Below are 57,671 nucleotides of genomic sequence, written 5' to 3' on the forward strand. Positions count from 1 at the left end.
GTAAAAAAGCTGATAACTTCTTTACATACAGATAGTTAACTGTGCGCATTTTTACTGGTCTAACGTGATAAACGCGCATGCGCACGAATAAAATGTTATAAGCCATAGGAAATCACATTTGGCCATTCTGTTTTTTACCGTTTTTATTGTTACTTTTTGCTGGGTAGAGCTTCTTTATTTAGCTTTAAATCGCTTTGGCAAGGTAGCCACCGTAGGAATCTCGGCACTGGGTGTAATCGCAGGCTTTTTCTATTCATATTATGGTGTAACAGATTACACTAGAGACAATAAAGCCGTCTCACTGGTGGCCTTTAGCATTCTTGCCTATCTAATACCGGTAATTGTGTTGTATTTTATCGCTTTGTTTACAAAACATTTCAGTACAAATAGTAAGCATGTTTGGGCAGCAGGAACTGGCTTTATTAACTGTTTCGTTTGGCCGTTCTTCACCCTTGCACTTGGTTGCTATACACAACTGGATTGTATTTAATGGCTTATAACAAATTGCTTAATTTCGTTCCGGTCACAAACAGCGTGGCCTCCACTGGACTGCCTACGCTGCGCTGAGGCAGCCAATTAGCAAAGCGTTAGCTGTCGGGAGAATTATGCTCAGCTTAACCTTCGCGGTAATGCTATCGATAGCAAATATGATTTATGCCGCCGTAATATATATGTCATTACATGGTTGGCTTGTCGCACATGAACCAAGTGGCATGCAGTTGCTTATTCATTTAGTAATTACGGCGCCAGTTGTTGTAATAACTACGGCGTGGTTTTTTTATTTAAAAAGAGCAAGAAACTACAGTCCCAACTTGTGGAAGTTTAATCTCATGGGGCTTTTTATTCCGATGCTGAGTATTCAAACCGGAGTTACTCACTATCATTATGACAAGATTGGTCTGGCAATCTCAGTACTGGTAGCTATGGGTTTATCTTCGTTGTTTTTTATAGAGGTTTGGCGAAGTGCTCGCAGCTAACAAGGCAATTAAAAATCGCCCACAAAAGGCGTGGGCTGGACTCGCTAGCGCTCGCCCTTTATTGCGGCGTTAAATCCTTAAAAAATTTTAATCCGAAACTGAAGAGTTAGAGCAACGGCTCTATCACGCTTTTGTCCCATATCTTCAGATGACGAAACGGTTGTATGGTGAGTAAATTGCCATTGAAGCACCTGTGACAGTTGGCGATATGGCAGAGCATTCACATCCATGTGATCGCTGCATTAGTACATCCTGTACAGCAGATGTCGCCGTCGAGCCTCTGGGCTTTTTGTCAAAGAATGGGATGGCGTGTTACTGGGGAGACAATGGCAATTTCCTTTGTCCTAGTGATAAACAGTTGACACACTTTTTCACAAACGTTTTATTTCGAGAAGTATTGTTTAAGCAAGTCATAACGCCGTTTACTCAATTCCAAACCATTCTACTTTTTCGAAAAATCTAAGCGTGATTTCGCGTTATTCATTTTCAAATTTCCTTGTTATTCTGCCACCATCAGCATTGCCACTGTTTCACGCTGTCATTTGGGGAGCCAAGAGATAGCGAGTGCACAGGCTAATGCTTTACGAGTTAGGAGCATAAAATGAAAGTCTTAGGCCAGTTTTCTGCTAAACCTGCGATGGATGGCGACGGGGTGAATATTCGCCGAGTGGCTGACTTTATCAGCACTCAGTTTGACCCATTCTTGATGATGGATGAGATCAAATCCGATGATAAACAGGATTTTATTGGTGGCTTTCCGCCGCATCCGCACCGTGGGATGGAGACCTTTACCTATATCCGTAAGGGCGGGTTTGAGCATAGAGATCAAATGGGTAACGTCAAAGCGATTCGTGCAGGCGATGTGCAGTGGATGAGCACGGGTTATGGCGTGGTGCATTCCGAAATGCCGCTGGCCGATGCACTCAATGGTCTGCATGGCTTCCAAATTTGGGTCAATATGCCCGCGAAAGATAAACTGCGCCCCGCGACGTATCAGGATACGGCTTCAATCCCAAGCGTTGAAACCACGAATGACACAGGCGCAACCCTTAAAGCCTTGGCGGGTGATTGGGCTTTTGCGGGTAAGAGCGCCATCAGTGCCACCATCCAAGGATTAGCGGGCGAAGCGGCGATTGCCGACTTGATGATTAACGCCAATGGTGAAGCGCTGCTCGATTTATCCAAGCATGAGTTTGCCGCCCTCTATATTTACCAAGGTGGCTTGAGTAAGGGCGAAGGCTCACTGTGGTCATTCAATGAAGGCGAGTTTTTAGTGCTCGATAGCCAAACGCCATTGCAGCTTAAGGCCGATGATCGCGGTGCGGGCATGTTACTGTTTGTGGGTAAACCGATTCGCGAAAAAATCGTGCAGATGGGTCCCTTTGTGATGAACACCCAAGCGGAAATTCAGCAGGCGATTCGCGATTATCAAGAAGGCCGTTTTGGCCAAATCGCTTAATCTGTTAAGTCTGCCGCGCTGAGCAAAACCAAAGCCTTGTATCCCAGCAGGGCTTTTTTATTGCTGTTTACGCCGACGATTTCGATTGTTTAAGGACTTGAGTTTAAGGATTTGAGGTAAAAGTTGCCCGTTGTTGCTACAATAGCGGTACTTTTGGGTTGAGCGAGCGCAGAATTGAATTCTTGCCTTACGTAAACCTGAATCTTGATAAACCCGTTTAATCGATAAGTAACGCAATTTTAGTAACCTAGCAGCCGCTTCGTTACCCACCACAGGATATTCGCCTTGAGCAATTCAGATACTAAGCCTACTTCATCACTGGCTTTCTTGACCCTTAAGCTAAAAACCGAACTGCTTGAGAACCTTTCTTCTATGGGCTACAACGAGATGACGCCCATTCAGGCGCAAAGCTTGCCAGCCATTTTAGCGGGCGAGGATGTGATAGGTCAGGGTAAAACGGGGTCAGGTAAAACGGCGGCCTTTGGTCTAGGTTTACTAAATAAATTAGACGTTAAGCGTTTTCGCATTCAAACCTTAGTGCTGTGTCCAACCCGCGAGTTGGCCGACCAAGTGGCGCAGGAGATCCGTACTCTCGCCCGTGGTATACACAACGTGAAAGTATTAACCCTGTGTGGTGGTGTGCCAATGGGGCCGCAAATTGGCTCTTTAGAGCATGGTGCCCATATTATTGTGGGAACCCCGGGGCGGATTGTCGATCACTTAGACCGCAATCGTTTAGATTTAAGCAATCTAAGTATGTTAGTGCTTGATGAAGCTGACCGTATGCTCGAAATGGGGTTCCAACCTCAGCTCGATGCGATTATTGAACAGTCACCACGCGAGCGCCAAACGCTGCTGTTTAGTGCAACATTCCCTGAGCAAATTCAATCGATTGCTAAACAAATCATGTATAACCCTGTGATGGTTAAGGCCGCGGTTACCCATGAAAAAAATACCATCGAACAGCATTTTTATCAGTTAGATGACGATAAGTCGCGCATGCAAGCGCTGCAATTATTACTGTTAGAACATAAGCCAGAAAGTGCCGTGGTGTTTTGTAATACCAAGCGTGAAACGCAAAAAGTGGCCGACGAACTCGAGGGTTTAGGCTTTAGTGTCTTGGCCTTGCACGGCGATTTAGAACAGCGCGATAGGGACGAAACCCTGTTGCAATTTGCCAACAAGAGCGCCTGTGTGTTGGTCGCAACCGACGTGGCCGCCCGTGGTTTAGATATTGATGCGCTAGATGCCGTATTTAACTACCATGTGGCCTACGATACCGAAGTGCACATTCACCGTATCGGCCGTACTGGCCGTGCGGGCAGTAAAGGCGCTGCTTATACCTTTTACAACGATCAAGACGGTTACAAGATCGCCTTACTAGAAGAGTACTTAGATCGAGAAATTACCAGTGAATCACTGCCATCATTAAGCTTGCTTGGCAGTGCGCCCAATGCGCCAACCATGATCACTCTGCAAATCGATGGTGGTAAAAAAGAGAAACTTCGCCCTGGTGATATTCTTGGCGCCCTGACCGGTGATAATGGCATTGAAGGTACGCAGGTGGGCAAGATCCTCGTGACCGACTATCGTGCTTATGTGGCGGTAAACCGTAAAGTGGCTAAAAAGGCACTGAGCAAGATCACCAGCGGCCGCATTAAGGGTAAGTCTTACCGCGCGTGGTTGATGAAATAAACTGCTATTAAGTGAACAAAGAGCGAAGCCAAATGGCTTCGCTTTTTTGTTTTTAGCGCATCTAACTTGATAGTGCCTTGTCATAATCCGAGTGCTTGGTCGTAACTAGCGACACTTGCCATTACGGCATCGGTGTCGATGCAGAGTATGATTGCTAAATGAGGAAAAGGGTGATTTACTTTTTTATTCAATCACATAGTTACTGACATCTTTTTGCCATGGGGTGATGAGGGCTGAGCTGCAATAAATCCCAACGGTTGCCATAGAGATCTTCAAATACGGCAACAGTGCCGTAATCTTGCACTTGTGGCTCGCGAATAAAGTGAATGCCTATTGACCGCATATGCTCATAATCGCGCCAAAAATCATCGGTATTTAAGAATAAAAACACTCGTCCTCCGGCCTGATTACCGATAAATGATTCCTGCTCGGGTTTGGAGGCTTTGGCTAATAGTTGGGCCGTACCATGGGAATTAGGCGGCGCAACCACAACCCAGCGTTTATCTTGCTCGGGTTGATAACTGTCTTCAATCAATTCAAATTTGAGTTTATTAACATAAAAATCAATCGCCTCATCGTAGTCTCTTACTACGAGTGCGATATGGACAATAGTCTGTTTCATCTCGGTATCTCGGTTTTTGATCGCGACTACAACCGCTATTGCAATCGCTATCGCAATGGTTAGCGCATTGCCGCGACAGCACAATCAACTCATGGCGAAAGTGAGTGGCTTGAAGTCACTCACTTATTAGCTGCTCATTGTAAAAGCTAAGGGCAAGGTAATCTAAATTGATCTGAGAGTTCATTTAGACGGCTGAGTAACTCAGGGGAGAGGCTGACTTTTAAGCTGTCGATATTCTCTTTTAGCTGGTATAAATCTGTGGCGCCAATAATGTTTGAGCCAACAAATTTACGTGAATTAACAAAGGCTAGCGCCATTTGCGCGGGGGATAGATTAAACTCGCGGGCTAAGTCTACGTAGGCCGCTGTGGCATCGAGTGCCATTTGCGAACCAGTATAACGGGCGAAGCGTTTAAACAGGGTTAAGCGCGCGCCTTCGGGCCATTGGTTGTTGCAATATTTGCCGCTCAGGGCGCCAAAGGCTAAGGGCGAGTAGGCTAGCAGCGGTAACTCTTCGCGGTGGCTGATTTCACTCATGCCCACCTCAAAGCTGCGGTTGAGCAGGTTATAGGGGTTTTGCACTGTGACAATGCGCGGCAGGCCGTGTTTTTCCGCCAGTTGCAGGTACTTCATCAGTCCCCAAGGGGTTTCGTTCGATACACCGATATAGCGCACTTTACCTTGGCGAATGACTTCGGCGAGGGCTTCGAGGGTTTCGAGGATCGGCGTTTGCTGCTCAATCTCTTGCTCGTCGTAAAATAATTCCCCGAAGAAGTTGGTATTGCGATCCGGCCAATGTACTTGATAGAGATCGATAGTATCGATTTGCAGGCGTTCGAGCGAGGCATCAACTGCTTGGTGAATGTTGTTCCAGTCTAGCGCCATGTTTTTGCGAATATAGTCACTCTTGCCACCTGGCGCGGCAATCTTAGTGGCGATAACTAAGTCATCACGGTTGCCACGGGCCTTGATATATTGGCCCAAAATGCGCTCGGTTTCGCCTTGGGTTTCCGGCTTTGGCGGCACAGGGTACATTTCCGCAGTATCAATAAAGTTGATGCCACTGCCTATGGCGTAGTCTAGCTGTGCAAAGGCCTCGGCTTGGGTATTTTGTTCGCCCCAAGTCATGGTGCCTAAACAGATTTTGCTCACCTCGAGATTAGAATGCGGTATGCGTCTGTATTCCATCTATTTCTCCTACGGAAACTATCTTAGTTCGAGGCTATCAAGCTTTTGCTGTAAAGCAAAGGTTAATGCGGCGCTAAGAATGTTAGTGGGTTAAAAATAACCAATGCCTTGTGGGGATTTTGCTAGGTTTATTGCGACATATTGTGCACTAACTCGCCACTGACTCTGGGTTTTGTGCCTTTGCCCCGATTCGGGGTCTAAGAGGGGGATTTTTGTCTGTTTTTATATAGTTAAGTTATTTCTAAAACAGTTATGATGTAATTATGAATTATTTGTTATAAAACTACATTTGAAGTTTTTGTTCAGAATCTGACTCGATCTTCATCACAAAATAATGCAATTTTACGTATATTACTTACGAAATTGCGGCGGAATGTGACGCCACTATCGGATTATCTGTTAACAAACATCTACCCTAAATTTATCTAAAAATTTTCATGGTTGATATTTGTGATGGCAGATTTTTCAAACCAAGTTATAACGATCAAAAAAGGCCTCGACTTGCCGATTTCGGGTGAGCCTAGGCCGATCATCGAACCCGGTAATAGGCCATCCCAAGTGGCCCTGTTGGGTGAGGAGTATGTTGGCTTAAAACCGACGATGTTGGTGGAAGTCGGCGATAAGGTCAAAAAAGGCCAACCTTTGTTTGAAGATAAAAAAACAAAGGGCGTACTGTTTACCGCTCCCGCCAGTGGCGAGATTGTGGCGATTAACCGTGGCGAGCGTCGAGTCTTACAATCCGTGGTGATCCGCTGCAATGGCTTAGACGCCGATGAGCAGATCCGTTTCGATATCCACACCGATTTACAGGCACTTTCTGCCGAGGTGGTTCAGGCGCAATTGGTTAACAGTGGTCTGTGGACTGCGCTGCGTACCCGTCCTTTCTCCCGTGTTCCCGCGTTAGATAGCAAACCCGCAGGTATTTTCGTGACGGCTATGGATACCAATCCACTCGCCGCCGATCCTAGGTTGATTATTGCCGAGCAGCGCGATGCCTTTAAGGCAGGCTTAGCGGTACTGAGTCATTTAACTGAGGGCAAGGTTTACCTTTGCCAAGATAAGGGCGAAGCCTTAGTCGGTACTGATTTACCAAAGGTTGAAGTGCGCCGTTTTGCTGGCGTGCATCCAGCCGGATTAGCCGGAACTCATATTCACTTTACCTTGCCCGTGAGCATTGAGCGTCAGGTATGGCACATCGGCTATCAAGATGTGATCGCCTACGGCAAGCTGTTCCAAACGGGTGAACTCTATACCGACCGCGTAGTGGCTTTAGGTGGTCCAAGTGTGCTTAATCCACGTTTACTGCGCACTCAGTTAGGGGCAGAGCTGAGCGCCTTAGTGGCCGATGAGATTAAACCCGGCAATAACCGTGTGGTATCAGGCTCAGTGTTATCGGGCCATACCGCCCAAGGCGTACATGACTTTTTAGGCCGCTTCCACAACCAGGTATCGGTTCTCGCCGAAGATGCGCAGCACCAAGTATTGCCTTGGGTGCGTGGCGGCTCAGACAAGTTTTCTATCACTCGCGCAGTGACTTCCCGTTTATTTGGCCTGACTAAATCCTTCGAATTTACCACCCATCAGGGCGGCTCTCAGCGCGCCATGATGGCCTTTGGTCAGCTCGATCGCGTAATGCCATTAGATATTTTACCCACTCTGCTAGTGCGTGACTTAGTGGTGCGAGATACCGATGAGGCGCAGGCGTTAGGCGCATTGGAGTTAGATGAAGAAGATTTGGCCCTGTGTACTTTTGTGTGCCCTGGCAAGTATGACTTCGGTAAAGAGCTACGTGCTTGTCTAGATGTTATCGAGAGGGAAGGTTAATGACGACACAACCTAAAAAACCTGATTTACAGGACGACTACTACGCCACGGGTAAATCGATGAAGGGCTTTGTGCGCTCATTGGTGATCGCCAGTGGTCGCAGCACTAAGGGACAAGTGCACGTACGTGACGCCATTGACGTAAAACGTACCATGACCTTAGTGGGCCTTTGTTTATTACCCGCCATTTTATTTGGCTTATATAACGTAGGCTTACAGGCTCAGCTCGCACTAGCAAGCGGCTTAACGACGCCAGAAACCTGGAAACTCGCGCTGTTTAACGCTTTAAGCGGTGGCTTAAGTGCCGAGACGGGCGTGATTGGTTTATTCCTCTACGGCTTAAGTTTTTATCTGCCGATTTACTTAACGGCATTGCTGACAGGCCTGTTTTGGGAAGTGGTGTTTGCCAAGGTGCGTCGCCAAGAATTGCACGAAGGTTTCTTCGTCACTGCCTTGTTATTTACGCTGATTTTACCCGTTTCGATTCCGCTTTGGCTGGTGGTAATGGGGATTAGCTTTGGGGTAGTGATTGCCAAAGAGCTGTTTGGTGGTATGGGATATAACTTCCTTAACCCCGCATTAGCTGGCTTGGCCTTTATCTATTTTGCCTATCCCTCAGAAGTCACGACCGTTAAGCAACTGGTTGCCGTGGATGGTTTTTCTGGCGCGACAGCCCTAGCGCAAGCCGCTGCCGGTAAGCTGCAATTTGCCGATTACGCTTGGTACAGTGCCTTTAGCGATCCTAACTGGTGGAATAATTTCTTCGGTTTTACCGTGGGCGCGATTGGTGAAACCAGCACGCTCGCTGTGTTGCTCGGTGGTTTATTGCTGCTTATCACCCGTTTAGCTGATTGGCGCATTGTGGTGGGCGTGATGCTAGGCATGATTGCCACTGCAACCTTGTTCAATGTGATCGGTTCGAGCACTAACCAGATGATGGCAATGCCTTGGACATGGCACTTAGTCACGGGCGGCTTTGCTATCGCGATGATGTTTATGGCGACTGATCCTGTCACGACCTCTTATACCCGCCAAGGCAAGTTCGCCTACGGCGCCTTGATTGGTTTTATGACAATCCTTATCCGTGTGGCTAACCCCAAAATGCCAGAAGGCGTGATGTTAGCCATCCTGTTCGCCAACCTGTGGGCACCGCTGTTCGATTATCTGGTGGCCCGTGCCAACATCAAACGGAGAGTAAAACGTCATGGTATTTAAGAAAGATACTGTGGTGGGGACCATGATCTTCACCATCACGCTCTGCCTTTTGTGCTCCTTTATGATCACCGGTACCGCAGGCGTGTTGAAAGAGCGTAAGCTCGCAAAAAAACGCGATGAGTTACAACGTTATGTGTTGATGGCGGCCGATGTGAATATTGGCCAAGGTAATGAGTTTAGAGAGATTTTTGCTAAATCCGTTAAGCCATTATTGATTAATCTTGACACAGGCAAAGTGGACTCTGATGCCAATGTACTCGACTTTGACGAGCGCATGGCGGCGATTAACCCTGAAACCTCAAGCGCCCCTAAAAAGGATATCGCCAAAATCAAGACCCGCGCCAACGATGCCCGCGTGTTTAAGGTGTTCGATGATAGCGGCAAATTAACCAGCGTCGTAGTGCCTTTCTACGGTAAAGGGCTATGGTCGATGATCTACGGTTACGTGGCCGTCGAGCCTGACTTTAATACTATTAAAGGCATGGTGGTTTACGAGCACGGTGAAACCCCAGGTATCGGTGACTTTGTGACTGACCCACATTGGTTATCCCTGTGGAAGGGTAAACAACTCTTTGACGATAAAGGCAAGTTTTCAATACGTCTCGTGAAAGGTGGCGCCAAAGAGGGCGATGTGCACGGTGTTGATGCTGTGAGTGGCGCGACCATGACCGGCCGTGGCGTGCAGCGCGCAATGGAGTTTTGGTTTGGCGTCGAGGGTTTCCAAACCTTCTTCAACCAATTAAAGGCATCGGCTGATCAAGGTGAGTTGGGAGGTGCAAAATGAGCAACAGTTTATCCATGCGGGACATGCTAGCAGGCCCTGTATTTGCCAATAACCCAGTGGCGATGCAAGTGCTGGGCGTATGTTCGGCGCTGGCGGTGAGTAACTCCATGCAGACGGCCGTGGTGATGACACTGGCGGTGACCTTCGTACTGGTGTTCTCTAACCTTATCATCTCCGCCATTCGCAACTTTATCCCTAACAGTGTGCGGATTATTGCCCAGATGACGGTGATTGCCTCCTTGGTGATTATCGTCGATATGGTGTTGCAGGATGTCGCTTACGAGCTATCTAAGCAACTATCTGTATTTGTTGGGTTAATTATTACTAACTGTATCATCATGGGCCGCGCAGAAGCCTTTGCGATGAAGTATCCACCTCACTTAGCCGTGGTCGATGCCGTGGGTAACGCGGCGGGTTATGGCTTGGTGCTGATCAGTGTGGCCTTTGTGCGTGAGCTGTTAGGCACGGGCAATCTATTTGGTCATAGCGTGTTGACTACGGTTGAAAACGGCGGCTGGTACTTACCTAACGAGATGTTTAAGTTGCCACCAAGCGCCTTCTTCCTGATTGGCCTGCTGATCTGGACCATTAACGTGATCCAGCGTAAACGCGGTTAAGGAGCGGATATGGAACACTATATTAATCTGTTTTTACAGGCCACATTCTTAGACAACATGGCGCTGTCGTTCTTCCTCGGTATGTGTACCTTCTTAGCCGTGTCTAAAAAGGTGTCGACCGCCTTCGGCTTAGGTGTTGCCGTTATCGTAGTGATGACCTTAGCCGTGCCCTTAAACCAACTGATCTACGCGAAGGTGTTAGCACCGGGCGCATTGGCTTGGGCGGGCATGCCAGGCATCAATTTAAGTTACCTGCAACTGATCACCTTTATCGGTGTGATTGCGGCCTTAGTGCAAATCCTTGAAATGTTTTTAGATAAATACATTCCAAGCCTGTATGACTCCCTCGGGATCTTCCTGCCACTGCTCACCGTAAACTGCGCGATTTTTGCCGGGGTGATCTTTATGGCTAACCGTGATTACAACTTTGCCGAATCGGCGGTGTTTGCCATGGGTTCGGGCACGGGTTGGGCGTTGGCGATTGTGATGCTGGCGGGACTGCGTGAGCGGATGAAGTTTCATGCGATTCCCGAAGGCTTACAGGGGATTGGTATCACCTTTATTACCACAGGGTTGATGGCACTTGGCTTTATGTCTTTCTCGGGGATCTCGCTGTAACGCGTGGCTGAGAAAGTAAAACCGCATTCTGTTTAGAAAAAGGGTTATCGAATGGAAATGGCAATAGGCATAGGCATGTTCACCTTAGTGGTGTGCCTACTGGTGATAGTAATCCTTATCGCCAAAAAGAAATTAGTGACTACCGGTGAGATCACTATCGGGATTAACGACGATGCCGAGAAAAGCATAAAAGTTGCCGCGGGCGACAAACTGCTTGGCGCTTTAGCGAGCAAGAATATTTTTATTCCCTCGGCCTGTGGCGGCGGCGGTACTTGTGGCCAGTGCCGCGTAAAAGTCAAATCGGGCGGTGGTGATATTCTGCCAACCGAACAAGGGCATATCACCAAGAAAGAAGCCAAAGAAGGTTGTCGTCTCGCCTGCCAAGTGGCGGTGAAAACCGATATGGAACTTGAGCTAGAAGAAGAAATCTTTGGCGTGAAGAAGTGGCAATGTGAGGTGATCTCAAACGATAACAAGGCCACCTTTATCAAAGAGTTACTGCTAAAACTGCCCGAAGGTGAAGACGTGCGCTTTAAGGCGGGGGGCTATATTCAAATTGAAGCGCCTGCCCATGTGGTGAAATACGCCGACTTTGATATTCCGGCTAAGTACCGCGACGATTGGGAAAAATACGGCCTGTTCGACTTAGTCTCCACTGTCAATGAAGACGTGCTGCGCGCCTATTCAATGGCGAACTATCCCGATGAAAAGGGCCGCATTATGCTTAACGTGCGGATTGCCACGCCACCATCGGCCAATGTGCCACCGGGTAAGATGTCTTCTTATATCTTTAACCTCAAGGCGGGGGATAAGGTGACTATTTCTGGCCCATTCGGTGAGTTCTTTGTGAAGGATACCGATGCCGAAATGGTATTTATCGGCGGTGGTGCGGGCATGGCACCGATGCGCTCACATATTTTCGATCAGCTAAAGAGTAAAAAGACCAAGCGTAAGATGAGTTTTTGGTACGGCGCCCGTTCGACCCGTGAGGTGTTTTACCAACATGATTTCGATGCATTAGCGGCTGAGAATGACAACTTTGTTTGGCATGTGGCGCTGTCGGAGCCGTTACCAGAGGATAACTGGACCGGTTACACTGGCTTTATCCATAATGTGATTTACGAAAATTACCTTAAACATCATAAGGCACCAGAGGATTGCGAGTACTACATGTGTGGTCCTCCAATCATGAACTCCTCGGTGATCCGTATGCTTGAAAGCCTAGGGGTCGAGCCTGAAAATATCCTGCTAGATGACTTTGGTGATTAAGCGGTAAGTGGAATAGAAAATCGCGTTAGGCACAGCTAGAACAGCGGAGTCTAACGCGATTTTTGTTTATAGGGCTTTTAGTTGGCTTTGATATCTAGCTACTAGCTAAAGGATTTACCGCCATGGCGGCTTAAATAGCTCACCATAAGCTGACTCTCAGCGGTATAGCATCCCATGCGAAACTCTCCTTGCCAGTAAGCAATATCGAGCGGACGATACCCCAGCGCATTTGGATGATTCACATCGGCACCCGCATCAACCAATAGTTTGAGCAGTTCAAAAGACTGTAGCTCACAGGCATGCAACAGTGCCGTCATCCCATTCTCGTCAACCCCTTGAAGATCAGCGCCATTGGCAATAATGCGCTTAACCGCAAGTGTATCCTTGGCTTTAACTGCATGGATAAGTTCAGTGTTCATAGGGATATTTAACCTGATCCTGTGAAGCAAATTTAAAGGAGATCAATCAGAAACGCCCAAGTGAATAAATACAACTCCTTTCCTGCCCTCGATAGCAAAATCAACCCATTCCATCTCGTACCATTCATCCGTTATCAATGAAACAGCTAAAACCCTTTTGACCTCTACCAGTGCATCAAGTTGATCACTTATCTGTTTGATAAATTCGTCTCTAAAGCTTTTTATGGACATTGAAAAGGCGTTATCGACATCCTTAAGAGAAGTAAAAGCTGAGCCGCAACCGCCCGGTGTTGTAGGTAGGAGATAGGAAAAAAGCCAATCATGAAGTGCTGCATTGATCTCACTACGCCAGTCTATGACTTCACTAAAGCTAACCCTGGCATCCTTATAAAAACCCTTAAGATAATTTTCCGTTGCAATCTCTAATGGTTTTGATGCATCAATTTTAGTGATTTCAAACGTATAGCCGTGATTCGCTTTATTGTTTACATAGGATAGCCCTGTGAGTATCCCGTTTAACGTACCCAATTTATAGTCAAAGTTGTCCATTTCAGTTACTACACGCCTTTAGCCATTGAAAACGGCAACCAATAATTCTATCTGCCATTTTAAATCAACAACATAATCTGCTTTCGCCTTCCCCTCAAGCGAATAGTGATTGAGATTGCTTTAAAGACGTGGCAAAAGTGGCTGTTAACATTAGTCAATGTGAATAGGCTCGCCATGGCATTGACTCACCGACACGCAGCAAGTCCGTCCTTGGATGCTCGACCGCCCCGTCCATGGTGCGGACGGTCGTCTCGCCCATCACCATGGCTCTCCTGTTGAGCATCGATGCAATCTTTAGGTTCAATAGACAATATAATTGCCGCGAACAATCACTTTTATAGCAATACCTTGTTACTCTAAGTCACGTATAAAACTGAATTTTTACTATATACAATTGAAAATCTAGAAAATTTAACAGTGGGTGTCACAATAAATTACCTCCGCGATCACATGGATATGAAAGAGTAGCCATGTTACCAATGGTCACTTCCATTTCAGTGCTTAATCCCGCTAACTACTGCGTATCCTGTTAGCTTGAACACGGCTCAATTTTGTCTTTTCGTTGCAAAATTTAACAATGGGTGTCTCAATAAATCCTTCGTACATTCTGTACCCCGAAAGCTAACTCGGCATCTATGCCTCGCTCACACGATTTTCTTCAACGCCCTTCAGCAACTTCGCAGGGGAGGTGAACTTCTGTTGACTCAGTGTCGGTTGTTAATTTTAAAAGAGTTATTCTTGTCCCATATTTTAACGACGTATATCCTATCTTTAGCTTTTGTTGTGTCCTGAAGTTTCATATAAATCGTGTTCAAGTAACTTTTACTGTATATCTTGTAGGCGAACTCAAAGTATATAGTGTTGTTGATTTAAAAGTGATGGCCAATTTTGTAAGTTATTTTGGAGATAAGTGATGCTTACAGTTCTTTACCCAGAAATTATACCAATGATTCAACAAATACCTTTTGGGATTTTTCCAGAAAGTTTGACATCAACAGGTGAAGATTACCAAGCATTTATTGTTAAGGTGCCAAAGGAAGTCATTCTAACAGCAAAGGTTAACGGAGGATTTAAGCTGTATTTAATACCAGTTAAGGTTGATGATTATATGGCTTTTGGTTTAATTTCTGCATTTTTTGACGATGAGGATGAACCTTTAGTTATTAAGACTCCATTGCTACTAGAAGAAATTTCTCATAATTTTTTTAAATTTATAAAAACAGGGTTTCTTAATGTTCACTTTTTTGATGAGTTAACAAGAGAACTATTAGTATATCGAGCTGATGTCATAATTCCTTATGAAACTCTCAATAAAATTAATGAGGTAGTTTTTCTAGAACCATCGTTGTCAAATGCAAATAAAATAATACGAGCTATGGAGATTTCGTTCAGTTCTAGAACAGAAAAAGATGATGAGCAAGCAATTGATATTATACTTAATGACCCAATATATGGAGGTAATATTTTTTTTCAAGATATTCATACAAAGCGACATTCGTATCATGGTTCTCGAGGACATAGTCATACAATGTTGGAAAGACAGGAGCCTGGGCGCTACCAAGAAGAGGATATAGTTCAATGCCTTCTTTTCACATTCCAACCTGAGCAAATATTTCTCAACCCTAAGCGGACTTATGATAACGAAGAAATGTGCGATATACTGATTATAACTGATACTACATTACTGATTATTCAAACTAAAGATAGCCCTAATATAGAGAGGATTAATCGGCAGAAACTACCCAGAAAAAGAAAAAATGTGTTGAGCGCATTAAAAAAAGCTACTGACCAAGTAAATGGAGCTATTAATTATTATCATCGTACGCCAGGAAAGTTAGAGTTTCTCATTGATGAGAAACTGTATCATTTTGATACAAAATTCATAAATATCAAGGCATTGATAGTGGTTAAGGAGTTATTTATGGATCAAACTATTGAATTTAGTCCACAGATTATTGATGTTTATAAAAAAAAGAATGTTCCATGTATCGTATTTGGTTATCCAGATTTTTACCAGTTTTGCTTTAATCTTAAAAATGAAGATGCTTTTTTTAATGCGCATCATAATGTTATGGAATATGCAAAGGAGAAAGGTTTTTTTCCTCAAATTAGCTTTTGGTAGAAGATGAATTAAGGATTTATTGAGACACCCATTGTTAAATTTTCTAAAAGTGATGTTAGGCATCATTCTGTGTAGTGCATTGCGAGCAGACCGCGCGAAAGCTAGCAGCAGTTCACCTCCTTCGGAAGCGATAGCAATTTATCCAAAATTTAACATTCCCACTGTGATAAGCTTGCGGCTTTCAACTCTGGCCATTGGCCAATTACGTTAAGGATAACCCATGCGTTTGAGTGTTATCGGCTCCATGTTATCGGGGTTATTATTCCTAAGCGCCAATAGTGTTGGCGAGTCGTTTGAAACTGAGATTGTGTCGGAAAGCGCGCAAGGCGGTCAGTCAGTTAAGCTTGAAAGCCCATTGCCATCCTCGGAATCTAAGCTTGGGGAGATTAAGAGCTTAATCCAAGCGGCGATAATGGATTCGCCGCAGCCATTTAGTGGCAGTGTTATCCTGCTTGAGCGAGGCAAGCCACTGCTTGAATTGCAAAAGGGCGACGGTATTAGTAAAGATTCGCGCTTTGTAATGGCATCGCTCTCTAAACAAATCACTGCAACCTTGATATTACAGGCGGTTGATGCGGGGAAACTCGATTTAACTCAAACGCTTAATCATTACCTTTTTGGTGTTGCGAAGGAAGATAACAAGGCACTCCAAGGCGCTGTGGCGGGGACAAATTCAAGTGCAAACGCTTTAAATCCTAGTCGATATGATGAGCGAATTACGCTGCATCAATTACTGACGCATACATCGGGTGTCGATAAACTGGGTAAGGCGAATCGATTTGAACCGGGTAGCCAATTTGAATACTCCAACTTTGGTTATTCCCTGCTTGGGCAAGTGCTTGAAAAGGTTAATCACCAATCCTTTGCCGAGCAAGTGGCGCAGTTTGCAACGCGATACCAGCTTCATGGTTTGAGTGCAGAGCTTGGCAGTATTGCGGCTATTCACGCCAAAGTACCTTCACTCGCCGTTGGTTTACAGGAAAGTGAGGTGATTGCCCCCTCTGATTTAGTGCTTGATGAAGCTTTGTTGCCCGCAGGGGGATTGATTGCCTCGCCAGCCACTTATGCCAACTTTCAGCAGCAATTACATGCTGGCAAGTTGTTAAGCCCTGAGAGTTATCAACGGATGACTACGGCGCATACCGAGATCCAATTTTTATGGCCGAATATGCACTACGGTTATGGGGTGAGAATCAATCAGGACGATGACCTCGTCGAATACAGTCATACGGGCTATTTAACCGGCTATATGTCGATGACACTGCATTATCCCGAATTTAATTTGGATTTGGTGATGCTGGAAAATCTCTCCTTAAACCTTAACGACCGTTACCGGGTATTTGAACTGCATAATCAGATCCGCCAAATTATCCGTAGCCAGTTGCTGCTAGCTAAAGCCTCTAATGTTTAAGCCTCTGATGTTTAAACTTAGCTTTCGCCATTATGTGGGCTAATAGGCGGCTAAACCTGCTGGTCTGAAGCTTAACCTTGAAAGCATAAAGCCTCAAATGTAGGGGCTTTATGCTTGTTCTCCTTGGTTGCCAAGGTGCTAACTGCTACCAAAAGCGCTTTCTTAGGGCGGTTTCGATTTCAATCTCTACTCTAAAGTATTGTAAAATTGTCCAAACAGAATCGACTAAGGCTTCGGTAAGTGCGGGATAATCATCCCCGATAACCTTGTTGATTTCATCAACCATTTCATCGAGATAGTCCTGAACTCCTTCTTCAAATTCGGCCTTTGTCGCTTGATTGCGGAAAAAGCTAAAGTTGTCGAGCTTTTCAATCAATAGTTCCACCTGCTCTTTAACCGAGTTTAACTGTTGAGCTGTGATGCTTGGATCGCTGGCTATCGGCTTAAAGAAATGCTGCACTCTGTTTTTGAGATCAAACAGCGTCGGGATTTGGCTTCTATCCACCGCCGCATCACTGACCTCTAGTCTAGTTTTTTGGGGTTGAGCGGTTTTTGGCGCCTCCACATGGGTTGTGCCACATTCAAGAGTAAGCGATGCGACTTCTGGCTTCGCTACCTTATGTTCAATAATTGTGGGGGCTGCTGGTATTTCACGCCCTAGCTTTTGTAATAGCCGACGTTGGAAATAACTTTGTGGTTGGGCTTTTCCAAGAGCTTGCTCAAGTTGAGTTTCACTGTAGGGGACAATTTGCAGTAGTACTTCGAAAATCTCTTTATATTCCTGCTCCATCGTCACGTTTAGCGGGTTATTACCGACACTATTAGTTACGGTTAAGTCAGCGCCATATTGCTGCAATAGTCTTAAGATCCGCACCGCCGTTGATTCAAAGCGAGGAAACTCATTCGAGCTGCCGCCCATCACGGCGCAAAGGGCGGGGGTGGTGTCTTCGGCATTGATGGCATTGGGGTTGGCGCCATGTTCGAGTAACACCTCAACGCAGGACTGCGCGCCGTAATAGCAGGCGCACATCAGTGGTGTAAATTGTTCATCTACTGATAATTCTTCAATTTTGGCTCCGTGGCGCAGTAATAGTTCCACAGTATTACGTCGCATCGGGCCAGTGATTTGGTCCCACCAGTAGGTCGAAATCGCCTTGTGCAGAATAGGCGAATTATCATGGCCGCAATGGGTAAAAATATCCCCGCCTTGGTTAATCAGCCATTCAAGTACTTGGGTTCGACAGGCGATGGCCGCAGCGGACACATAGTTAGTGTTGTAGATATTGGTAAGGCTTAAATCGAGTCCCTTGGTGAGCAGATATTCCATCACTTGGATAAGTGTGGCTTGATCTTCTTTACCCGAACCACGTTGGCAGATAGTCAGCAAGCTTGGTTCATCCACTGCACCAAATTTTTTATTGATATCCATACCATATTTTATGAAGAGGTCGAGAAACTCCGGTAGAAAGGTTTTCTTCTCGACCATCGGATAAACCAATAGTCGCAAGTTCGACCAGGCCAACATTTCGTAGGGTTTACCCGCATTCATAAATACAGAATTGGGATCCGCGCCATATTTGAGCAACAGCTCTAGTGCTTGATAGATATATTCCCGTTGATTCACATCGGTAAATTGGGCGTTATTAATAAATTGGTTGAGCACGGGTGAATGATCGGCGTCAGGCGGTGTCATCCTATAGATGCGATTGATATCGACGGTCGCCTTAATCAATTTTTCGATAATTCTGAGGTCAAATTCTGAGGTCAATGCCGCATAGAGCAAACTTTTAGCGTGGGAGTCGGCTTTGAGCTGCGGATAATGATCTAGCAGATATTCAGTGTATTGTTGTGATTTAGCATAGACACAGAGTTCGAGTAAATTGGCGTCATCCCAAAAGCTGCTATCGTTGGCCATAATATAACGGGACTTTTTAAACTCAGGATAGCGTTTTACTAATGGCGCGAAGGCTTCAACTCCCCAAAAGTCGCTGGAAAAAATAATCTCTTCAATCAGGCTTAATTGGCCAATGTCCAAATAAAGATCTTTATTAATGAGATGTAAAAAGACATCTTTACTGCGCTCAGCATAAAGGATTTCTAAGGGATGATTTAACTCGCCATTGGTCCAAAAACTCACTGAATGATTGATATCCAATCCCAGTTCAAGCAAGAGGTCGATCATGGCAATACGCTGACTGTCTTGGTAGATATACTGAGGATTTGGATGAAATAAGTAGTTTAACCAGCAGTTATTAAATTGATTTTGATAGTAAACGTTAGCACCAGCCTTGAGGTAGAGCTTTACCAACTCAGGATTATTAAACTCAATTGCTGCGTGCAGGGCACTAAAGCCATTGCATTCAATTTGAGCGCCATTATCCAGCAGATATTGTATCAATTCGAGGTCAGATTCAGGGCTACGAGAAAGCGGGACTAACACATTACACGGGGAAATATCGGGATCAATAAAATTAATATCACCGCCATTGGCGAGGTACTTATTATTTTTTTGAATTTTCTTGGCTGTAGACAGCTCGTTATTAACACATATTTCCCGCAGGGTGAGATTATTATCACCAAAAATCCAATTTAGCATGGGCTTCCCTTTTAATGCTTTAACAATAATGCAGCAAAATCATTTCAAACACACATCATTTAACTGAATGATTTTATGTGTATTTTAATATGGTTAGCCACTAAAACTCTATGCTAATAAGGAGAATTAAAGACTGATTTTAGTTGAATAAGTGATTAACTGTGTTGGTTGGCATTGATTGCCGCTTATTATCAGGCAGGATGTTTAGCGAAGAATATAGCGGGGATTTACTCGGTTGGCAGACCATCCGTGGCCTGCTAAATGGAATTATTTAGGTTGCAATGGTAATAACATCGGGATCTCACAGGCATCGTGGCCGGTATTTCCTAGTGGTGCGCTCAGAGGGTAAAAACCTAAGTGTTCATAGAGCTTGAGTGCTTCTTTTAATATCGCAGTCGTTTCTAAGTAGCAGCTTTGGTAACCCGTTTGACGGGCAAAGTCGAGAGCGAGTAGTGCTAAACGCTTAGCTAAGCCTTTACCGCGGATTTCGGGCATAAAGTACATTTTTTGTAGTTCACAAATGCCTGCATTATTGGCAAGTGGGGCAATGCCTGCACCACCAACGACTCTACCTTCATATTCAACAACCCAATATTGAGCACCCGCTTGCGAATAAATCTGGCTTAGACAATCTAAGGTCGGGTCAGCCACGCTATAGCCTTTATCTGCGGTTAAACCATATTCGGCAGATACATCGCGGATAACTTGGGCTATGGCGGCATCATCGGCGGCTGAGGCTGCACGAATTATGCAGCCTGACTGTTGTTTGGCTTTATCTATTGCTTGGTTGTACTGCATGAGGGCTTGCTCAATATGGTGAATTTGATCAGAGGTGAGTTGCGCTAAGATTTCTTGAAAAAGCTGATTTTGTTGGCTATTGAGTTTTGCGAGTAACTTTTTACCTATAGGCGTCAGTTGTACGACAAGGCAACGACTATCCTTAGGGTGCATTTGGCTCTGGGCGAGATGCTTATCGATTAAGTGCTTTATTGCTCGGCTAGCATTGGATTTATCAATGCTTAGTTTACTGGCGAGATCTTTAATGGTTTGCGGTTGATTACCGATCTCAAGCAAAGCATGGGCTTGCACGGGGGAGAGAGGTAAATCACCGACTGCTGCGTTAAGCATGCCTAGATGCCTCACCATATAGCGAGAGAGCTGCCGGAGTTGGCTAGATGAGTCTAAATCATTTGCCATAGTTTAATTAAACGCCTTTACGTTATGCAACGTTGAGCCTGACGAGTATTGCAAGCCGGTGGGCTAGCTAGGCTTATATCGCATAATTTAGTTGCAAGTTACAACTAAATTAGCGGGCTTTACGTTGTTTTGCAATATTTTATTAACAAATTTATGGGTAAATCTCGGGATTTAAAAACGGCGCCATCGCGAGAATGATCGCTTGGGTATAATTGCTTTCACGAGTAGCGTGGCCGTGGGTGAGCAGGCCTATTGCGCCACCTTTTTGTTTGATATTGACAGTATTAAACAGTCTATCCATCACATGACCCAACTCTTCACCCGCTTCAAGTGCTTGATAGACCTGCATCGGCAGCGGTAACAGAGCGCCACGGCCAATGCTTAAGCGTTGCTGGTGAGCAATCGCAATATAGGCAAAGGTTGCTGGGCCAAACTCGAAATGGTCGACGCCGCCTTCCATCGCAAAATAATAATCAGCTTCGGTATGCCGTTGGCAATAGTTAACGCGATTCACTGCACCTTGGCGGGTATCGCTATCTGTCATGGGCTGGGCGGGGACGCCAGAAGGTGCGTCCATGCTGAGGGTTTCAATCTGGTATTCAGGAAACAGCAGCTTCATCGCATTGGTCGCAGCATTCACTTTGACGGGGTTTTTCGACCCAACGATTACCTTGATAATATTTTGTTGCATATAAGTTATTTATTTTGATTTTTAAAGTGGACGCTCATATGGATCATTGCTTAAATGGTCGGAGGTGTCTCGCCTATGGGTTTTCTATTCTGCCATATTCATTGCTATGACTCAGTAAAAAGAGCTCAGTAAAAGCAAATGTTTGGGGAGCAAATAGCCATAGCCGAGCATCAGGAAGCGACATGCCATTATTGCTCCTTCAGTAAGTTAGCTGATTTAAGCAGTAAAGCGATGTCATTGAAGGAACCAAAATTAAGAGATAATAATAATGAAATTCAACAAACTCATGATCGCGATGGGGATGGCCTGCGGGGTGATGCTCACAGGCTGTAACGATAGCGAAGATAGTACTCCACCTACCGAACCTGAAACCCAACTGCAAACCTTTGCCCCTAATGGCTTACTCAAAGCCAATATCCGACGAACCACCTACGGCGTACCCCATATCCAAGCCGACAATTTAGAAAGCCTAGGTTTTGGTAGCGGTTACGCACAAGCGCAGGACAACCTCTGTGTACTCGCCGATGGTTTTATTAAGGCGAATTCCCAGCGCTCTATGTACTTCGGCCCCCATGCGTCGATAGATTTCACCACGGGGCTACCTACTGCCGAAGATAATGGCAACTTAATCTCCGACTTTGCCTACAAAGCCTTAAAAATCCGTGAGCAAGCCGAAGCTAAGTGGCCGCAGTTTAGTGAACGCTCTCGTGCATTAATCCAAGGTTTTACCGCGGGTTATAACCAGTATCTTGCGGATGTGGAGGCGGGCAAACAAACAGCAGAACCTTTCTGTGGCGGCCAACCTTGGGTAAAACCTATCGTGCCTGAAGATGTGGTCACTTATTTGTTTTCCATTGCATTGTTACCCGGAGCGGCTAACTTCCTCGATTTGATTTTCTACGCTAATCCTGGGGATGCGCAGGAATATATGCCACGTATCGTGGGGCCTGCGCCGAGCCAAGAGCAGACCGCGTTTGTTAGCGATATGCAGTCTAAATTGATAGCCCGTGCTGCCCGTATTACCACGCCAGAAACCAATCCTCGGGATTTAGGATCTAACGGGTGGGGACTGGGTAAAGATAAGACCGAAAATGGTCGCGGTATGGTGCTGGGCAACCCGCATTTCCCTCATACGGGTAACCTGCGTTTTTGGCAATCCCATATTACCATCCCTGGGCATTTAGATATGATGGGGGGCTCGCTGGTGGGGATGCCTGGCCCGATCAATATAGGTTTTAACAAAGACTTAGCTTGGACTCATACCTTCTCAACCGCTGAGCATTTTGTGATGTACAACCTTGAGTTGGTCTCGGGCGATAGATTGCAATATCTGTTTGATGGTAAGCCCATGCCGATCAATAAAGAGACGGTTTCTATCATAGTGAACGCCGGTCCTGCGGGCATGTTAGTGGCTGAAAAGGATATTTACACTACGGCCAAAGGCCCTATGGTTGAGGCGCCACCTACGCTTGCGCCTTTTGGTTGGGATGATGGCAGCGCCTTTATGATCCAAGATGCCAATATGGCGACAATGGATCCTGTCGATCACTGGCTCGCCATGAACTTAGCGACCAATAAAGATGAATTTCAACAAGCCTTTAAAGATTACGACGGGGTTATTTTCAACAACACTATGTATGCCGATAAAGAGGGTAATGCCTTCTATATCGATGACTCGACAGTACCCGGTTTGTCCGAGTCTGCCGTTGTGCTGTTAAAGACTTCGCCCGATATTAAGGCGGCAAAAGAGAAAGCAGGCTTTACTATTTTGCCGGGTAATACTTCCTTGTTTAGCTTTAGTGGCCCCACGCCCTATGAACGTGCGCCTAAGCTGGAGCGTAGTGACTTTGTGCAAAACTCCAATGACTCCTTCTGGTCAACAAACTTGAATGAGCCCCTGACGTACTTCTCGCCTATGTATGGCCCAGAAGCAGGGCAATTATCACTGCGTACCCGTATGGGATTAACGCTAATGCAGGATGCGGCAGGGAGCGATGGTAAGTTCAATCTCCAAGAGTTGGAGGCTGCCGTATTATCAAATCGTAGTTACTTGGCTGAACTGGTCTTGCCGGCATTAATTGCCCAATGTGAGGCACAAGGCAGTACGCCTGTGGTAGTGTCTGCCAGTTTATCAAAAGATCTCACCTCAGCTTGTGCGGCGTTAAAAGCGTGGAATGGTAAGCAAGATAATGACAGCAAAGGCGGCGCCTTACTGCGCGAATTTGCCCATCAGTTTAATCAAAAGACGATGCTGACCAAGAGATTTGATCCCGCGAATGCGGCGACCACTCCGAATACACTGGCTACCGACGGCGGTGCATTAGTGGCGCTTGCTCATGCGGCGCTGAATTTAGAAGCCGCAGGTTTTGCTTTAGATGCACCGCTAGGTGATGTGCAGTTTGTCGAGAAGTCTCTTCCCGATGGCACTGCCAGCGGAGCGCGTCTACCTTGGCCAGGGAGTCACAACGCTGAGGGTGGTTTTAACGTGTTTTCAACTAGCTTATCAGGCGACGATACGCTAATTCCACAACATAAATATGCGCCTCTGATGGACGTCGTTACAGGCAAAGCCATGGGTTCTGGCTTAACGGCGAAGGGATATCAAATACGTTATGGTTCAAGTTGGATGATGGCGGTGAGCTTTACCGATGAGGGCCCTGTTGCGCGCGGCATACTCACTTATTCTGAGTCGAGCAATATACTGTCGCCTTCGTTTACCGACCAAAGCAATCTGTATTCCAGCAGTAAGAGTTTCCGTCCTTTACTGTTTAAGGAAGCTGATATTGCGCCAGCCGTAGTCTCAACCACTGAGTTGGTGCTGCAAAAAGCCCAATAGTGCTGCGCTAGTCGGGTGGTGATTCATTGGCCCACTTAGGTGGGCCTTTTTATTGGGTGGGCTTTTTATAGGTTGTTCAACGTTACAAAATGTAAAAATTTAACAATGCCGCTAGTGATCTAGTTCAAGTTTTTATAGTGGTTGTTTGAGCTTTGTTGTATTTATCGGTTTTTTGCGACTTAACACGTTTTTGTGGCTTTTATCGACGACAGAGTAATGTCGCTATTTAGGCTTAAGGGTAAATTTACTGTACTTTCTTGGTGATTAATTGTGATCACTTTGATGCGCTATTGAAAATTTATTACATAAATTCATAGATCTAGATCTCAATCCCAGCTTTATTTGAAATTCCATTACTTAAAATGGTTTTAGATCAACTTTTGCTTAAGCTTTTTCGCTATCCTTACGCCGAATTTTTTATGCGGTTTCACCGTAAGGTAATTTTACTATGCAAAAAGATGCGATCAGTGTTTTAGAAACACCTCAAAGCACGCAAGAAAGCACAACAAGACGCTTACCTTGGACGCGCCAAGATACTACTTGGATGCTGAGTTTATTTGGTACCGCTGTGGGGGCGGGCATTCTCTTTCTACCTATCAATGCGGGTATGGGGGGTTTTTGGCCCTTAGTCTTGATGGCCATCATCATCGGACCTATGACCTATTTGGCCCACCGTGGTCTTTCACGCTTTGTTTGTTCATCGAGCATTCCTGGCAGTGACATTACCCAAGTGGTTGAAGAACACTTTGGGATTGGCGCGGGCAAGGCGATTACGCTGCTCTATTTTTTAGCGATCTATCCGATTGTGCTGATCTATGGCGTGGGGATCACCAATACTGTTGATAGTTTTATCGTCAACCAATTGGGCATGGCATCACCGCCGCGTTTTCTGCTTTCTGGTATCTTGATTTTCGGCATGATGGCCGTGATGGTAGCCGGTGAGCAATTTATGTTGAAGGTGACTCAACTGCTGGTGTATCCGCTGGTAGGGATTTTGGCCTTTATGTCTTTGTATCTTATTCCTGAATGGAAAATGGATGCACTGCAAGTTGTGCCTGAAACTGGCGCCTTTTTAGGCACAGTATGGCTAACCATCCCTGTACTGGTGTTTGCCTTTAACCATTCTCCGGCGATTTCGCAATTTTCGGTTTCCCTTAAGCGCGACCATGGCGGCAATGCTGCACGTAAAGCCGATGTGATCCTGCGTAATACATCGATGATGTTAGTCGGCTTTGTGATGCTATTTGTATTCTCCTGCGTGTTGTCATTGTCGCCTGAACAATTGGCCGAAGCGAAGGCAAAGAACCTGCCTATTTTGTCCTATTTAGCAAACGTGCATGATAGCGGTTTTGTCAGTTATTTCGGGCCTTTCATTGCCTTTATCGCGATTGTTTCTTCCTTCTTTGGTCACTATATGGGCGCAACTGAAGGTATGAAGGGCATTATTGTTAAGCAATTACGCTCAAGCAATAAGCAAGTCTGTGACAATAAGCTGAACAAGTTTATCCTCGTGTTTATGTTTGCCACCATTTGGGGCGTTGCGATTAAAAACCCAAGTATTCTGGGAATGATTGAGGCGCTAGGCGGCCCAGTGATTGCGGCGATTTTGTACTTAATGCCAATGTATGCTGTGTATAAAGTGCCGGCACTAAAAGCTTATCGTCACCGTATCAGCAATGTGTTTGTGGTGATTGCGGGTTTACTGGCGATGACGGCGATTCTATTTGGTCTACTCAGTTAAGACTGAGATACATAAGCGGTTTAAATCAAAGGATCGAGCATTGCTCGATCCTTTTTTATTACTTTTCTTCGTACATTAGATAGTAACTTTGCTTCATCCCTAAGGCTTGGTAGGTTTGCTGAGCTGCGAGGTTTTCCTGCTCGACATATAAACGGAAGCTGGCGGCGCCACCATTGGCCTCGGCTAATTGTTTTACCTCAGCATAGAGTCTGCCATAAATCCCCTGACGGCGATTTTGCGGGCGAATATATACGCTCTGGATCCAGTAGTAATCTTTGGCTCGCCAGTCGCTCCACTCGAAGGTCACCATCAGCGAGCCGACAATTTCTCCTTCGATTTCAGCTACCAGATAAAAGCCTTTTTCGGGATGATTAAGTAGGGTATTGACGCCTTTGATAAGCGTGGTTTCATCTAAGGCAAGACCTTCGGTCTCTTGCGCCATTGCCTGATTAAATTGGACTAGGGCGCTAAGATCTTGCACTTTAGCTTTACGGATCAACATTTAACAACTCCTCGGCGGTTAATGACATTTACCGCTCTTGTGTTTGGGATGACGCTGATGTATCGGGATGAGTTAGGCATACACTGTAGCACGGAACCCCCATCAGAACGAGTGAGCACAGATCCCTATCGCCCTTTAATTGCGGCTAAATTTTGTACGACTAAAGTCTAATCTGCTAGGCTTGAATAAGGTTTTCACTAGCAGAAGTGGCGCGATTATGGGATTCGTTAAATCAACTCGTCGGTTTAAACCAATATTCTTACAACCTTATGATGCTCATAAAGATCTTCAAGTTAACCATGGGATGCACTTTATGCTAACTTTAGTTACCTTTGGCTTATGGGGGCTGGTTTGGTGGTATTTGATCCTCAAATCTCAGGGGGAAAATCAGTCACTCTTTAGCGGTTTCGATGATGACTACTGGAGCTACCTTATTGAGTGTGAGCAGCCGCCAGCATCGTTATATCGTCAACGTTTTGCTCCGTCAGACAATACGGCGCAATTCGAGGCCTAAGCGATGCTTTAGCTGGATTTTGCCGCGGTTGATATCAACGTGATATAGATCATCCTTAAAGTTTTATTGCTTATGGTAGACTCGGCGGCTGGCTAATTGAAGGTTAGTCCCGCCAAGGATAAGGCTTCGCCCTATCATCATTTCAAATTCAAGGTTATAAACATGTCAAAACAAAGGTCATCAGCCTTAGGCCGGATCTGGTCTGCTTGGATGTCAGTGCCCCTGTGGCTACAAATTTTCGTTGGTATGGTGCTCGGGATTCTGGTGGGGGTCACTTTAGGCGAGCAGGCTTCCTACCTAAAACCTATTGGCACGCTGTTTGTTAATACCATCAAAATGCTGATTGTGCCTTTAGTCTTTTGTTCCTTGATTGTTGGTGTCACCTCAATGGAGGATACCGCCAAAATGGGACGGATTGGTTTTAAATCCTTTGCGTTTTATCTCTGTACGACGGCGATTGCGATAAGCCTAGGCTTAGTGGTGGGCTATGTGATTCAGCCTGGTGCGGGTGTTCCTTTGTTGCAACACGAGGCGGTAAGTACGGCCAAAGAAGTACCCTCGGTGATGCAAACGTTGATTGATATAGTGCCCACCAACCCCGTCGCTGCATTGGCGAGTGGCCAGATCCTACAAGTCATTGTGTTTGCCGTGGCACTTGGGATTGCATTGGTATTGATTGGCGACCATGGCAAACCTGCGATTAAGGTGTTTGAGAGCCTTGCCGAGGCCATGTACAAGTTGACCGATATGGTGATGAAGCTTGCGCCCTATGGTGTGTTTGGTTTAATGGCATGGGTTGCGGGTGAGTATGGCATCGACATGCTATGGCCACTGATTAAAGTCATTATTGCCGTTTATATTGGCTGTATTATCCATGTGTTAGGTTTCTACAGCATAGTGCTGCGCCTATTTGCCAAGCTTAATCCGTTGCATTTTTTTAAGGGGATCAGCAATGCGATGGCGGTGGCATTTACCACCTCAAGTTCGGCAGGCACTTTACCTGCAAGTATGAAATGTGCGAGCGAATATCTTGGGGTAAACAAGAAGATCTCCAGTTTTGTATTGCCCTTAGGCACCACCATCAATATGGATGGTACAGCCCTATACCAAGGCGTGACCGCGCTGTTTGTGGCGCAGGCCTTTGGGATTGATTTAACGTGGGTCGACTATCTAACGATTATTTTAACCGCGACGTTAGCCTCAATCGGCACCGCGGGGGTACCGGGCGCAGGCTTAGTGATGTTGACTCTAGTGCTCTCGACAGTGGGCTTACCCTTAGAAGGTGTAGCCTTGATTGCGGGGATTGACCGCATTTTGGATATGGCGCGAACTGTTGTGAACGTCTCTGGTGACTTAGTGGCGACGACCGTAATTGCCAAATCAGAAGATGAGCTTGACGTTGAGCATTACAATGCTGATATGGTGCAAAGCGCCGTGATTGCAGAGCAAAATGCCGCAAACGAAAGTGCTGCGACTAAGAGTTAATCGATCGAGTTAAGATTTGATTCGAATAAAAAACCGCCAATCGGCGGTTTTTTATTATCGATACACTTTTATTTCAGTTGGGTTAACACTAGAACAGGTTTATCGTCGCTGCTGAGTAATGTCAGACGTCCTTGCACTAATTTGGCTTTAGCGACCAGTGGTAGTGCTTGCATGACTTTATGCTCTTGCTGCATCAATGAATCGACACAGGCTTTCATGGTGCTGCCACCAGGGATGATTTTCAACTCCTGCCCTTGCTGGTTATATTGACCAAAAAAGTTATTGCAGCTGTTATTGCCAGAAAGCTTACCTTCAGTATCGAAGGTGATTTGAGCCGGGCTGTAATCAACAGTCGGTTGTCCTTGGACTGCTTCAATATGCCAGCTTCCCTGTAATGACACAGTGTCTTGATGGGCGACGTCAGTACTCTGACAAGCCGTTAAGCCAAAAAGTAATGCGCTTAATAGAAATGTTTGTTTTAACATTGTCTCAGTTCCTTTTTCGATATTCATGGTAATAGTGTACAAGTTTAGCGAGAGATAAAAAGAGGTTTATATGCAAGATAGCATTAAAAGCACTATGAATTTGTTGAAGTTTTTACATTGGTTAGGGGTTTTGATGTTAGTTTGTGGACTTGGGTTTTATATGTTGACTCAATGGAGTCTAGAAATCAGTGGGATGTTATTGATCGCAAGCTTAATTGGCTTAGGCTTAGTGTTGATGTCACCTTATCCTGTGGTGTTATTTATCCAATGGGCGAAGCGTCAGGATGAGTTGCCAAAGTAATAATAGCGTTTGCGACTTTTACAACTCGGCCGAGTCTGCAGCGGGGTTGTTATAAAGCTCGGCATTGATCTCTTTTGCCTGATTACTGCTCGATTGTGTTGGCTCTTGCAACATAGATTTTAGTTTACTGCGAGCATCTTCCATCATGGGCGCTAACTTAGCCGTCGATTCAGGGGTAAAGAAACTGTAACTGGAATCGAGTTTAAGGTGATGATTTTGCTGTTCTAATTGTTTTTCGACCCGCTTCATAATGTGCAATATATCGCGTTCGCTATCGACAAAGGCTAACACCACAAACTGAGTCGCGCTGAAATGGGCTGCTACATCGGCAGTGCGAATGGTATCTTGAACCAAATTACCGAGTAGCCTGTGATGTTTCTCTTCTAAGCGGTTTTCCGGCGAGTCAGCTTCAATCAATTCGAAGAAAAGAATCCCCGCATGGGCGCCAAAGCGTCGTCCAAGATTGAGTTGCCTAGGAGCCATCATCATAAAGCCGTAATGGTTGAGCATGCCGGTCTCTTGATCGCGCATTGATAGCGATTCGATTCTATGGTTTTGACATAACAGGGATAATTCCTGCTGAAGCAGGATTTGGAAAGGTTCAAGCATGGCGCTGTTGCTTAAAGGATCGACCATATGGGGATTTAACACGCATAGTGAACCAAATTGACTGCCATCTGGCCATGCAATGGGGCGGGACAGAATGTATTGAATTCCGTCAAAATCTCTTGGAAGTTCATCGAGCATAAAGCGGCTTAAATTGAGATAATCTCCGTCTATGTTGCTATTTTTTAATGCTTCAAAGAGCGGGAAGTTATTTGGAAAAAGCGTGCCAGAAGTAAAAAGCGGCGTTTCGCTGACGGAGCTGACGATCACTTCAAAACCCGATTGCGTTATCTGTAATACAAACACGTGGGTAGCGCTGTAGTAACTTTTTATTAATTCGCATTGTTGCATCCAACGACCTAAATTGACTTGAAGTAGATCGTTGTCAAGCACACTGATTTGGGGATTGATAGTCTCTGGCAGCATAAAATGGCGAGTGAATGACCTACAATTCAATAAGTGTGGGAAACAATAGCGTTATTAGCAAATTTTTTCCTAAAAAATAAAGTCTTTAGCATTTATTTAAGTATACTGACGCGCTTAAAATCTAGCGATCAGCTCAACTTGGACATACCTCTGATGCAAACGCGATTAGCAACTAAACAAGATGTTGATATATTGGCCGCGTTAGAGCGCCAGCATCTCAATGATGAGTTAATGTCTAATGGTGTCAATTTGGAAGGGCAAGCATTTAATCGTAATGAATTAACTCTGCTAATTGATAAGCATTGGATTGTGGTCGCTGAAATTAACGGACGCATTATTGGTTATGTGATTGCGGGACGTTGGTCGTTTTTTGAGACCTGGCCAATTTATCGCAATTTGTTGAAAAGATTGAATCGAATCAATGGCGATGGTCCTCAATTAACGGTGCAAAACAGCTGTCAATACGGTCCCATCTGGGTTGATAAAGCATATCGTGGCCAAGGCGTTTTTGAGGCGCTTGTTACTCGCATTTACCGAGAAGTTGCGCCTAGTTTTACTTATCTGGTGACGTTTATAGCTGATGAAAATGAGCGTTCTTTGGCGGCGCATACTCGTAAAGCTAAAATGCAAGTTGCAGATTTTTTTACTTTTTCTGATAGGGATTATTATATTATGAGTGTTGATATTCGCTCATATGCACTCGCTCATCGTTAACTCGTTTTCCCGCCATATGTTACGTTGTTCAGCTTTCAAAAATCAGTATTTTTTTAGGTTGATTGTGTCCTAAAAGATTGATCGACTATGTTTTATTAAATAGTTGTCAATAATAACCTTGATATCATTTTTGAACTTCGAAATTTTCTGGACAGAAGTTTTCTTATCTCTGTACGTGAGTCCTTTATCGCGTTACTGCCGTTTATTCTTGTAAACTCACTACTATCACTGGTTATAGCATTATTAAGTAGTTGGATCCCGGAATGGCAAACAACGGCATTTTTTTATGGCTTAACATTTTTTTCAGTGCAGCTTACAAAGATATTTCCGTTGCTTGCGCTTATTTCTCTTTCCTTTCATTTTGCCAAATATCTTCAGCTTTCAGCGATTGTTGTGTGCTCAATCTCCTTTAGCATTTTATTAGCTTTGCATGTGCCAACCACAGAGGAAGTACTTAGCATTGATTATGTTGATGTGGTTTTAGGTGATCCTCGGGTGGTTTTATTACCGATTTTAACGGCATATCTATTGCGCATATTGGTTACTTGGCGATGGCTAGACTTAGTAAAAGGAAAAGCATTGAGTCGATACTTAAAACAGCATCTGAATATTTTTTTGCCAGTAGTTATTTGTTTTATGGTTATATTGATGCTTGTTACCGAAGCATCTGCCTTACTTAGTTGGTTTTTTTCGCCACTAATTGATACTTTGCAAACCGCTAGTATTGGGATCCAATTGTTTATCCGTATTTTATTAACCCATGTGCTCTGGAGCTTCGGTGTGCACGGTGATAATGCATACCTACTATTAATTGGTGTCGATAATGGCTTGACTGAGGTTGTACCTAATCTAACCGCGAGTCAATTTATGGATTTGTTTATTCTTTACGGTGGCAGCGGGGCGACATTATCGCTCATTATTGCTATTTTCATTAGTTCTAAAGACAGTGCAACACGCCATATTGCTAAGATTGCAACGCCCTTTGCATTTTTCAATATCAATGAAATATTGATTTATGGTTTACCTATTATTTTTAACCCTAGATTATTATTGCCATTTATACTCTCGCCCATAGTGAATTTTATATTGGCCTATAGCGCCATCAGTATAGGTATTCTAGAATTTGATGCTCATAGCTTTCCTTGGATAACACCTCCATTTATTAATGCTTATATGGCGAGTGGGCATTTTAGTGCTGTGTTATTTCAATGTTTTTTGATAGCTATCGGTGTGTTGATTTATCTACCATTTGTACAGCGATTTTCTTTAATGAGTGAACACTATGAGTTCGATCGAGAACTTATGAAAAGGATTCAATTTCAAGCAGATATTGAGCTGATGAATGAAACACATTATCTAAAAAAACAATCAGAGTCTTTAAAGGCTGAAATTAATTTAGAGAAAACCATCAAAGAGGTGTTAGCCGGTGAATTGCAGCTTCACTATCAACCTAAGATTGCTTTAATTGATGGTAAAGTGGTTGGATTTGAGGCGCTAATTCGTCTTCGGGATGAGTATGGGGCCTTAAAAGGCCCTTATTTTATTGATGCGTTTCAACGTGCGGGCTATTCCCACATTATTGATCGTTTTGTAATTAATACCGTTGCAGAAGATCTTGCTCGTTGGGCATTAGAGGGCTTTTTTCCTAAGGTCAGTATAAATATTGACCCAAATAACATCACCGATAGTCAATTATTAGCGATTATGAATGATAGATTAGGTAGTGTTGCTCATCAGGTCGAAATTGAGATGTTAGAATCGGCATTCATGTTGGATCTAAGCCGCATTGATAGCAGTATCAAACAGCTTAAGCTGTGTGGTTTCCGTTTTTGGTTGGATGATTTTGGTACTGGGTTTTCGAGTTTAAGTCTACTGAGTCGAATCAATGTTGATGGTATTAAGCTAGATCGCAGTATTCTCGCCAATGCCAGTGAGCCTAAAGGTCGTACTTTATATCTGCAAATTTGCAAACTTTGTAGTAGTTTAGGTTTTAGCTTAACAGCTGAGGGTGTTGAAACCCGTGTTGAAGCCGAGTTTGTAAAAGAAGCTGGTGTTGCTTATGTGCAAGGTTGGTTATATGCCAAGGCAATGCCAGGACCCGATGCTAAAGCCTTTTGGTTGGAGATAAATGGTGAGTAAATCCTTGGTCAATATCTTGTTGACTAACTATGCCCAGACAAGTTTATCGGCGTGGGACAACCTGCGCGTATTATTATCCGAGTGTGCCTTGCAGCAATGTGAGGCCCGAGGATTTGAAGTCGATTGCGACGATAGTCGCCCCCATTATTGGTTACAGATTGAAGATTGTTGGCTCGATTGCGGCCGCACCAATGCTTACAGTGCGGCTATAGTATGTTTAACGCCTGAGGTCGTTCAAGGTGCAAGGATAATTGGCGAACAAGAGTGTGCACTGTTATCCGCCGCGCAGATAAATCTGCTGTGTATGCAAAACGCCCATTTTGATCACTGTTAATCCGGATCACAGAATTAACCATTCCCCCGTCGGGAAATTTCCTTGATAGCCAAAAGGAAGCCGTCCCTGCAAGTACCAGGCAAAACGTTCTTTTGTGAAGTCACAGAGCGTGACTTCGGCTAACAATAAGGTGGCTAAGGTATCGGCATCATCTGCGACTAGTGCGCAAATCTCGGCAACGGTCATTATTTTCCACGTTTCCAGATAGGCGGTTTTCGCTATTTGAGCGACGATTTCACTAGATACTTGGGGCTTTAATCTGTTGGCTTGTTGATGGTCGCTAACACATAAGCTTTCATAGGGTTCAGTGTAGGGCGGTTCGAAAAAACGGCCGGGCTCCCTTTCAAGGCAAGTGGCTATGTCTAGGCTGCCTAAGGTGTTGGCCATGGGCTCGTGATGGCCTACCTTGGTCGCCTAAGAGCAGAATTGGAGTTGTGCGATTAACGGCTTCATTGAGTCTCTGTCTTTTGCCTACAGTGAAAGCCATTTTGTTGAGAGTAATGGGGTTAGGCAATACATCCTAAGCATAAAAAAACCGCCATTAGGCGGTTTTTTCTTGTAAAAGCATGAGCTTAATGTAGATTACAGACCTGCATCGGCGCGCAGTGCGTCAGCTTTATCCGTCGCTTCCCATGGGAACTCGCTGCGGCCAAAGTGACCATAAGCGGCAGTCGCTTGGTAAATTGGACGAGCTAAGTTCAACATTTCAGTCAGGCCGTATGGGCGCAGGTCGAAGTGTTGACGGACTAACTTGATTAAGACTTCTTCAGATACTTTACCCGTACCGAAAGTCTCAACACTGATAGAAGTCGGTTCAGCTACACCGATAGCGTAAGACACTTGGATCTCACAACGGTCTGCCAGACCCGCTGCTACGATGTTTTTCGCAACGTAACGGGCAGCGTAAGCAGCACTACGGTCAACTTTTGATGGGTCTTTACCAGAGAATGCACCACCACCGTGACGCGCCATACCACCGTAGGTATCCACGATGATCTTACGACCGGTTAAACCACAGTCACCCATTGGACCACCGATAACGAAACGGCCAGTTGGGTTAATGAAGTATTTAGTGTCCTTGCTCAGCCATTGTGCTGGCAGAACTGGTTTGATGATGGTTTCCATCACGCCTTCAATCAAATCCGCTTGGGCGATATCAGGGCTGTGTTGGGTAGACAGTACGATCGCATCGATACCAACAATCTTGTTGTCTTCGTAAGCGAAGGTAACTTGGCTTTTCGCATCTGGGCGTAACCATGGCAGAGTGCCGTTTTTACGCACTTCAGATTGACGCTTCACTAATGCGTGGGCATAAGTAATAGGCGCTGGCATCAGAATGTCAGTTTCGTTGCTGGCATAACCAAACATTAACCCTTGGTCGCCGGCACCTTGCTCTTTTGGATCAGCGCGGTCGACACCTTGGTTGATGTCTGGAGACTGTTTACCAATCGCGTTTAATACGGCGCAAGAATCGGCATCGAAGCCCATATCAGAATGGATATAACCAATTTCACGAACCGTTTTACGGGTCAGCTCTTCAATATCAACCCAGGCAGAGGTGGTCACTTCGCCACCTACTAATACCATGCCAGTTTTGACATACGTTTCGCACGCGACACGTGCTTTAGGATCTTGGGCCAGAATCGCGTCTAGCACAGCATCAGAAATCTGATCTGCAATTTTATCGGGATGACCTTCTGAGACCGACTCAGAAGTAAACAAGTGCTTTGCCATAGTAGGAAAATCTCGTTGTTAGCAATCAAACGTGTAGAAGCATCTACATCTAGACGGCTATTTTAGTGGAATTTCATCGCCATGACACCCCCAAAGCTAAATATTTCTGTACTTAGTGAGGTAAATCTCAGCTTTAAAATTTGAACTAAAAAGCATGTTAGTCATTTAACTGATTGAAAATAATTAATTAAAAGTGTTTAAAATCCATCTAATTCCGTTAAGGATACGCGGCGGCATTTCCTCTTTTCCACCGAGACGAGCTTTGGGGGAAATTGTACAGAGTATTGTCATAGCGACTTAAACTACGAATCATTGGCTTGAATAGTTCATCCTTAAGCCATTTTTTATCGCAAAAAGTTCTATTGGCGATGGTAAGGCGAGATTGTGATGAATTTTCGTTTGCGTCGCTTCGCTATGTAGGGGAAAATATGCGTCCAAATTGCCCGCTAGACCCCACAAATTAAGCAGGAGAGAGCATGTCTTCCCGTAAAGTACTCGCCAACGCAATCCGTGCGTTAAGTATGGATGCAGTTCAAAAAGCAAACTCAGGCCACCCAGGCGCCCCAATGGGCATGGCAGATATTGCTGAAGTGCTGTGGAATGATTTCCTTAAGCACAACCCGAACAATCCGAAATGGGTAGATAGAGACCGCTTTATCCTCTCTAACGGTCACGGCTCTATGCTGATCTACTCTTTATTACACCTCACTGGCTACGACCTGCCAATGGATGAACTGAAGCAATTCCGTCAGTTACATTCTAAAACCCCAGGTCACCCAGAATATGGTTACACCCCAGGTGTTGAAACCACCACGGGTCCATTAGGTGCGGGGATCAGCAACGCTGTGGGTATGGCGATTGCAGAAAAAACCTTAGCGGCACAGTTTAACCGTGAAGGTCACGAGATTGTTGACCACTACACATACTGCTTCCTCGGCGATGGCTGCTTGATGGAAGGTATTTCCCACGAAGCGTGTTCTCTGGCAGGTACCTTAGGCCTAGGCAAACTGATCGCATTTTGGGATGACAACGGCATCTCTATCGACGGCCATGTTGAAGGCTGGTTTACCGATGACACGCCAAAACGTTTCGAATCATACGGCTGGCATGTGATTGCTAACGTTGATGGTCACGATAGCGATGCGATTCGCGCTGCTATCGAAGCGGCTAAAGCGGTCACCGATAAACCAACCATGATCTGCTGCAAAACCATTATCGGTTTTGGTTCGCCAAACAAATCTGGCAGCCACGATTGCCACGGCGCGCCATTAGGTGATGCGGAAATCGCCGCGGCCCGTGAATTCTTAGGCTGGCCACATGCGCCATTCGAAATCCCTGCCGATGTATACGCTGGTTGGGATGCTAAAGAAGTGGGAGCAGCCCGTGAAGCGGCATGGAACGATAAGTTTGCCGCTTACGCTGCTGCTTACCCAGAATTAGCAGCTGAATACGAGCGCCGTGTACTGAAAGGTGAATTACCAGCCGATTTCGAAGCCAAAGCACAAGCCTTTATCCAAGAATGCCAATCCAAAGGCGAAGGTATTGCGAGCCGTAAAGCATCACAAAACGCGATTGCAGCCTTTGGCGCTATGCTGCCTGAACTGTTAGGCGGCTCAGCAGACTTAGCGGGTTCTAACCTCACCTTGTGGGCCGGTTCTAAAGGGATTCAAGACGATCCAGCCGGTAACTACGTGTACTACGGTGTGCGTGAATTCGGTATGAGCGGCATCATGAACGGTGTGTCTCTGCACGGTGGTTTTATCAACTACGGCGCGACTTTCATGATGTTCATGGAATACGCACGCAACGCTGTACGTATGTCTGCACTGATGGGAATTCAAAACATCTTCGTTTACACCCATGACTCTATCGGTCAAGGTGAAGACGGCCCAACTCACCAACCCGTTGAGCAATTAGCTAACCTGCGTATGACGCCAAACATGGCGGTATGGCGCCCATGTGACGCGGCTGAAACCGCAGTAGCGTGGAAAGCGGCTATCGAACGTCGCCATGCTCCAACATCACTGATCTTCAGCCGTCAAAACCTGAAGGCTCAAGCACGTACTGCTGAGCAATTAGCCAATGTGGCAAAAGGCGCTTACGTACTGCAAGACTGTGCAGGTACGCCTGAGTACATCCTGATTGCGACTGGTAGTGAAGTTCAATTGGCGGTAGAAGCTGCTGCGGCCCTGACTGAACAAGGCAAACAAGTTCGCGTGGTATCTATGCCATCAAACACTGAGTTTGATAAGCAAGATGCTGCTTACAAAGAATCTGTACTGCCAAAAGCCGTAACTAAACGTATTGCTATCGAAGCGGCCCATACTGACTTCTGGTACAAGTATGTTGGTTTCGAAGGCACAGTTGTGGGCATGACTACTTTTGGTGAGTCTGCGCCAGGCAACGTGCTGCTGAAGCACTTCGGTTTCACCGTTGAAAATGTGCTGAACGCTGCAAAATCACTAGGCTAATTGTTTAGGTGATGGGATTACCGACAAAAGGTTAAACTTTTGAAAGGTTAATCTGTATAATGCGGCCTGCAATCGTTTGCAGGCCGTTTTTGTATATGCAGTATTGTTAAGAGGAAATAAAGACCTCAATGATCCGAGTCGCAATCAATGGTTATGGTCGTATTGGCCGCTCAATCCTTCGTGCTTTATATGAGTCCGGAAAACGCCAGCAAATCCAAATTGTCGCAATCAATGAGTTGGCTAAGCCTGAAGCCATTGTCCATTTGACCCAGTACGATACTACCCACGGTCGATTTCAGCCCAGAGTCAAATTAGTCGATGATCAGATGCTGATCGGCGATGACGCCATCAAAATTCTCCATGAACCTGATCCAGCCAAGCTACCTTGGCGCGAGATGGACATCGATATCGTCTATGAAGCGACAGGTGCCATTTTAGATCGACAAAGCTGCGAGGCCCATATCCACGCGGGTGCCAAACAAGTCTTAATTAGTCATCCTTCATCGGCCGATGTCGACGGCACTATCGTTTACGGTGTGAACCACGATCTATTGCGCGCCGAGCATACCGTGGTCTCTAATGCTTCTTGTACCACCAACTGTATCGTGCCTGTGATTGATGTACTCGATAAGCACTTTGGGGTGAAAAGTGGCGCGATTACCACCATCCATTCAGCGATGAACGATCAGCAAGTGATTGATGCCTATCATGATGACTTACGCCGCACCCGAGCGGCTGGGCAGTCGATTATCCCTGTTGATACTAAACTTGCCCGTGGTATTGAGCGGATTTTGCCGCACATGAAGGACAAATTTGAGGCGATTTCGGTGCGAGTGCCGACGATTAACGTTACCGCTATCGATCTTTCGGTAACATTAGATAAAACAGTGGATATTGCGACCGTCAATCAAGTGTTAGAATTGGCCGCCAATGGACGATTTAACGGCATCTTAGGCTATACTGACGAGCCGCTGGTATCCTGTGATTTTAACCATGATCCGCGCTCCAGTATTGTTGATGGCACCCAGACTCGGGTGAGCGCAGGGCAGTTGGTTAAACTGTTGCTGTGGTGCGATAACGAGTGGGGCTTTGCCAATCGCATGTTAGATACCAGTTTGGCGATGATTGCAGCTAAACAAAGCTGAAGATAAGAATTGATATCAATGGGTTAAAGCGTAGTGGCCAATTCGACGGGATGTCGAGTGCCGAATCGCCATCTACACTAACCGATTGATGAAAAACCAGTTTGTTTTTTGATTATAAAAGGAAGCGTTACCATGGCAATTATCAATATGTCAGATTTAGATCTCCAAGGTAAGCGAGTGCTTATTCGTGAAGATCTCAATGTGCCTGTCAGCAACGGCGTCGTCACCAGTGATGCACGTCTGCGTGCCTCACTCCCCACTATCGAGTTAGCCCTTGCTAAAGGTGCGGCGGTAATGGTGATGTCTCACTTAGGTCGTCCAACCGAAGGTGAGTACAGCAGTGAATTCTCCATGCAACCTGTGGTCGATTACTTGGCCAAAGCCCTGTCTTGCCCTGTGCGCTTAGCGACCGACTATTTAGACGGCGTTGAAGTGGCTGTAGGTGAAGTGGTGGTGTTTGAAAACGTTCGCTTCAATAAAGGCGAAAAGAAAAACGACGAAGCGTTATCTAAGAAGATGGCAGCGTTATGTGATGTGTATGTGATGGATGCTTTTGGCACGGCTCACCGCGCTGAAGCCTCAACCAATGGCGTTGGTTTATACGCCCCCATCGCCTGTGCTGGCCCATTATTAGCACAAGAATTAGAAGCGTTAGGCAAAGCCTTAGACAACCCAGCGCGCCCATTAGTGGCCATCGTTGGTGGTTCTAAAGTGTCAACTAAGCTAACCGTATTAGAAAGTTTATCCGGCATTGTGGATCAATTAGTGGTTGGCGGTGGTATCGCTAACACCTTTATCGCTGCGGCTGGCCACAACGTGGGTAAATCATTATACGAAGCGGATTTAATTGATGAAGCTAAGCGCTTAGTGGCGAACGCCCAAAGCCGCGGTGGCGACATTCCCGTACCTACCGATGTGGTTGTGTCGGGTGAGTTTAGCCCAACGGCTGCTGCGACCTTAAAAGCAGTGAGTGATGTTGGCGATAGCGACATGATTTTCGACATTGGCCCCGACAGCGCCGAAGCGTTAGCGAAAATCATCGAGTCTGCTGGCACTATCGTATGGAACGGCCCAGTGGGTGTGTTCGAATTTGACCAATTTGGTGAAGGCACTAAGCGTATCGCACAAGCTATCGCTGATTCTAAAGCTTTCTCTATCGCTGGCGGTGGTGACACCTTAGCGGCGGTTGATAAATACGGTATCGCGGATAAAGTTTCTTATATCTCTACTGGCGGCGGTGCTTTCCTCGAGTTCCTCGAAGGTAAAGAGTTACCCGCTGTAGCTATGCTGAAAAAACGCGGCGCCTAACATTGAGTTAGGTATTGCGCTGTCGCGGCACTGCGCCGCGATGGCACAAAAAATGATAAAAAAATTATAAAAAACCGCTCCTTCTCTAAAGGGATTTACACATCACTAGAGCGATTGAGCATAAAAATCCATCCAAACGATAGCGACCTCGGTGACCCAGCGTTAATGTGAAGTCACCCTATTATTGGAGTTAAAAAAATGGCGTTAATTTCCCTACGACAACTACTCGATCACGCGGCAGAGCATGGATACGGTGTGCCAGCGTTCAACGTAAACAACCTTGAGCAAATGCGCGCCATCATGCAGGCCGCAGAAGCTACCGACAGCCCTGTTATCGTGCAAGCCTCTGCGGGTGCGCGTAAATATGCGCGTCCACAATTCTTAAAATATCTGATGACGGCTGCACTTGAGCAGTATCCCGATATCCCAGTCTGTATCCACCAAGACCATGGTACTGACCCTGATATTTGTCAGCGTTCTATCCAATTAGGTATGTCATCAGTAATGATGGACGGATCATTAATGGCCGACGGTAAAACCCCAGCGTCTTACGAGTACAACGTTGATGTGACTCGCAGAACTGTTGCTTTCGCCCACGCTTGTGGTGTGTCTGTTGAGGGCGAAATCGGTTGTTTAGGCAGCTTAGAAACCGGTACTGCTGGTGAAGAAGACGGTGTGGGCGCTGAAGGCGTATTAAGCCACGACCAACTGCTAACCAGCCCAGAAGAAGCGGCACGCTTCGTTGCCGATACCCATGTTGACGCGCTAGCGATTGCGATTGGTACTAGCCACGGTGCTTACAAGTTCAGCCGTAAACCTACGGGTGATGTGCTGCGAATTGATCGCATCAAAGAAATCCATGCCCGCATTCCTAACACTCACTTAGTGATGCACGGTTCATCTTCAGTGCCGCAAGAATGGCTTAAGATCATCAACCAATACGGTGGTCAAATTCCTGAGACTTACGGTGTGCCATTAGAAGAAATCGTTGAAGGTATCAAACACGGCGTGCGTAAAGTGAACATCGACACCGACCTGCGCTTAGCGTCTACTGGTGCCGTACGTAAATACTTGGCCGAACACCCAAGCGAGTTCGACCCACGTAAGTTCCTGAAAGCCTCTATGGAAGCGATGGCAGACATCTGTACCGTTCGCTACGAAGCCTTTGGTTGTGCGGGTCAAGCTTCTAAGATTAAGCCTTTGTCTTTACAAGCAATGTACAAAGCGTATCAATCAGGTGCCTTAGATCCTAAGATCAATCTGTAAGCTTTAAATCACTTTTCAAAGCCCGCTGATTCGCGGGCTTTTTTATGCAAAAAATCGATGAATTTTTATTTTTCAATCGTAAATGTTAGTATTGCGCAGATTTTTAGGGGATTAAACGGAACAGGAACGGATAAACATGAAGAAAGTACTGACCGCTGCACTATTGATGACGGCGCCATTTATGGCGAATGCGGGAGCCGATTTTGTTAAAGGCGATAAAACATTCGCAGGCGAAGCCGAGCTAGGTGCAACCTTAACCACAGGCAACACAGATACCTCATCTTACAAAGGTCGCTTAAACTTCAAACACGAATTAGGTGATTGGGAAAACCAATATCTTTTAGAAGGTTTATATAAAGAGGATACTGGCGAGGTCACGGCTAAGCGCTACTTAGCGGGGGCACAAGGCAACTATAAGATGACTGACCGCAGCTATCTATTTGCTAACGCTAACTACGAAGTTGACCCTTTTACCGGTTATGACTACACAGTATCTGGCGCGACGGGTTATGGTCATAGGCTCTATGACACCAGCAAGACTTTCTTAGATGTTGAAATCGGTCCCGGTTATATCTATCAACGCCTCGATTCAGAGCAAGCTCTGTTAGAGGGCACAGATTCCAATGACAGTGTGGTTGCCCACGGTGTGATTAACTTCGAAACTGAAATCACAGAAACCTCAAAATTCCAACAGCGTTTTGTCGCCGACTATGGTGATAAATTAGATGCGCGTTCGGAAACCTCACTCACTGCGAATATTATTGGCGCCTTGGCAATGAAGTTTGCCATTATCGTGCGTTATAACAGCGAGCCGCTGGACAATAAAAAGAGCACCGATACCGAAACCAATATGACCTTGCTCTATTCGTTCTAATCAATGTGATTGATATCAACATAAAAGCACCGAGAGGTGCTTTTTTATTGGCTGTTTTTAGACTAACTTGAAACAAAGTTAGTTAAATCTTTATTAGTTTCGCCTGTAGTTATACAAAAATTAATGTTGTAAGTGCCTTTGGTTATCGGGAAATACATAGAAAGTTGCGTTTTATCAAAATTTACAGAACCCGAGCTATGGTAATTTGCGAACTGATTTCCCTTGCAGAGATGAATTTAGATGAAATTACAGCGGTGGTTTAGAAACAGTGGAATGGCATTATTTAGCCTATTCTGTGTTGCAATATTGAGCGGATTCTCACCAGCAGTTTGGGCAATGACCGAAGGAACAGAACGGCTCGATTTAACCGCTGCATCAGTGGGGTATATTGCCGTATGCGTCTTCGTGCTTGCCTATATTTTGGTGATGGCCGAAGAGGCGCTGCACCTGCGTAAATCCAAACCCGTATTGGTCGCAGCTGGCATTATTTGGGGCATGATAGGTTTTGTGTATGTGCAAAATGGCATGTCAGAGGTCTCTGAAGCAGCCTTTAAGCATAATTTATTGGAATATGCCGAGTTATTACTCTTCCTATTGGTGGCGATGACCTATATCAACGCCATGGAAGAACGTAATTTATTCGATGCCATTCGCGGTTGGTTAGTGGGACGTGGTTTTAGCTTACGAACCGTTTTCTGGTTGACAGGCTTTATGGCTTTCTTTATTTCGCCCGTGGCTGATAATTTAACCACCGCATTATTAATGTGCGCTGTGGTCATGAAAGTTGGGGCTGGACAGCGAAAATTTATTACCCTCGCTTGTATCAATATCGTGGTGGCGGCCAATGCGGGCGGTGCATTTAGTCCCTTTGGTGATATCACGACCCTGATGGTATGGCAAAAAGGGTTAGTGCACTTTGCCGATTTTTTCCATCTATTTATTCCTGCATTAGTCAACTTTGTCGTGCCAGCGGCAATTATGAGTATATTTATTCCGCATTATATCCCTGAGCCTGAAAAAGAGCAGGTTTACACTAAACCTGGCGCTAAACGTATTGTGGCGCTCTTCCTGCTGACGATTGCTACTGCAGTATGTGCTCACTCTTTCCTTGGTATGCCACCGGTGCTGGGGATGATGACAGGTCTTGGCTTCTTGCAATTCTTTGGTTATTACCTGCGTAAAACCTTTGATCGCTCCGTTGCTCGTGAACGGGCAAAGGCGGAGTTACGTCAGGATAAACAGCGTCTTCAACAGTTAGGTAGTGTCGTGCCGTTCGATGTGTTTAATCGGATCTCCCGTGCTGAGTGGGATACATTGCTGTTTTTCTACGGGGTAGTGTTATGCGTAGGTGGTCTTGGTTTTATGGGGTATTTAAGTCTCGTTTCTGAGGCCTTGTATTCGCATTGGGATGCGACCTTTGCCAACGTAGCCATCGGTTTGTTGTCTTCAGTCGTGGATAATATTCCTGTGATGTTTGCGGTGTTGACTATGAATCCAGATATGGCCTTAGGTCAGTGGTTACTGGTGACGTTAACCGCAGGGGTGGGTGGCAGTTTATTGTCCATCGGCAGTGCGGCAGGGGTAGCATTAATGGGTCAGGCAAGGGGGATTTACACCTTCGGATCACACTTACGTTGGACTCCTGTCATTGCGTTGGGATATGTGGCGAGTATTTTAGTACATATGTGGCTCAATGCTGCAATGTTCTAAAAACAAATGAAACATAATGTGTCTTTGTTTGTTTTTAGCATTAAATTTTTTATTGATGTAATTCACAGATTATTCATCTGATTGGAGTAGATGTCCTCGGATTACTGCGTTATTAAAGTTCAAATTGTATACTCGGCTTCAAGTTAAGTAATGCTAGGAGCCGAGATGCAAATTGGTGATTGTTGGTTTGATGCCCAAGAACATTTGTTAGTCGATGCCTCTGGCTGTCGCTGGATACTGAGTAGCGATGAATATCAAGTACTGAGTGTATTGGCTAAGCATCGAGGTAAGGTGGTTTCCCGCTTTGAATTAACGCAGTTATTGTCATCCTATGTTAAGGGTGCCCGTCGGTGTGATGATACTCTCGATGATGTTATCAAGCGGTTGCGTTCAATATTAGGAAAAAAGCCATATTCTTTACTCGATACGGTACGGGGTGAGGGGTTTATTTTATATTCTTCATCAGTGTCGATTAATCATAAGCTGCTTGACTCCCCAACATATCAAATCAATCCGCTACAGTTCGCACTGATCATACTTGTGACCCTGATAGCCCTATGTGGGATTGGGGCGCATATTAGCCATCCAACGCAAATTGCACCAAATTATAGCCAGCAGATCCAGAAGCCAAATGGTTTGGCGTCAGAGGTTAAGTTCTACACTGGGCAATACTATTGTACGGAGATGAAGTCCCTCGTCGAACAAATGATGGGGCAAATTGAAGCGTGTGCCGTGTTTCCTTGGCAATCTGTGGCGGCGAATATTTCTATTGATCGCAAGTTAATCAGCTTTATTTTACGGGATAACCGTGAGAATGGGCTTAAGTTTCAGACGATAAAATTAATGTCTGACAATTTTATGAGTGATACATCACAACCTGATTGGTTAACACTTGCGGGGATATGTAGCTAAGATGGCATCCAGCATTTTTGCGTTAAGCCGTTTAAAACCATGGCAACTCCTGTTAATCATTATGCTCGGATTGGGGGGGCTGCTATATGGATATGGGCAGAGTGTTAGCCATAAAAGTTTAAACTTAGATTGTCATGCTCAGTTATTCCAGCCACCGTTTTCCGATGCATCTTCGTCATTATTGCGCCATTCTTTATCGCTTTCGGTCCAAGTGCAGGGGCAAAAGGCGGCTTTAGATTATAGTTATGGCATTGATAATAAGGAGCTTGCGTCCATCAACTATTCTGGTGAGGTTAAACATTTTGACATTGGCACTATGACCTATCAATTTGATTTAGCTCAAGCGAATATCAAAATGGATCTGCTGCAAACAGAGCTCCCTGAGCCGATTCGAGAAGATGTGCAACGCTCAAGGGCTGCTTTAATCGCGCTGGGAACCATGAGCTTTAATATGCAGATTGTGGATATTAATCGTATTGATGACTATACCCTGATTAAATTTATGCCCAGTGGTAATTTATGGGCGTGTAGTAGTCGCTAATAACAAAATAGGCACCCAAACCTAGAGGTGGATGCCTATTTGATTAGGAGTCGATGAAAAGGATTACAACGGAACGACTGGAACTAAGGTCAGTTCATTATTGGCTTTGGTACCATAAATTTGAATCGCGACTTTAATTTGCGCCACAGCGCCACTTGGGTTCTGTTGCTGCCAATCAAGTCCTACTATTTCAAACTGATACTGACCATTTTTTACCTCGGTTAATTTACCGCTGCATTCACCTTTGCTTTGGCAACGATAGCTTTGAGTGACATGCCAACGTTTCCATGCTTTAGCATTTGACGACGCTTTATTCTTGTCAGGAAAGCCAAAATAGTAAATATCGTAGTTTTTAGCCGCAGTGATTGCCGCTTGTGACGCATCAGCCAATGTAAATAACAACGTGCCGGTATTGGGATCAAATTGCTTTACAGCCAGATTAATTTGCGTCGCCTCGTCAATACTCACGGTTTTTTCAACGGGCGGAGGTGGTGGCGGAGGTGTAATTTCCTCTGACTTGTTATCGTCACTACCACAGCCAGCAAGGGCAAACGAAGCTAGGGTTAACGCAAGTAATGGGTATTTCATCACTGCCTCCTTAATTAAAATGTCCAGTGTGGCAAGTGGTACATTCCATATCCGTTTTAACGCTTGCTGCCGAGCCTAATGTTCCTGTGCTGCCATGACAAACTTGGCAATCCTGAGCCTCAAGTGAGGGTTTGCTACCTGGTAAGGCTCCGATATTCTCTCCTTGATGGGCACGGTTTAGCAGTTCGACCAGGTAATACGCCATGGAAGCTGATAGGCGATAACAGCGTTCACCTTTTTTAGCAAAGGGTAGGCCTGATGCCCTAGACCAGTTACTAATAGAAGAGTGGCACAATACGCTCATGGCTTTTGATGAACTACCAACCAGAGCCGTTTTTTCTGCGGTTGAGCCTATGCCTGCAATAAATTCAGGGGAAGATAAAGGTAACGTTGTATTTTCATAATAACGGAATGTGTTAGCAATCACTGCGCTGTTCTGACCATTAATATCATCTAAGATATTGACTAACATACCGATAGCGTTGAGGTTTCCACATAAGGTGCCTTGGCCTGTGACCCCTGCAAAACCATAACCGGCAAGCGCGGTTGGGATAGTTTTAAACTTATCAGCATCGGCACTATTAGATTGCGCTAGCATAGTGACGACAGAGTGAAATACTTGGTGCATACAGCCACCACCTGTCTCGTAGGCGAGTTTGGCGGTTGCCATGGGGTCTAGTGGTGCGTATTTGAGTTTTTCGCCGAGCGCTAATTGATATTGACCGTCGGCATTGGTCGCCGCAAAGGCTGACGTACCCATTAATGTTGCGCCCGCTGCTGCTGTGCTGATACCGATAATACGAGTTAATGCTTGGCGTCGATTAATGCTCATCATAAATTCCTCTTTAGTAATTGCTTTTATTTATCAATCAGAAAACTGGGTTGATGAAAGCCATTCTAGGGAACCAAAAGATAAATAATGTGATTTGCCAGAGAGGATATTTCCCTTATTAGTGAAGAAGGTGTCGTTGAATTTTTAATTGCTTTATAAGGTTGAATTTTGGGTAATAATTCGCTTTTTTAGATTGTAATTTGTGGTGACACACATTATTTGTGATATTTATGTAAATTTGTAAGCATTTATCAGCCCAAGTTATTGTCTGCAAATACCATTTACATCTGTGAACTAAAGCAGATTTTTATTTTATACACCCAACCTGCGGCTTATCTCACGAAATGTAATTATTTGCCGCCTTGGGTTAACAGGATCACAGTAATCATTAGAAGCCTTGCATAGACTTAATTCCATGATTTTATAGGCTTGGGATTTTCTTTATGCAAGTGGGGAGCTGTTGGTTTGACAAAGAGCGTGGTTTGCTCGTCGAACAAGCTCAGAATGAATCTTGGCACCTTCCTCGTGCTGAGTTACAGGTGTTGACCTTATTGGTTGAACATCAAGGTAAACTGGTCTCAAAGCATGAGCTTAAGACTGGTGATGGTGAGCACCCACCGCTAACAGATACTTCACTCGCTCGCGCAGTATTTATGATCCGCTCTTTTCTTGGTCCGCAGTATGAAGGGCTGATTGAAACCGTCAAAGGCCAAGGTTATTTGCTACACAATACCCAAGGGCAGCGGTTAAAAAGCTTTCATTATCCTCGATTACAGTCATTACCTTGGTGGAGTGCGCTACTGGTTTTTGGTTTTATGCTGGCGATTTCGGGTTTTTATCTTAGCCGAATTGATCATAGTGTGCCGACTGAACCCTTGTTATCGACAGAACTTCCTTTGGCATCAGGACAACATATTCGCTTGCACCTTTACGCTAATTCTAAAACGAACAATACCTTATTGTTTGAGTTAGGCGATCGATTGGGTCAGGGACTAAGCCGCTGCGGACAGAGTGATTGGTCCGAGGTTTATTCTTCTCTTTCACATGATAAACAAGTGCTTAACATTACTTTGCGCGGCCATAAGCTCGGGCAGTCCGTTATTCGAAACTTAAAGATAAGTGATTTTAGACGGCCTAAAGAGTTTATTGATGCACAGTGGCTACAGGAGATTGGGATCTGTGGCTAAGTGGCTAAAGTGGACGATAAATCTCACGATTCTCACTGCGCTGATTGTGGCTTGCGGGGTGATTTATCTGCAATCAGTCTCAAATAAGGCGGTGATCCTCAATTGCAGCTCCGAACTTTTTGACCGTCATGCTCAACGGGTTGAAGATGGTAAATACTATCTTTTAGTCGATGTGCTGATCTCAGCGGGCAATGCACAGATTAATTATCGATATTTTAACCTCGATGGCTCCAGTGCAGGCACCATTCTGATGCAGGGCGAAGTGCAAAATATGGAACTCAATCGTATGGCCTACAACGTGTCGGTTAAGACCAAGACAGAATCTGAGGAGGTCGATAAAAAACATTGGCCAGAGCATATGAAGTATCTGTCTTATATTAGTAGCTTACATTTTAGTGAGTCAGGCAGACATAACCTTAGCATTGAGGTGCTTGATAGTGACCCAGACCAAGACTACGCAGTGGTATTGTTTCAGCCTAGTAATACGGTTTGTGGTTGTCGAATCGTCAATAGCCGAATTTAATCAGTGAATTTCCCGTGCTTTCGGTTTAGATTGTATTTTCGATGGTGTTAATGCTGACTCTTTGGCTCCAATCATTAAGGTTTTTGTGTTTAAGATACGTGTCAAACAAGAAGAATCCCTGTCGATTAAGTTCAGCCACCAGATGGAAAAGGGCGATAATCGTCAGCTTGACCTCTATTTCTTTTTACCTAAGGAAATGGGCATAGGTGCGCACACCTTAAACGAAGAAGAATATTATCATAGCGCCATTGTTGGCCGCCGTTCTTACTATTCCGAAGGTTTGCATTTACCGCTCGTACAAGGCCGTTTTGCTAGTATGAATCGCCGCACTGTGGAAGAGTTTAGGCTGTACTTAAACTTGTTTGCCTACCAATTTGCGGTAGCGGTTGAAAACGATGTCAAAGAACTCAATCGGATTGCTGATGTTGAGCATTTTTATCTCGCGCTCGATGAGTTGTGTGAACAGATAACCCAATTGCTGAAAAAGTTTCGCCGTAATGAACCAGGCGATGCTAAATGGAAATCCTATTTTGAAAATGCGGATAACTATCTGTCTTGGTTTTGTGAGCAGCAACTGCTAAAAGTATTAGCCCACGCTACCCGTACCAGCGACTTTTCCGACATTCAAGAGCGAGTGCTGACTCTTTGTCGAAATGAATCAGCCTATCGTGATGCCAATAACTATAACTCGGCACAGACAAAACAAGATCCTAATCGAATTTCGAATAAGATGCTGTTATTACGGCGTTTGATTCAGCAAGGGGTCGTACTTAAAGAAGAGTTAAAACCGCTGGGGATCGGCCTTAAAAAGTTCACAACGGGGCTTGCCACGGCATTAGTGATGTTGGTGGTGTCGGCGCTGATTATTGAAGCACAGGGCGTTTTTAGCGGTTTTACTATTGCCCTCGTATTGACCTTAGCGGTGATATACGGATTTAGGGAAATCTTTAAGGACGATGTGCGTAATGCTCTTTGGCGCTTTATCCAGCGTGGTCGGCCGCGGTGGAGCCGTATCTTAAGGGATACCACTAGCCAGGCTGTTATTGCTAAACAATTGGTGTGGTTGGAGTTTATGCGGCCACAGGATTTACCCGAAAAGGTTAACGAAATTCTAAAACACCGGCATAGCCAGAACAAAGTCGATGCCGAGATCCTCCATTACAAAATTGCGACTCGGGTAAACCAAGGCGAGTTTCAGGCGGGCTATTCAACAATTCAAGAGCAAGTCAACTTTAGTTTTGTGCCGTTTGCCCGCTACTTAGAGCGGGGCAAAGCCAAGATTTACAAGGAGCTTGAGGGCAAAATCAGCCATGAGTCGGTCGAGCGTCGTTACCAGGTTAATCTGATTTTAGTGCTACGTGATGGCCGTGAAGAGCCGGAATATGCCCGCTATAAAATCACGATGAACCGCTCTGCGATTATCGAAATCACCCAAAGCCAACTGCCAGATTCTTTTAATCCGCCCGTTAAGACGGCTGGCGAGTAAAAGCCTGGCCGATATTCTGGTCGTTATTCTGTTTTGCTCGTTTGAGTGCAACCTCGGCATTGCTGAGGTATTGCTCCAGACTTTGTCCTTCTTGATAGCTAGCTATGCCGATGCTGATCCCTTCACCTAAACCGTTGCTGTTAAGCTTTTCTATGGTATTAAGGGCAAAGTGATGTGCCGCTGTTGCATCGGTATCTGGAAGTAATAACAACAGCTTACCCAGTTGCCAATGGAGTATTTGGTAGTGGGTTGGTATCTCAAGTAATAGCTGAATTTCCACTTCTTGCTGGCGATTTTCGAGTTGATCGATATCGCTCATGTGGCTCAGTAATCCCTCTGGATTAATGTCCATCACGAGTAGACTCGAGTGGTTGCGGCTTTGGGGCGAAAGTGAAGCAAAATAGCGTTCTAAATCTGACAGGTGCTGCAAAATCGTGCTGCGATGTGGCACAAAACTGCGGGGTTCTGCGCCACGTTGGCCATCGACAGCTTGTTCTAAGGTACAGATGATGTAATCAATCTCACCGTCAGTCGCGACATGCCCCTTGAGGGTGGCCTGTAAACAATTTGAGTGACGTAGATTGGGTGAGCAAAGGATCTGGCCTTGCCATTGGCCTTGCATGCTGATTTGGGCAGTGATCCGTTGCCATTGATTACCTAAATCGTTAGACAGCAATGACGCTAAATCATGATTCAGATCGCCGTTGAGTTGCATGAGCTGATCAAATACGGGGTTAATTTTTATCAACTTACCATTGGCATCCGTCAGTGCGGTCGCCACCGTGGTATCACACAGCAGCTCACTTAAGAATGCTTGGTTCTGACTGTTAATAATGGCGCTGATATCTTCAAGCGTGATCAACATATGGGGTAAACCTCGCCCTAATCGCGGGGCTTGTCGTACGTTGACTCTTAGTGTTGAACCCGTTTCATTGTCGAGCGACAAGTGACCAGACCATTCACCCAATCGGTGCACTTGTTCGAGGATTTGGGTGTGCGTTAGATCATCGAGATTTAAGGCACGTTGCAGACTTCGATCGGTTAGTTCATCTTGGGGAACTCGAGTCGCTTCGGCCGCTTTAGGGTTGGCACTGATAATGCGCGCCTGTTCATTGGCTAATATAAAGCCTATTTCACTGTTAAACAGTGAGTTTGCAACATCAATGCTGTATTGGCGTGAGCGATACTGTAACCGATACATGTGGCTAAGTAGAATGACCCAAGCGGCCAGTAACGTCAGAACTAAAGAAGCGACGATAACGATGTTCTGCCACTGCGAAAACTTTGAGGCAATATCGTCGTTACGGATATAAGAGAGTAAAAAATATTCCCGTCGCAGCTCGGGTTGGTTAGTGAGTTCAACTTTAAGGTAAACAAACGTCGCGTCTTCACCGTGAAACTGGCCAAAGTTGCTCATCGACATTTCGCGCCATAGTGCCGGATAACTTTGGCGTAAACTCGCGCCTAAGGTATCTGGAATATGGGTTAACGGTGCAAGATCGCTTACCCCTGCATAGAGTAATCCTTGGGTATCCAGTACTAACATGGGGGATTTATTGCTTGAGAAAGCAGGTTTTATCGCCTCTAACATCTGTACCATTGAATTATAGGTTACGAGATAACCTAAAGAGCTTTGATCGGGTTTTTCTAACCAAGTCATTTGATACATGTAGGGTTCGAGCATGCCATTGAGTGGCACAAACTCTAAAGGTGAGGTGAACACTTCTTTTCCACCTAAATTACGGCTAGAACCAAGAAGGGTCGCCGGAAGTGCATCCTGACTAAAGTTAGCCGGTGTTGCAAATTTATAATTTCCCTGAGGGTCGAAGAGGGCAATCCCTAGTAGTTCGGGAATATGCTCAACGAGTTCTTGCCAACTTGCCTGTAATTTTTGCTCTGCTGCAGGAGTTGGATTTTTAAGATATTGATTGAGTAGTTCATCCTTGGCGAACAACTGAGTGCGAAACTGCTGAAAGGCAACCTTATCTGTGATCAGCGTGCCTATCGTTTGTAATTCGCTATATCTTTGAGTTGCCCATTCTTCCTGTAACCTACGTTCACCTAAGGTGATGATTAAATTAGTTAAAATGATCATGCCTATCACAAGCATCGATAACTGACTCGCAACAGCTAACAGGCGTTGGTGAGACCAATGCAGCCCTTGGGTCAATGAAAGTAATGGTGCGAGTGTATGTAGGCTTGGTTTGTTCTTCAGCATGGGCCGATTTTGAGTTGATGATCTGTTAATTTGGCTATGTTAACACGAATGAAATGTTACGACAGTGGCAAGTTGCTCTGTGATGGCGTTATCCCGAGCAAGAGATTCAATCTAGTGGAGAGTCAAGGAGCTTGCTAGCCGAGTGTGCCGAGTACTCTGTGTTTAAACTCGCAGCCAGTTGCGAGCACTTGCTCACGACAAAGGTCGATATCTACTCCGTCTAATCCTTCAATCGCTGAGACTTGCACTCGCTCAATATAGTGGGGTGCGAGGGCGATAAAGGCATTTACTGCGGCGTAAGAGTCTGCAAGTTTAGGTCGGCAATGTTGGTTATAGGCCGCCTCATTATCGGCATTGAGTGAGATAGATAAGCCATCAACACACTCAGCCAGTTCGGGCAGGATGTTACGTCGATGCACAAGATTGCCCAATCCATCGGTATTGACCCTAACTCGACCGCCACGACGTTTAATTTCCTTGGCGACGGCAAGCAGCGTTGGAAGATTCATGGTCGGCTCGCCATAGCCACAAAACACATATTCCTCAAAGTCTTCCACATTGCCTAATAGCGGGATAATTTCCTCCGGTTTGGGCTGGTGGGTTAGTGCCAATTGATATTCATGGATTTGCTTGCTGCCATTGTGTTTCGGACAAAAGATACAACGCAGAGTACAGCGGCCAGTGATGTTGAGATAACGGCTTTTACGAATGTCGTAGACCAAGGTTTCGGTTGCGCAGGTCTCATTGGTACAGACTTCTGCGGTAGTATGGCCATTGGCTAAGGTCTCAGTGGCGATGAGCGGTTCAGGTTTGGCTCTAGCAGTGTGTGAGTTTGGCATACAACGACTTTATTTGGGTCTAAGCGATAACTTAAGGTGAGTGTAACCAATGCCCACAGGGATAACTGCCACTTAGATCGCACTACGCGTTTTAGGATGGGGCACTGCAAAAGCAAAAGAGAGCCTAAGCTCTCTTTTTATGGGATTTACATAGATTACAGACGATAACTAATCCCGCTTATAGTCTGACTCATGTATGACATCCAAGGAGATACTGTGGCTCTCGTTGATATGCAATGGAGTATCCTGTGTTTTTTTCGGACGCCACCACCAATGGTAGAAGCGGCTACCAACGCGCTTAGCATCATCAAGTATGATATACAGAAGTGGCACTAGGATTAAGGTCACCACAGTCGAGAATAGAATACCGAAGGCGAGTGAGGTCGCCATGGGGATCACTATCTGCGCCTGTAAGCTGCGCTCAAGAATAATAGGTACTAGACCGACAAAGGTGGTCAATGAGGTCAAGATTATCGCCCTAAAACGATAACATCCTGAATCGACCGCTGCTTGCCTCACCGATTGACCTTGTTCACGAGCTCGGTTAACAAAGTCAACTAAGATCAGCGAATCGTTCACCACGACCCCTGCAAGTGCAACGATACCACAAAGACTCAACACACTCATGGCAAGTCCTTGGATCAAATGCCCAAACAGGGCGCCGATAATCCCAAAAGGGATCACTGACATAATGATCAGTGGCTGGCTGTAGGATTTAAGCGGCACAGCCATCAAGGCATAGATGGTAAACAGTGCAAAGAAGAAACCTTGTATCAATCCGACCATGGCATTCTGTTCATCCAAACTGCCACCATCGAGAGCCGTTTGAATCTTAGGATATTTTGCCTGAAGTTGCGGCAAGTAATCTTTCTGGATTTCATTAACGACTTTAGAAGGTTCAACCTTGTTTTTATTCGCGTTAGCGTTAATGGTTATTGCTCGTTTACCATCGACACGGGTAATAGACGCATAAGATTCACCCTTTTCGACTTCAGCAACGGTGGAGAAAGGTACCGACTTACCTTGCGGCGTTCGGATCAACATATTCTCCAGATAGCCAACGGTACGGCGCTGTTCTAAGGGATAGCGAACCATGACTTTGATTTCTTCTTTATTACGTAAAATACGCTGTGCTTCATAACCGTAGAAGCCGTAACGGACTTGGCGTGCTAAATCGGATAAGGTTAAACCTAATGCTTCCGCCTCGGGGCGGATTTTTAAACGGATCTCATGGCTGCCCGAGGAAAAGTTATCGGCGATATCATACACTCCCTCGTAGGTCGCTAGCTTTTGCTTAAGTTCGCGAGCCGCAGCTGATAATTCTTCTAAATCGCTTGAGGTTAATCTAAAAGAAATATCGCCACCACCGCCACCACCGTTACCTCTGGCGTTAAAGTCGAGTTTCTTGACTGACAATAACTCCGGCAATTGTTCACGCCACTCGGTAGCAATGGTTTCACCGTCGACATTCCGATCTTCACCCTTAGTCAGTTCGGCAAAAATAAAGGCAGAGGTGCGTGAGCTCATGTTGATAAAGCTGTGCTTCACCACTTCGCTGCCGTTATCTTTCTCCATTTTTGCGTTCATTTTGTACAGGGCTTCTTCAATCTCCTGTACCACCTTGAGGGTGTTTTGTTCTGAGCTTCCCTCATCCATTTCTAATTGAACTTGGATAAAGTCGGAAGGAATATCAGGGAAGAACACCCAGCGCACTTTCCCGCTTGCCACTAAAGCGACAGACAAAATCAGCACACCTATAAAGGCCGCGACAACGTTGTAGCGATGTTGGATACAGCGCTCGAGGAAATTGCGGTAACTGTGGTGAATAAAGTGTTGAACACGATTGTTAAATTTTTCTTTAAAGCGCCCAAAGAAACCCGTAGGTTCCCCTGGTTTTTTAAACTTCATATGGGCCAAATGTGCTGGGAGAATAAATTTAGATTCAACCAGTGAAAATGCCAGACACATGATGACGATCATGCCGATGGATTTCCAAATAATTCCCATCGGACCTGAGACCATTAGCATAGGGATAAAGGCGGCTATGGTGGTTAATACCCCAAAGGTGGCGGGCATGGCGACCTTTTGCGCCCCACGGATCACATTGTCAATCGAATGTCCGTGGCGTTCGACCTCACTGTAAGCGCTTTCCCCAATAACAATTGCGTCATCGACCACTATCCCCAAGACCAAAATAAAGGCAAACAGTGTCAGCATGTTGATGGTCATGGAGAAAGGTTCAAGCGGCATGATCAGCATTGTACCGAGGAAGCACACGGGGATGCCCATCATCACCCAGAAAGCGAGTTTAAGATCGAGGAACAACGCCAAAATCACAAACACTAACAGTGCGCCATAAAACATGTTCGACATCATCATGTTTAAACGGCCCTTGAGGTAGTGAGTTAAGTCGCCCCAAGTATCCAATTGAGCATTCGCAGGTAGGGTTGCACGACGTTTCTCGACGTAGTCTTTTACCTGCTGAGCAATATCGAGGGCATTTTGATCGTTGACGCTGGTGACTTCGATAATCGCGGCGGGTTTGCCGTTAAAACGGGTGTACTCTAGACGCTCTTCAAAATCGTCCTTAATGGTGGCAACTTGCGGTAACATCACCCGGCTACCGTCGGCACGGGTAGTGACAACGATATTGGCAAAATCATCGCCCGTATAGGCTTGACCTTTAGTGCGCAGCAGAATGTCGCCATCTTCGGCGCGTATCGAGCCGCCAGGTAAGTCGATGGAGGAGTTTTGTACCGCCGTTGCGACTTGTGAGAAAGTTAAGCCGTATTCCCGCAGCTTATCTTCCGAGACTTCGATACCGATTTCATAGTCGCGAACTCCCGTGACTTTAGCACGGGTTACGGCGGGGAGCTGGGTCAAATCATCACGCACCGATTTGGCTAGCTCCTTCATATCGTGCAGTGACATATCTCCGTACACCGACACCCAAATCACGTTGTTTTCGGGCTCGATTTTAAAGATTTGTGGTTTTTCGATGTTCACCGGGAAGGTGGAAATCGCATCCAGTCGTAACTTGGCTTCATCGAGTACGATTTGGACGTCGTAGTCGTCTTCCACTTCTACCGTGATTGAACCAACACCTTCACTGGCAACCGAGGTGACTTTTTTAATGCCGTTGATATCTTGAATGGCTTCTTCAATCTTGATGTTGATGCCTTCTTCGATTTCCTGTGGCGCAGCACCTGGGTAAGCAACGGTAATACTCAATAAATTCAGGTTGAAAGAGGGAAATACCTCTTTATTGATCAGCACTGTGCTAAACATCCCGCCAATCAGCAGTGCCCACATTAACAGGTTCGCTGCCACGCTATTGCGGGCAAACCAAGCTAAGATCCCTTTTTGCGTATCCATTATTTTACTCCAGTGGCCGCAAGACTCGACTCAGGAGCATCTTCCTTAGGCGTCTGCACTGGTTTTGTTTCTTCGCCTATCACTTTGACTAATTGGCCATTGGCCATGTTATTAAAGTGAGTGATAGCAACCCGCTCACCGGTTTTTAAGCTGTCCTTGATAAATACGTTTTCAAGATCGCTACGCACGACATTCACATGGCGCATTTCGACGATATTGTTATTGTTAATCAAGGCGACATGCTCATTGCGTACCACATGGCGAGGCAGTTTGACTATACCATCGACGGTGCGGCCCTTAATCACGGCGTTGACAAAACTGCCGTATTTCAGTGGTAAACTGCCTTGGGTTTTGTGCTCTCGCAGGTAAGGATCTTTTATCTCGGCGACGAGGTAAACCATGCGGTTATCGGCATCAATCACCCCTTCGCTGCGGATGATATTGCCTATCCAGGTATTTTCCTTGCCTGCCAATGAGGCGCTTAAGGTGACTTGGGTATCGGGATTATCGACGGATTCCAAATAGGCCAAATCATCGTTAGAGATAGGTAGGCGAATTTCTGCAATGCGGGTGTCATACAGTTCACCAAGATTTGTACCTAGGGTAACGTATTGTCCTAAGTCGACATTTCTTGCCTTGATAATGCCATCAAAGGGCGCACGAATAACGGTACGTTCTAAGTTACGCTGGGCGCGAGCTAAAGCCGCCTGCGCATATTTAACGTTAGCTTGTTCTTTTTTCAATTGAGGGATGCGCAAACCGAGTTCAGGCGGCAATCCTTTGTCGTAACCCTTAAACTCAATTTTGGCAACTTCGCCGCGGGCGATTTCCTCATTGAGTGCTGCGGTTGCTTGAGCCAATGTCGCTTCGGCTTGCATTAAGTCGGCTTCGTAATCTGAAGGTTCGATCTGGGCAAGTTGGTCGCCTTTTTTCACTATGCCACCGGCAACAAATTGAGGTGAAATCGTCAGCATCCGCCCTTGGACTTCAGTCACCAGTTGCGTTTTATATTTGGGCGTGACAACACCGTAGGAGGGTAAGTTAAGCGAAACCGTTTGTTGCTCAACCTGGGTGACATCCACTATCGGGATCGGCATTTCTTCGGGTTTCTGCTCAGGTGTCTCCTTGGTTTTCATCAGCAAACCAGCGCCAACAATAAAGAGCAGTAAGATAAAAAAAGGAGATAATCTCCTTAGTAAGGTTTTGATCATATGATTGTTACATCCGTGCTAAATCGCTTAATGCGCCTAAAGTATCAGAGTCAGGCTGCGCAATAAATTTATTTTTGTAAATAAAATGTGTCTAAAGATGATGCTATCGAGTTTGTG

Annotated in this window: 49 protein-coding genes; 31 read left to right on the forward strand and 18 right to left on the reverse strand. The window is 45.5% G+C overall.

Going from position 1 to position 57,671, the window contains the following annotated elements:
• Positions 1–118 precede the first annotated feature (118 nt).
• From HG547_RS06490 to dbpA, 4 genes are all read left to right on the forward strand, one after another.
• Positions 119–490 (forward strand): hypothetical protein, encoded by a 372-nt coding sequence (locus HG547_RS06490; protein ID WP_169547366.1) that lies wholly within the window; start codon positions 119–121, stop codon positions 488–490.
• Positions 491–605: 115 nt separating this feature from the next.
• On the forward strand, positions 606–977 hold the full coding sequence (locus HG547_RS06495) for a hypothetical protein (protein ID WP_169547367.1): 372 nt from the start codon (positions 606–608) through the stop codon (positions 975–977).
• A 601-nt stretch (positions 978–1,578) separates the two neighbouring features.
• Positions 1,579–2,436 (forward strand): pirin family protein, encoded by an 858-nt coding sequence (locus HG547_RS06500; protein ID WP_088586085.1) that lies wholly within the window; start codon positions 1,579–1,581, stop codon positions 2,434–2,436.
• A gap of 285 nt (positions 2,437–2,721) precedes the next feature.
• Complete coding sequence (gene dbpA / locus HG547_RS06505) at positions 2,722–4,131, forward strand: ATP-dependent RNA helicase DbpA (protein ID WP_169547368.1); 1,410 nt, start codon at positions 2,722–2,724, stop codon at positions 4,129–4,131.
• 199 nt (positions 4,132–4,330) lie between these two features.
• On the opposite strand, the gene HG547_RS06510 is transcribed toward dbpA, so the two are convergent.
• Complete coding sequence (locus HG547_RS06510; protein WP_169547369.1) at positions 4,331–4,753, reverse strand: VOC family protein; 423 nt, start codon at positions 4,751–4,753, stop codon at positions 4,331–4,333.
• A gap of 146 nt (positions 4,754–4,899) precedes the next feature.
• Positions 4,900–5,940 (reverse strand): NADP(H)-dependent aldo-keto reductase, encoded by a 1,041-nt coding sequence (locus HG547_RS06515; RefSeq protein WP_069453455.1) that lies wholly within the window; start codon positions 5,938–5,940, stop codon positions 4,900–4,902.
• 453 nt (positions 5,941–6,393) lie between these two features.
• Between HG547_RS06515 and HG547_RS06520 the strand changes: the two genes are divergently transcribed.
• The 6 genes from HG547_RS06520 to nqrF are packed head-to-tail and all read left to right on the forward strand — an operon-like array spanning position 6,394 to position 12,266.
• The gene (locus tag HG547_RS06520; RefSeq protein WP_037429002.1) at positions 6,394–7,764 is read left to right on the forward strand and encodes a Na(+)-translocating NADH-quinone reductase subunit A; all 1,371 of its coding nucleotides are present in this window, start codon (positions 6,394–6,396) and stop codon (positions 7,762–7,764) included.
• On the forward strand, positions 7,764–8,978 hold the full coding sequence (locus HG547_RS06525; protein ID WP_037429001.1) for an NADH:ubiquinone reductase (Na(+)-transporting) subunit B: 1,215 nt from the start codon (positions 7,764–7,766) through the stop codon (positions 8,976–8,978). Before HG547_RS06520 ends, HG547_RS06525 begins: the two co-directional genes overlap by 1 nt.
• Positions 8,968–9,762: a Na(+)-translocating NADH-quinone reductase subunit C gene (locus HG547_RS06530; protein ID WP_169547370.1), complete on the forward strand. Its 795-nt coding sequence runs from the start codon at positions 8,968–8,970 to the stop codon at positions 9,760–9,762. The genes HG547_RS06525 and HG547_RS06530 overlap by 11 nt, the downstream gene beginning before the upstream one ends.
• Positions 9,759–10,379, forward strand: coding sequence for an NADH:ubiquinone reductase (Na(+)-transporting) subunit D (locus tag HG547_RS06535; protein ID WP_011621547.1), 621 nt, complete (start codon positions 9,759–9,761; stop codon positions 10,377–10,379). The genes HG547_RS06530 and HG547_RS06535 overlap by 4 nt, the downstream gene beginning before the upstream one ends.
• A gap of 9 nt (positions 10,380–10,388) precedes the next feature.
• Positions 10,389–10,997 (forward strand): NADH:ubiquinone reductase (Na(+)-transporting) subunit E, encoded by a 609-nt coding sequence (gene nqrE, locus HG547_RS06540; RefSeq protein WP_169547371.1) that lies wholly within the window; start codon positions 10,389–10,391, stop codon positions 10,995–10,997.
• 51 nt (positions 10,998–11,048) lie between these two features.
• A complete protein-coding gene (nqrF, locus tag HG547_RS06545) occupies positions 11,049–12,266 on the forward strand; it encodes an NADH:ubiquinone reductase (Na(+)-transporting) subunit F (protein ID WP_037414599.1) in 1,218 nt (405 codons plus the stop codon).
• A gap of 101 nt (positions 12,267–12,367) precedes the next feature.
• On the opposite strand, the gene HG547_RS06550 is transcribed toward nqrF, so the two are convergent.
• On the reverse strand, positions 12,368–12,685 hold the full coding sequence (locus HG547_RS06550) for an ankyrin repeat domain-containing protein (protein WP_211164573.1): 318 nt from the start codon (positions 12,683–12,685) through the stop codon (positions 12,368–12,370).
• 42 nt (positions 12,686–12,727) lie between these two features.
• Entirely contained in the window at positions 12,728–13,234 is a 507-nt protein-coding gene (locus HG547_RS06555; protein WP_248278708.1) for a hypothetical protein, read from the reverse strand.
• A 913-nt stretch (positions 13,235–14,147) separates the two neighbouring features.
• On the opposite strand from HG547_RS06555, the gene HG547_RS06560 reads away from it, so the two are divergent.
• Positions 14,148–15,356, forward strand: coding sequence for a hypothetical protein (locus HG547_RS06560; protein WP_169547372.1), 1,209 nt, complete (start codon positions 14,148–14,150; stop codon positions 15,354–15,356).
• A gap of 220 nt (positions 15,357–15,576) precedes the next feature.
• On the forward strand, positions 15,577–16,767 hold the full coding sequence (locus tag HG547_RS06565; RefSeq protein WP_169547373.1) for a serine hydrolase domain-containing protein: 1,191 nt from the start codon (positions 15,577–15,579) through the stop codon (positions 16,765–16,767).
• A gap of 145 nt (positions 16,768–16,912) precedes the next feature.
• Here the strand turns inward: HG547_RS06565 and HG547_RS06570 are convergent, their stop codons facing one another.
• From HG547_RS06570 to yjjX, 3 genes are all read right to left on the reverse strand, one after another.
• A complete protein-coding gene (locus tag HG547_RS06570; protein WP_169547374.1) occupies positions 16,913–19,363 on the reverse strand; it encodes an ankyrin repeat domain-containing protein in 2,451 nt (816 codons plus the stop codon).
• A gap of 267 nt (positions 19,364–19,630) precedes the next feature.
• Complete coding sequence (locus HG547_RS06575) at positions 19,631–20,560, reverse strand: bifunctional helix-turn-helix transcriptional regulator/GNAT family N-acetyltransferase (protein ID WP_169547375.1); 930 nt, start codon at positions 20,558–20,560, stop codon at positions 19,631–19,633.
• Positions 20,561–20,711: 151 nt separating this feature from the next.
• A complete protein-coding gene (gene yjjX, locus HG547_RS06580) occupies positions 20,712–21,251 on the reverse strand; it encodes an inosine/xanthosine triphosphatase (protein ID WP_055647393.1) in 540 nt (179 codons plus the stop codon).
• 268 nt (positions 21,252–21,519) lie between these two features.
• Between yjjX and HG547_RS06585 the strand changes: the two genes are divergently transcribed.
• A complete protein-coding gene (locus HG547_RS06585; RefSeq protein WP_169547376.1) occupies positions 21,520–24,087 on the forward strand; it encodes an acylase in 2,568 nt (855 codons plus the stop codon).
• 448 nt (positions 24,088–24,535) lie between these two features.
• Positions 24,536–25,828, forward strand: a complete 1,293-nt coding sequence (locus HG547_RS06590; RefSeq protein ID WP_037414617.1) for an HAAAP family serine/threonine permease — start codon at positions 24,536–24,538, stop codon at positions 25,826–25,828.
• Positions 25,829–25,886: 58 nt separating this feature from the next.
• Here the strand turns inward: HG547_RS06590 and HG547_RS06595 are convergent, their stop codons facing one another.
• Positions 25,887–26,330: a GNAT family N-acetyltransferase gene (locus tag HG547_RS06595; protein WP_037414619.1), complete on the reverse strand. Its 444-nt coding sequence runs from the start codon at positions 26,328–26,330 to the stop codon at positions 25,887–25,889.
• 217 nt (positions 26,331–26,547) lie between these two features.
• Here HG547_RS06595 and HG547_RS06600 point away from each other — a divergent pair, with 217 nt between their 5' ends.
• Together HG547_RS06600 and HG547_RS06605 are read left to right on the forward strand one after the other, a co-directional pair.
• A complete protein-coding gene (locus HG547_RS06600) occupies positions 26,548–26,844 on the forward strand; it encodes a DUF4234 domain-containing protein (protein ID WP_037414621.1) in 297 nt (98 codons plus the stop codon).
• Between the two features lie 162 nt (positions 26,845–27,006).
• Positions 27,007–28,329: a dicarboxylate/amino acid:cation symporter gene (locus HG547_RS06605; protein ID WP_037414623.1), complete on the forward strand. Its 1,323-nt coding sequence runs from the start codon at positions 27,007–27,009 to the stop codon at positions 28,327–28,329.
• 68 nt (positions 28,330–28,397) lie between these two features.
• Here HG547_RS06605 and HG547_RS06610 read toward each other — a convergent pair whose 3' ends face one another.
• Complete coding sequence (locus tag HG547_RS06610) at positions 28,398–28,814, reverse strand: META domain-containing protein (protein ID WP_144346610.1); 417 nt, start codon at positions 28,812–28,814, stop codon at positions 28,398–28,400.
• A 70-nt stretch (positions 28,815–28,884) separates the two neighbouring features.
• Between HG547_RS06610 and HG547_RS06615 the strand changes: the two genes are divergently transcribed.
• Positions 28,885–29,115: a hypothetical protein gene (locus HG547_RS06615; protein ID WP_037414628.1), complete on the forward strand. Its 231-nt coding sequence runs from the start codon at positions 28,885–28,887 to the stop codon at positions 29,113–29,115.
• A gap of 18 nt (positions 29,116–29,133) precedes the next feature.
• Here HG547_RS06615 and HG547_RS06620 read toward each other — a convergent pair whose 3' ends face one another.
• Entirely contained in the window at positions 29,134–30,147 is a 1,014-nt protein-coding gene (locus HG547_RS06620; protein ID WP_169547377.1) for a GGDEF domain-containing protein, read from the reverse strand.
• A gap of 153 nt (positions 30,148–30,300) precedes the next feature.
• On the opposite strand from HG547_RS06620, the gene HG547_RS06625 reads away from it, so the two are divergent.
• From HG547_RS06625 to HG547_RS06635, 3 genes are all read left to right on the forward strand, one after another.
• Positions 30,301–30,861 carry a GNAT family N-acetyltransferase gene (locus HG547_RS06625; protein ID WP_169547378.1) on the forward strand — a complete coding sequence of 187 codons (561 nt, stop codon included), beginning with the start codon at positions 30,301–30,303 and terminating at the stop codon, positions 30,859–30,861.
• Between the two features lie 186 nt (positions 30,862–31,047).
• On the forward strand, positions 31,048–33,000 hold the full coding sequence (locus tag HG547_RS06630; RefSeq protein ID WP_348981361.1) for an EAL domain-containing protein: 1,953 nt from the start codon (positions 31,048–31,050) through the stop codon (positions 32,998–33,000).
• Positions 32,990–33,334 carry a hypothetical protein gene (locus HG547_RS06635; protein WP_169547379.1) on the forward strand — a complete coding sequence of 115 codons (345 nt, stop codon included), beginning with the start codon at positions 32,990–32,992 and terminating at the stop codon, positions 33,332–33,334. Before HG547_RS06630 ends, HG547_RS06635 begins: the two co-directional genes overlap by 11 nt.
• A 6-nt stretch (positions 33,335–33,340) precedes the next feature.
• On the opposite strand, the gene HG547_RS06640 is transcribed toward HG547_RS06635, so the two are convergent.
• Both HG547_RS06640 and metK read right to left on the reverse strand, forming a co-directional pair.
• Positions 33,341–33,721: a hypothetical protein gene (locus HG547_RS06640; protein ID WP_248278709.1), complete on the reverse strand. Its 381-nt coding sequence runs from the start codon at positions 33,719–33,721 to the stop codon at positions 33,341–33,343.
• Between the two features lie 195 nt (positions 33,722–33,916).
• Positions 33,917–35,068: a methionine adenosyltransferase gene (metK, locus tag HG547_RS06645; protein WP_037414745.1), complete on the reverse strand. Its 1,152-nt coding sequence runs from the start codon at positions 35,066–35,068 to the stop codon at positions 33,917–33,919.
• Positions 35,069–35,544: 476 nt separating this feature from the next.
• On the opposite strand from metK, the gene tkt reads away from it, so the two are divergent.
• From tkt to HG547_RS06685, 8 genes are all read left to right on the forward strand, one after another.
• Positions 35,545–37,539, forward strand: coding sequence for a transketolase (gene tkt, locus HG547_RS06650; protein ID WP_169547380.1), 1,995 nt, complete (start codon positions 35,545–35,547; stop codon positions 37,537–37,539).
• A gap of 128 nt (positions 37,540–37,667) precedes the next feature.
• Positions 37,668–38,684 carry an erythrose-4-phosphate dehydrogenase gene (epd, locus tag HG547_RS06655; protein WP_169547381.1) on the forward strand — a complete coding sequence of 339 codons (1,017 nt, stop codon included), beginning with the start codon at positions 37,668–37,670 and terminating at the stop codon, positions 38,682–38,684.
• Positions 38,685–38,816: 132 nt separating this feature from the next.
• Positions 38,817–39,992: a phosphoglycerate kinase gene (locus HG547_RS06660; RefSeq protein WP_169547382.1), complete on the forward strand. Its 1,176-nt coding sequence runs from the start codon at positions 38,817–38,819 to the stop codon at positions 39,990–39,992.
• A gap of 198 nt (positions 39,993–40,190) precedes the next feature.
• On the forward strand, positions 40,191–41,258 hold the full coding sequence (fba, locus tag HG547_RS06665) for a class II fructose-bisphosphate aldolase (protein ID WP_011071213.1): 1,068 nt from the start codon (positions 40,191–40,193) through the stop codon (positions 41,256–41,258).
• A gap of 136 nt (positions 41,259–41,394) precedes the next feature.
• A complete protein-coding gene (locus HG547_RS06670) occupies positions 41,395–42,132 on the forward strand; it encodes a DUF481 domain-containing protein (protein WP_037414718.1) in 738 nt (245 codons plus the stop codon).
• A gap of 240 nt (positions 42,133–42,372) precedes the next feature.
• On the forward strand, positions 42,373–43,842 hold the full coding sequence (gene nhaD, locus HG547_RS06675) for a sodium:proton antiporter NhaD (RefSeq protein WP_047539845.1): 1,470 nt from the start codon (positions 42,373–42,375) through the stop codon (positions 43,840–43,842).
• Positions 43,843–44,007: 165 nt separating this feature from the next.
• Positions 44,008–44,754 carry a winged helix-turn-helix domain-containing protein gene (locus tag HG547_RS06680; RefSeq protein WP_169547383.1) on the forward strand — a complete coding sequence of 249 codons (747 nt, stop codon included), beginning with the start codon at positions 44,008–44,010 and terminating at the stop codon, positions 44,752–44,754.
• A 1-nt stretch (position 44,755) separates the two neighbouring features.
• Entirely contained in the window at positions 44,756–45,295 is a 540-nt protein-coding gene (locus HG547_RS06685; protein ID WP_169547384.1) for a hypothetical protein, read from the forward strand.
• A 63-nt stretch (positions 45,296–45,358) separates the two neighbouring features.
• Here HG547_RS06685 and HG547_RS06690 read toward each other — a convergent pair whose 3' ends face one another.
• Both HG547_RS06690 and HG547_RS06695 read right to left on the reverse strand, forming a co-directional pair.
• Entirely contained in the window at positions 45,359–45,883 is a 525-nt protein-coding gene (locus HG547_RS06690; protein WP_169547385.1) for a hypothetical protein, read from the reverse strand.
• 10 nt (positions 45,884–45,893) lie between these two features.
• Positions 45,894–46,715 carry a hypothetical protein gene (locus HG547_RS06695; RefSeq protein WP_037414755.1) on the reverse strand — a complete coding sequence of 274 codons (822 nt, stop codon included), beginning with the start codon at positions 46,713–46,715 and terminating at the stop codon, positions 45,894–45,896.
• A 443-nt stretch (positions 46,716–47,158) separates the two neighbouring features.
• Between HG547_RS06695 and HG547_RS06700 the strand changes: the two genes are divergently transcribed.
• The 3 genes from HG547_RS06700 (at position 47,159) to HG547_RS06710 (ending at position 49,911) form a co-directional block, all read left to right on the forward strand.
• The gene (locus tag HG547_RS06700) at positions 47,159–47,902 is read left to right on the forward strand and encodes a helix-turn-helix domain-containing protein (protein ID WP_169547386.1); all 744 of its coding nucleotides are present in this window, start codon (positions 47,159–47,161) and stop codon (positions 47,900–47,902) included.
• Positions 47,895–48,425, forward strand: a complete 531-nt coding sequence (locus HG547_RS06705; RefSeq protein ID WP_037414709.1) for a hypothetical protein — start codon at positions 47,895–47,897, stop codon at positions 48,423–48,425. Before HG547_RS06700 ends, HG547_RS06705 begins: the two co-directional genes overlap by 8 nt.
• Positions 48,426–48,510: 85 nt before the next feature.
• Positions 48,511–49,911: a hypothetical protein gene (locus tag HG547_RS06710; protein ID WP_037414753.1), complete on the forward strand. Its 1,401-nt coding sequence runs from the start codon at positions 48,511–48,513 to the stop codon at positions 49,909–49,911.
• On the opposite strand, the gene HG547_RS06715 is transcribed toward HG547_RS06710, so the two are convergent.
• From HG547_RS06715 to HG547_RS06730, 4 genes are all read right to left on the reverse strand, one after another.
• Positions 49,892–52,129 (reverse strand): PAS domain-containing protein, encoded by a 2,238-nt coding sequence (locus HG547_RS06715; protein ID WP_169547387.1) that lies wholly within the window; start codon positions 52,127–52,129, stop codon positions 49,892–49,894. The two genes, HG547_RS06710 and HG547_RS06715, sit on opposite strands and share 20 nt — an antisense overlap.
• A 134-nt stretch (positions 52,130–52,263) precedes the next feature.
• Positions 52,264–52,968, reverse strand: coding sequence for a TatD family nuclease-associated radical SAM protein (locus tag HG547_RS06720; protein ID WP_099456938.1), 705 nt, complete (start codon positions 52,966–52,968; stop codon positions 52,264–52,266).
• Positions 52,969–53,136: 168 nt separating this feature from the next.
• Positions 53,137–56,343: an efflux RND transporter permease subunit gene (locus HG547_RS06725; RefSeq protein WP_169547388.1), complete on the reverse strand. Its 3,207-nt coding sequence runs from the start codon at positions 56,341–56,343 to the stop codon at positions 53,137–53,139.
• Positions 56,343–57,554 carry an efflux RND transporter periplasmic adaptor subunit gene (locus HG547_RS06730; protein WP_037414704.1) on the reverse strand — a complete coding sequence of 404 codons (1,212 nt, stop codon included), beginning with the start codon at positions 57,552–57,554 and terminating at the stop codon, positions 56,343–56,345. The genes HG547_RS06725 and HG547_RS06730 overlap by 1 nt, the downstream gene beginning before the upstream one ends.
• Positions 57,555–57,671: the final 117 nt, after the last annotated feature.

The sequence above is a fragment of the Shewanella sp. DNRA4 genome, assembly GCF_012843185.1.
GTDB classification, from domain to species: domain Bacteria; phylum Pseudomonadota; class Gammaproteobacteria; order Enterobacterales; family Shewanellaceae; genus Shewanella; species Shewanella xiamenensis.

Coding starts and splice junctions, on each gene's coding strand:
- HG547_RS06495 (WP_169547367.1), top strand. CDS start 606: ATGCTCAGCTTAACCTTCGCGGTAATGCTATCGATAGCAAATATGATT.
- HG547_RS06500 (WP_088586085.1), top strand. CDS start 1,579: ATGAAAGTCTTAGGCCAGTTTTCTGCTAAACCTGCGATGGATGGCGAC.
- HG547_RS06510 (WP_169547369.1), bottom strand. CDS start 4,753: ATGAAACAGACTATTGTCCATATCGCACTCGTAGTAAGAGACTACGAT.
- HG547_RS06515 (WP_069453455.1), bottom strand. CDS start 5,940: ATGGAATACAGACGCATACCGCATTCTAATCTCGAGGTGAGCAAAATC.
- HG547_RS06520 (WP_037429002.1), top strand. CDS start 6,394: ATGGCAGATTTTTCAAACCAAGTTATAACGATCAAAAAAGGCCTCGAC.
- HG547_RS06525 (WP_037429001.1), top strand. CDS start 7,764: ATGACGACACAACCTAAAAAACCTGATTTACAGGACGACTACTACGCC.
- HG547_RS06530 (WP_169547370.1), top strand. CDS start 8,968: ATGGTATTTAAGAAAGATACTGTGGTGGGGACCATGATCTTCACCATC.
- HG547_RS06535 (WP_011621547.1), top strand. CDS start 9,759: ATGAGCAACAGTTTATCCATGCGGGACATGCTAGCAGGCCCTGTATTT.
- nqrE (WP_169547371.1), top strand. CDS start 10,389: ATGGAACACTATATTAATCTGTTTTTACAGGCCACATTCTTAGACAAC.
- nqrF (WP_037414599.1), top strand. CDS start 11,049: ATGGAAATGGCAATAGGCATAGGCATGTTCACCTTAGTGGTGTGCCTA.
- HG547_RS06550 (WP_211164573.1), bottom strand. CDS start 12,685: ATGAACACTGAACTTATCCATGCAGTTAAAGCCAAGGATACACTTGCG.
- HG547_RS06555 (WP_248278708.1), bottom strand. CDS start 13,234: ATGGACAACTTTGACTATAAATTGGGTACGTTAAACGGGATACTCACA.
- HG547_RS06560 (WP_169547372.1), top strand. CDS start 14,148: ATGCTTACAGTTCTTTACCCAGAAATTATACCAATGATTCAACAAATA.
- HG547_RS06565 (WP_169547373.1), top strand. CDS start 15,577: ATGCGTTTGAGTGTTATCGGCTCCATGTTATCGGGGTTATTATTCCTA.
- HG547_RS06570 (WP_169547374.1), bottom strand. CDS start 19,363: ATGCTAAATTGGATTTTTGGTGATAATAATCTCACCCTGCGGGAAATA.
- HG547_RS06575 (WP_169547375.1), bottom strand. CDS start 20,560: ATGGCAAATGATTTAGACTCATCTAGCCAACTCCGGCAGCTCTCTCGC.
- yjjX (WP_055647393.1), bottom strand. CDS start 21,251: ATGCAACAAAATATTATCAAGGTAATCGTTGGGTCGAAAAACCCCGTC.
- HG547_RS06585 (WP_169547376.1), top strand. CDS start 21,520: ATGAAATTCAACAAACTCATGATCGCGATGGGGATGGCCTGCGGGGTG.
- HG547_RS06590 (WP_037414617.1), top strand. CDS start 24,536: ATGCAAAAAGATGCGATCAGTGTTTTAGAAACACCTCAAAGCACGCAA.
- HG547_RS06595 (WP_037414619.1), bottom strand. CDS start 26,330: ATGTTGATCCGTAAAGCTAAAGTGCAAGATCTTAGCGCCCTAGTCCAA.
- HG547_RS06600 (WP_037414621.1), top strand. CDS start 26,548: ATGGGATTCGTTAAATCAACTCGTCGGTTTAAACCAATATTCTTACAA.
- HG547_RS06605 (WP_037414623.1), top strand. CDS start 27,007: ATGTCAAAACAAAGGTCATCAGCCTTAGGCCGGATCTGGTCTGCTTGG.
- HG547_RS06610 (WP_144346610.1), bottom strand. CDS start 28,814: ATGTTAAAACAAACATTTCTATTAAGCGCATTACTTTTTGGCTTAACG.
- HG547_RS06615 (WP_037414628.1), top strand. CDS start 28,885: ATGCAAGATAGCATTAAAAGCACTATGAATTTGTTGAAGTTTTTACAT.
- HG547_RS06620 (WP_169547377.1), bottom strand. CDS start 30,147: ATGCTGCCAGAGACTATCAATCCCCAAATCAGTGTGCTTGACAACGAT.
- HG547_RS06625 (WP_169547378.1), top strand. CDS start 30,301: ATGCAAACGCGATTAGCAACTAAACAAGATGTTGATATATTGGCCGCG.
- HG547_RS06635 (WP_169547379.1), top strand. CDS start 32,990: ATGGTGAGTAAATCCTTGGTCAATATCTTGTTGACTAACTATGCCCAG.
- HG547_RS06640 (WP_248278709.1), bottom strand. CDS start 33,721: ATGGCCAACACCTTAGGCAGCCTAGACATAGCCACTTGCCTTGAAAGG.
- metK (WP_037414745.1), bottom strand. CDS start 35,068: ATGGCAAAGCACTTGTTTACTTCTGAGTCGGTCTCAGAAGGTCATCCC.
- tkt (WP_169547380.1), top strand. CDS start 35,545: ATGTCTTCCCGTAAAGTACTCGCCAACGCAATCCGTGCGTTAAGTATG.
- epd (WP_169547381.1), top strand. CDS start 37,668: ATGATCCGAGTCGCAATCAATGGTTATGGTCGTATTGGCCGCTCAATC.
- HG547_RS06660 (WP_169547382.1), top strand. CDS start 38,817: ATGGCAATTATCAATATGTCAGATTTAGATCTCCAAGGTAAGCGAGTG.
- fba (WP_011071213.1), top strand. CDS start 40,191: ATGGCGTTAATTTCCCTACGACAACTACTCGATCACGCGGCAGAGCAT.
- HG547_RS06670 (WP_037414718.1), top strand. CDS start 41,395: ATGAAGAAAGTACTGACCGCTGCACTATTGATGACGGCGCCATTTATG.
- nhaD (WP_047539845.1), top strand. CDS start 42,373: ATGAAATTACAGCGGTGGTTTAGAAACAGTGGAATGGCATTATTTAGC.
- HG547_RS06680 (WP_169547383.1), top strand. CDS start 44,008: ATGCAAATTGGTGATTGTTGGTTTGATGCCCAAGAACATTTGTTAGTC.
- HG547_RS06685 (WP_169547384.1), top strand. CDS start 44,756: ATGGCATCCAGCATTTTTGCGTTAAGCCGTTTAAAACCATGGCAACTC.
- HG547_RS06690 (WP_169547385.1), bottom strand. CDS start 45,883: ATGAAATACCCATTACTTGCGTTAACCCTAGCTTCGTTTGCCCTTGCT.
- HG547_RS06695 (WP_037414755.1), bottom strand. CDS start 46,715: ATGAGCATTAATCGACGCCAAGCATTAACTCGTATTATCGGTATCAGC.
- HG547_RS06700 (WP_169547386.1), top strand. CDS start 47,159: ATGCAAGTGGGGAGCTGTTGGTTTGACAAAGAGCGTGGTTTGCTCGTC.
- HG547_RS06715 (WP_169547387.1), bottom strand. CDS start 52,129: ATGCTGAAGAACAAACCAAGCCTACATACACTCGCACCATTACTTTCA.
- HG547_RS06720 (WP_099456938.1), bottom strand. CDS start 52,968: ATGCCAAACTCACACACTGCTAGAGCCAAACCTGAACCGCTCATCGCC.
- HG547_RS06725 (WP_169547388.1), bottom strand. CDS start 56,343: ATGGATACGCAAAAAGGGATCTTAGCTTGGTTTGCCCGCAATAGCGTG.
- HG547_RS06730 (WP_037414704.1), bottom strand. CDS start 57,554: ATGATCAAAACCTTACTAAGGAGATTATCTCCTTTTTTTATCTTACTG.